We start from the raw sequence: 55,102 nt of genomic DNA, 5'->3' as shown, positions 1-55,102 counted from the left end.
CTCGCCAAACTGGTCGATAAGCATCCTATTGTGCCTTTGATTTTAGACATCAGGGAGCTGCAGAAGCTAAAATCCACCTATGTGGACCCCTTACCTGCTATGGTAGATGCACAATCTAAGCTGCATACTTCGTTCAATCAGGCGGTAGCAGCAACCGGGCGGCTGAGTTCTACCAATCCCAACCTACAGAACATACCCATTCGCACCGAGCGGGGGCAGGAAATTCGCAAGGCTTTTATCCCTTCTTTTGAAAATGGCTATATCGTCTCGGCAGATTATTCGCAAATAGAACTGCGCTTGATGGCTCACTTGAGCAACGACCCTACCATGAAACAGGCTTTTGCCGAAGGCAAAGACATCCATGCCATCACAGCTGCCAAAATCTTCCATGTGAGCATAGACGAAGTAACACCTTCGATGCGCCGTGCTGCCAAAACCGCCAACTTTGGTATTCTTTACGGTGTGTCTGCCTTTGGGCTGGCAGAACGGCTGCGCATCAGCCGCACCGAAGCCAAAAAACTCATAGAGGAATACTTTGCGCAGTTCCCTGCTGTGCGCCAATATCAAGAAGACATCATACACAAAGCCCGGGAGCAAGGGTATGTGGAAACCATTTTCGGTAGAAGGCGTTATTTGAGGGGCATTGACTCACGCAATCAGACGGTGCGTGGGCATGCCGAGCGCAATGCCATCAATACCCCTCTGCAGGGAAGCGCCGCCGACATCATCAAGTTGGCAATGGTGAGGGTGTACGACTGGCTGCATCGTGAAGGCTTGCGTTCCAAGATGGTATTGCAGGTGCACGACGAGCTGCTCTTCGATGTGCATCCCGCAGAGCTCGACCGTCTTATGGCAGAGGTGCCCTTGCTCATGAGCCGAGTGGTTGAATTGTCGGTGCCGTTGAAAGTAGATATAGGCAAGGGGCGTAATTGGTTGGAAGCTCATTGAATTCAAAAACCGTACAGCAATGCAAGAAAAGCAATACACTGTGGCTTTGAGTATAGCCGGCTCGGATTCGGGTGGGGGGGCTGGTATCCAAGCCGACATCAAAACGATGAGTGCTTTGGGGGTGTTTGCTACCACAGCCATCACCGCCGTTACCGCTCAAAACACTTGTGGGGTGCGCTTGGTGCAAGCCATGCCGCCCGAGGTGGTGCGTGCTCAAATAGAAGCAGTCTTGGAAGACATGTCGGTGCGTGCCATCAAGATAGGCATGCTGTTCAGTACGCCCATCATAGAGGCGGTAGCTGCCGCCTTGAAGCCCTATGCGGCAGAAATACCCATAGTGTTGGACCCCGTGATGATAGCCCAAAGTGGCGACCCGCTCATACGCGAAGAAGCCATCGAGGCTATGAAGGCACTGCTTTTTCCCTTGACTACTTTGATAACCCCCAACCTGCCTGAATTTGCTGCCCTACTGGGCGAAGCATTTGATGAAGAGCAGCCCTCCCATAGCATGGAAGCATGGCTACAATGGGGGGCTAAGGCGGTGCTTATCAAAGGGGGGCATAGCCATGACACAAGCAGGGTAATTGACTATTTGTTGCTTACAGAACAGCAACAGGTGCAGCGTTTCGAAAGTCCGCGCATAGCAACCACCAACACGCATGGAACCGGCTGCACCCTCTCCTCCGCCATTGCCGCATTTCTGGCGTACGGCTACGACACCATAGAGGCGGTTCGCCGTGCCAAAGAATACCTTACGCAGGCTTTGAAGCAAGGTGCCGAAAGGCGCTTGGGTAAGGGGGCTGGACCCGTTCATCATTTTCATGCTTTTTGGGAAAACATAAACCTAAAAAAGGTGGGCAGTGATTTTTAAAAGAATCGCTTGGGGGTAACAGGCTATTGATATTTCTTGTATTCCACTTTGGTGGGCGGCATGTTCATCCACAAAAGCGTGGAGGCATATAGCTTTGGCAAAAAGCCCCATAGATACCGCTCAGATAGGTCTTTGATGCCGTTTGGGCTTTTTTCGCTTTTTCTTTTCGCTTTGTTAAAGGCTGCTTTTTTGGTATTATTGCCGCTGTTGGCTGTGTGGCTTGTCTTCCATTTTTTTATTAAGTACCGAACATGGAAAAACAGACATTTGACTTTGCCCAATTGTACGAATTTGCCGTATCGGTTTTTCAATCCATAGACTTTAAAGAAGAAGATGCTCGCTTGGCAGCAGAGGTACTGTTGGCTGCTGACCTGCGGGGGATAGATTCGCACGGTATTGCGCGCTTGTCGGGCTATGTGCGTTTGTGGGAAGTCGGGCGCCTGAATCCTCGCCCCAATATACGTGTGGTGCATGAAACCCCTTCTACTGCCACCATCGATGGTGATGCGGGCGTAGGCTTGGTAGTAGCCCCTTATGCCATGCGCATAGCCATAGAAAAAGCAAAGCAAGTGGGCAGTGGGTGGGTAGCCGTGAAAAACTCCAATCATTTCGGCATTGCTGGCTACCACGCCATGATGGCACTTGCCCACGATATGATAGGCATGGCTATGACCAATGCCAGCCCCATAGTGGCACCTACTTTTTCGATAGAACGCCTATTGGGAACCAACCCTATTGCCTTGGCAGTGCCTGCTGGTGAGGAGCCCCCTTTTGTTGCCGACTTTGCTACCACCACCGCCGCCAATGGCAAATTTGAAATATTGGAACGAGAAGGACGCCAAGCGCCCTCTGGGTGGTTGCAGGATGCCGAAGGAAAGCCTACTACCGACCCGCAGACACGCAAGCAAGGCGGAGCTTTGTTGCCTTTGGGTAGCGACTACGAGCACGGCAGTCATAAAGGCTACTGCTTGGGGGCTATGGTCGATATATTGACCGCCGTGCTTTCAGGTGCCAACTACGGTCCCTGGGTGCCCCCTTTTGTGAGTTACCTACCTTTGCCTCAAAACCCCGTGGGGGAGGGTATAGGGCATTTTATGGGCGCTATGCGGATAGATGCCTTCCGTCCGGTGGAAGACTTTAAAAAACATATGGACCACTGGATACGCCGTTTTCGCAGTTCAAAAGCAATAGATGGCAAGCAGGTGTTGATTCCGGGTGACCCGGAAAGAGAAAATGAAGCGCAGCGGCGCCGTACAGGTATTCCGTTGATGCCACAGGTGATTGAAGACCTCGAGCAACTGGCAGAAAGATTTGCATTGCAATCGTTGCTTTGAAAAAATGCCCTGTAGGTTTTGATGCTCCCACAGGGCTTTCCTTTTAGGAACTATTTGAACTTACCTTTGCCCTGCAAGCAAGTAAAGTACAGCCATACGCACTGCCACGCCATTTTCCACTTGGTCTAAGATGATAGAATGATGTGAGTCGGCGGCATCGCTGCTCAGCTCTACCCCTCGGTTGATAGGACCGGGATGCATGAGCACAATGGGGCGCTCCAGTGCATCGAGCATGGCTTTGTTTATGCCGAAATAGAGACTGTATTCACGCAGTGAAGGAAAATATTTGATTTGTTGCCGTTCTAATTGGATACGCAGCACATTGGCTACATCGCACCATGCAAGGGCTTTGCGCACATCATGCTCTACTTTTACGCCTAATTGCCCTATATGTTTGGGTAGCAGTGTGGGTGGAGAGCACACCATCACTTCACTGCCCAGTTTTTTGAGTAAAAAGATATTGGAAAGTGCCACGCGCGAATGCAGAATATCCCCGATGATGGCGATGCGTTTGCCTGCCAAATCGCCTATTTTTTCGCGCATAGAATAGGCGTCTAAGAGTGCTTGGGTAGGGTGCTCGTGCGTGCCGTCACCTGCGTTGATGACATTGGCTTGTATATGTTTGGCTAAAAAGTGTGGTGCACCGGGGCTTGAATGGCGTATCACCACCATGTCCACTTTCATTGCCAGAATGTTCTGCACGGTGTCGAGCAGTGTTTCGCCTTTCTTTACAGAAGAAGAGCTTGCTGAAAAATTGACTACGTCGGCAGAGAGTCTTTTTTCGGCAAGCTCGAAAGAGAGGCGGGTGCGAGTAGAGTTCTCAAAAAACACATTGGCAATGGTGAGGTCGCGCAGAGAAGGCACTTTCTTGATGGGTCTTTGCAGCACTTCCTTGAATTGGTCGGTGGTAGAGAAAATAAGCTCTATATCCTCTACACTCAGTTCTTTGATGCCCAATAGGTGGCGTACGCTAAGGCTCGACATAGTTTTGTATGGTTGGATACTTATTTTGTTTCGTCATGAGAAACCAATTGTATGCTGTCGGCAGCAAAGCCTTGTTCGCAGAGTTGCACTACGATGCGGTCGGTAGGTAGGCTACTGACTCGGCGCCCCACATAGTCGGCTTGTATGGGCAGGTCTCGGCTGTATTTTCTGTCAATCAACACCAGCAGTTCTACTTTTTGCGGGCGCCCGAAGGCTATCATGGCATCGAGGGCAGCACGCACGGTGCGCCCGGTATAAAGCACATCGTCGATGAGCACTACTTTTTTGTCTTCGATAACAAAGTCTATCTGTGTGCGATTGGCTTGTATGGGTTGCGAGCGTCGCCTGAAATCGTCGCGGAAAAAGGTGATGTCTAAAAAACCGAGCAGAATGTTTTTGCCTGTGATGTCTTGCAGTCGTTGGTGCAGTCGTTTAGCCAAAAAAGAACCTCTGGGTTGAATACCTATTAAAACGCTTTCTTCAAAAGAATCATGATTTTCAATCAGTTGTCGGCAGAGGCGCTCAATGGTAATAGACAGCTGCTGGCTGTCGAAGAGTTGTTTTTTAGACATAACAAAGCCGCTTTTCGGCTGTAAAGTTAAACAAGAATTTTAATTTGCTTCGTCTGCTTTGGGTGGGGGAGCCACTTTTAGTTTCATGAGGTAAAAAGTGGGGCGGTCGCTGAACTGAATGGGTTCTTGATAGCTAAACCACAACAGAAAGTAATCGTCGTACCAAAAAAAAGCCTCGGGGTTGAGGGGGCTTATCTTTTGCCCTTCCTCCGTAGCGTAGGTTTTGCGGTAGGCTACTTTCTTTTCTTCGAACACCAGACTGTCATTTTCCATCAGCTTCACATGGATACCGTTCTTGTGGAGATGCAATAGGGCGAAGCCTTTGGCGGTAGGTACAAAGCGTAGCATGGGTTTTAGTTCGTTGCTGCGCGAATGTTCAGTGTCCAACTCCATAATATAGTCTTCTATGTAGCGACCGTTACGGTCAAAAACAAACAGATGGGAGTGCAGGTAGTCGAAGGTGCTGATGAGCGCCCGCCCGCTTATATTGACTGACAAACTGCTGTTGCTGACATTCCGGTAATTGGGGCGATACACGTCGGCAAGCAGGTAGATATGAGAGGAAGTAGCGATGAGTTTTTGCAACAACAACTTGTGTTGTTGGGGGTTGTCTTTTTGCTTTAGTTTGCCCTTTGCCTTTTTGTAGAGGCGTTCTTGTTGGCGTTTGGACAGATAATCATAGAAATGTTTAAAATCGACGAAGGGCATGTATTGTAGTCGAGGGCTTTCGTTCAGGCGCAAGGTACCAAATGCCAAACCTTTGGCTTCGTCTTTACAGTGGAAGGCATAGCTGCCAACCATAAAAAGGGTATTTTCGGGCAAATAAAGTAATTTTATTTGGTGGAAGGTGCGTCCTTGAAAGCGAGGGATGGTCATTTCATTTACCATCTCGCCGTTGCTCAAAAACTCGCGCAACAGCAGGTAGCAGTCTTTGCTTTTGGTGTTTTGAAAAGCTATATAGGCGCGAAACTCTTGGGGCGATATGTCGTAGCTGACGGGTTCCAGCCACTTTTCATATATTTTGGAAATAGCTTTTACCGAGCCGTCAAAAAAGCTGAAATCATAGCCCACAAAGTGCCGCTTGTAATACCCTAAAAGAAAGGCGTTTTTCCCGAATACCAGAAATTCATCTACGTCCATGGGGGTGGGCAGGGTGGCTGTTTTCCATTGCAGGGCACCATCGCTCAGCGACACACTGAGTACGGCGTATTCTCGGAAATTGCGCCGTAACAGCAGGTGAAAGTTCTCTTCTCCTTCCAGAAAGACGTGTTGCAGCGTCCAAGATAGGCGTATGACATAGAGGGTATCCCATCGGGGGTGAAGTGCTTCGTCGAGCAGTTGGAAGAAATAGCCTTGCACGTTGCCACTGAGATTTTGCGCGGGTGCAAAGAGGGTGCCATAAAGCAGCACTGCCTTTTTCTTTTGCAAAGGAAGCACACGGAAACTTTTGTTTTCACGTTTTTCTTCTCGGTATTGGTAGCGGGCACATTCCTGAAACTGCCCGAAGGCAGCAGAGGCATGCAGCAGAAGGTAAGCCCACAGGCTAAGCGTCCACAGGGAGTAGTGCTTGTTTTTGCATTTGCCGACAAATATGCTCCACAATATCATAAGCAATTTCTTTTTTGGATTTGAGCCCCGATTGGTAGCTTTCCCCCTCGGCGGTCAATATGGTAATGCTGTTGGTGTCGTGCCCAAAACCCGCTCCTTCATCATTCAGCGAGTTCAATACGATGAAGTCGAAATTTTTCTTTTTTAGCTTTTGAAGGGCGTTGGCTTTTTCGTTCTCGGTTTCCAAGGCAAAGCCTACCATGAACTGGTAAGGCTTTTTGTGTTGTCCCAAAGTAGCGGCTATGTCGGGGTTTTTTACCAGCTCTATTTGCATGCTGTCGCTTTGTTTTTTGATTTTCTGCACGGCTACCTCTTTGGGGCGGTAGTCGGCAACTGCTGCTGCCAGCACCGCAATATCGGCTTCATGAAAAGCATCCATGCAGACTTCCAGCATTTCGCGTGCGCTGGTTACCTTAAACAGCTCTATGTTGGGATGCTTGGGGGGCATGAGGGCAGTGGGTCCACTGACCAGCACTACCTCGGCACCGTATTGAGCCAGCGCTTCGGCAATGGCGTAGCCCATTTTGCCAGTAGAGTGGTTGCCTATGAAGCGAACCGGGTCGATGGCTTCGTAAGTGGGACCTGCGGTAACTATTGCTTTTTTGCCTTTTAACTTTTGCTTTTGGGCAAAGAAGTCATGCAGGTGGCGCACAATGTTTTCCGGTTCAGCCATACGCCCTTCACCTACCAAGCCGCTTGCCAGCTCACCATATTCAGTGGGGATGATGTGGTGCCCGTCGGCAGCGAGTTGCTGCAGGTTGCGCTGGGTGGCAGGGTGTAAATACATGTCCCTGTCCATAGCGGGGGCAAAAAAAACAGGGCACTTTGCCGAAAGGAAAGTAGCCGTGAGCAGATTGTCGCATAAGCCTTGGGCGCACTTGGCAAGAGTGTGTGCCGTAGCCGGTGCAATGAGCAGCAGGTCAGCCCATAAGCCCAACTCTACATGGTTGTGCCAATTGCCTGTATCCGAGTCATACAATTCACTATATACGGGGTGTTTCGACAAGGTGGACAAAGTCAAAGGACTGATGAAGCCTTTGGCGGTTTCGGTCATGATAACACGCACCTGAGCGCCTTCCTTTATGAGCAGGCGGCAAAGCAGTGCACTTTTATAGGCAGCAATGCCGCCCGTAATGCCCAACAATATCTTTTTGTCTTTAAGCATAGTACCCGATGTGTTTAGGATTTTTTTGCCAAGCTTGCAGTGGAGTATCCACTTGGTAAAGTGCATTTGATTTTATCAAAAATACAAAAATCAAGAGAATAGTTTGAGTGGAAAACAGGGAAACAAATGCTGGGAAGAGGTGAAAAAAGCAAGCCTCGCTGTTTCATAGGCAGCGAGGCTAAGAGGTACATTCTATGGAAAAAAGCTTATAACTCTTCGTGTTCTTTCTTTTCTTCTTCTCTGAGGCGCCACATGAGTTTGTCTTGCAAGAATTCCTCTATGGCAATAGCAGTAGGTTTGGGTAGGCGTTCGTAGTATTTCGAAATTTCGATTTGCTCTTTGTTCTCAAATACTTCTTCCAAATTGTCGTGTGGCATGCTGAAATCACGCAGTTTTTCATGCAGCTCTTCCTTTAATTGTTGCGCAATTTGGTTGGCACGTTGAGCAATGATGTGCACCGACTCATAGATATTGTCGGTTTTACTTGCAATCTGGTTGGTGTCGCGCGTAACAACGGAAATAGGTGCTTGTATCTTTTTCATAGCATTGGGGTTTTCGGCAACTTGTTCTTTTAAAACGAAGGTTGGGCTTTGTCTTCTTCCTTTTGTTTTTGTGGTTTTTGCAATTCTTTCATTTTTTGTTGGGCGTTGCGTAGCCCTTCCACGGCTTTTTCGTAGATATTGCTGGCTTTGGCTAACCATTTGCTTTCTGGATAGCGCTCGGCAAAATCTTGATAGTAGCCAATAGCTTCTTGGTAGCGTTGTTCTTGTTTGCTTAAAATACTGTTTTTTGCAAAGAGATAGGCACTTTCCAGCCGCTTGTAAAAAGCCTCTTCGCGGTAATCTGAATCGGGGTATTGGTCAATAAAGTTCGAGAGCGCAATGACAGCTGCTTCGTAAAGGTCTTGTTTATAGTATTCGTTTGCGAGGTTATAGCTTTTGATTTCCAACTTGCTGCGCAACTCTTTGATGAGTTTGTTGCATTCGTCCACGCGCTTGCTTGTAGGGTAGGCATTCAAATAAGACTGAAAGGCTGAGATTGCCTTTTTTGTGTCGGTTTGGTCTAAGTTGGGTGCCGGCGAGCTTTTATACAACGAATAGGCATGCATATACATTGCCTCTTCGGCTTTGGGGCTGCGCCCAAAGGTCTGATAAAAGCGCTTGAAATAAAATGCCGAGAGGGTGTAATCTTTTTGATAGTAGTAGCAATAAGCCAAAATGAGTTGAGCTTTTTCTGCCTGTTCGGTTCCGCGCAGCACAGGTATGATTTCTTCCAAAAGCAAGCTGGCTTTATAGTAATCTTTGTTTTCGTACAGCTCTAAGGCGCCTGCATATTTTTTTTGCACGTCGTTGCTACGTTGCAGGCGGGTGAATTTACTGCAGGCACTAAACAACAGGACAAAGGCAAAGAGCAGTAGATGGGTGTGCTTCATAATTTAGCTGTGAACGATTGCAATCGTGCAAAGGTAGGGAAAAAATCAATGCTTTACAATTAGTTTACGAGTGGCTATCACGCGTTCATTCATCCATAGGGAGTAGAAATAAATACCCGGTGCCATGTCGCGCAGGTGGATACGCAGCTGCCGGCTGTCGGGGTCTAAGGGGTACATGCGCGAATTGGCTCCCAGCACGTCGCTGATACCGATAAAATAACGATGGTTGCGGTCTTGGATTTGGTAGTTGAAGAAAACATATTCAGACGCAGGATTGGGATAAGCCAGCGATATGCTTATTTGCGGCAGGTTTACCAATAGCTCTTCCAATTCTTCGGTTGTTTCTTCTGTGCCTTTATCGGTATTTAGCATGGGGGTATGTCCTGCAATATGGGCAGTATATTTATAAAGCAATGTGGGGTGGTCTTGCATCGGGCGTTTGGCAATGCCACTCAGCAGCCCTACCACAAGCAATCCAAGGAAGAATGATATGACAGCGTATGGGTGTTTCATGAATTTCTTTCAAGCTTTACTTTCTGCATTCATTTGGTTTGTTTCTGTAGCAAAAGTTAGCGTTATTTCATTGCAATTGCACTATACAAAGATACGTATAAGATTTTAATTGGGTTAGGTAAGTACTGTTTATTTGTGCAAAAAAAATGCACTACTTTTCTTTACTTTTTAAGATGCAAGACGAGGCGCGATGGTTGCATGAGGTGGTGTTGTTTTTTTAAAAAAGAAAGCGCCGCTCCATACTGGAACAGCGCTATTCATCATATAAGAAAATGGGCGGTTCAATACAGTGCCATGTCGAAGCGGCGCCGGTATTGTTTCACCAAAGGATGACTTTCACCTAAGAGCTGAAAGAGTGCAATGCATGCACGGCGGGGCAGCTCGTTCTGAAATTGTTTGTTCAACATCACTGCTTGAATCAAATGTTCTATGACTTGTGCCATGTCGCTTTTACGCCAGGCTTCTTGTGCCTGTTCTATGGCGTTTTGGGCTGCACCTTCTGCCCGGCAGCTGATGAATTCCAACAAAGTATTGAGTTGCTGCTTGCGTTCTATCCACAGCATATCCTGAGGGTGGGCTTCCTGTAGCAGCTTCTCTGCTTCTTGGCTTTTGCCTTGGCGCAAAAGCAAGAGGGCTTGTAATAGCTTTACTTCTTCTCTTTCAGACTGCTGCTGGAGAAGGGGCGTTATGCTTGCTTCTATTTCGGCTGATTCAGCTTCGAGCAGCCGTATGAACAAAGCTTCGATGCGTTCGCGTAGCGGGTCAGGTAAGTGCTTTTGCAACCACTGTTTGAGCTGAAACTCTGGTATAGCCCCTGTGAATTCGGCTATTACCTCGCCCCGGTGAAAGAGCTTTACCGCCGGAATACCTCTGATGCGGTAGCGGGCAGCAATCTCGGGTTCTTCATCGGTGTTTACTTTCACCAATATCCATTTTCCTTGGGCTTCGGCTGCCAGTTTTTCAAGTATCGGCGCTAAAAATTGACAAGGACCACACCAAGGTGCCCAAAAATCGACCAGTACTGGCACTTCATGGCTGCGCTCAATGACTTCTTTTGCAAAGTCCATCATCTTCTTTTACTTTTTATATGATTTTTTCTTCATTTGATGCAACAAAAGAAGTCTGCAAATCATTCCATGCCTGTGAGCGTTTACTTGTTCTTCTCAAAGTCTTTGTACAAAAGACTGGGTTGCACATCACGGTTGTTTTGATATTTGCCACTGCGATAGCGCTCATAGTCGCCCTCGATGGTGTGGTAGTAGATTTGACAAATCTCTACACCTGCATAGATGCGTATAGGCTGCACACAAAATATTTCGAGTGTCCAGTAGCCGGCAAATCCTACATCGCCAAAGCCGGCAGTAATGTGTACAAACAAGCCCAAACGCCCTACCGATGAGCGCCCTTCGAGCATAGGCACTAGCCCTTCGGTAGCCGTATATTCTGCCGTACGCCCCAAATAGAGCTTGTTTGGCTCCAAAACCAAGCCTTCTTCGGGAATGATGATGCGCTCATAGGCATTGGGTTTTTTCATGTCGAGTATTGGCTCGCTATATACCAGCAGTTCGTTGTGCAGACGCAGATTATAGCTGTTGGGGTTGAGTTGTGCAGGATTGAACGGCTCAATGATGATGTCTTTGCCGATACGGCGTGCTATTTCTTTACCTGAGAGTATCATAGGGCACTTGCCTATTTTTCGAATATGAAAACCTGCCACAAAACTACAAAAACAAAAAGGTCTTACATGGGGTTAGCAGTAGGGATTTAAAAACGAAACGTATGAAAGTATATCAATTGAAAAGAGAGCAGTATTTGCCTATCAGTCTCGAGGAAGCTTGGCAATTTTTTTCTTCTCCTCATAACTTGAAAGACATTACGCCTCAGGACATGGGTTTTGATATTGTACTCATTGAAGAGGGAAAACCCATGTATCCGGGTATGATTATCGGCTACAAGGTGCGCCCTTTGTGGGGAATACCCATGCGTTGGCTTACAGAGATAACCCACGTGCAGGCACCTTATTACTTTGTAGATGAGCAGCGCTTTGGTCCGTATGCTTTATGGCACCATCAACACTGGTTTGAAGAGGTGGAGGGGGGCATTAAGATGACCGACTTGGTGCACTATGCTTTGCCGTTGGGCGTGTTGGGGCGTTTGGCGCATGCTGCTTTTGTAAAGAAACGCTTGGAGGAGATTTTTGATTATCGTTTCCGTACTTTGGAGCGCCGCTTTGGCAGCCTGCAAGTGCAAAACGAACTAAAGCGAAAAAGCAGCCTTTATACATAGGGCTGCCTTATTTGACTTAGTAGCGAGGGGGGGACTTGAACCCCCGACCTCCGGGTTATGAATCCGACGCTCTAACCAGCTGAGCTACCTCGCCATTTGGTGATGCAAAAGTAGCGCTTATCTTCTTTTTGTGCAAGAAAAAAACGCACTTTTTTAGGGCGAGGCAACCAGCTTGTTGATTTTCAGTTTTTTTGTTTTTCCAGCTTCTTCTTCCAGTAGCGCAACAAGCCAGCTACACTCATGAATGAAGGGTTAGCTGCCTCGTAGCGTGCAATGGCTTGTTCGTTCAAGCCAGCTGCCCGCAGTTCTTGATGCACAAAATCTTGAAACAAAGAGACAATTTCGTGGGCAGGGCGGTCTGTTTCGGCATAGGGGCGCATCCAGTCTGCCCATGCATGCAAGCGTTCCTGAAGCTCTTGTAGGTGGTAGTCCACGTCGCTGTAAGCGCCAAAATGTGTGAGTATCAGTTGTTTAGGAGACTGTTTACGCAGTATTTCTATGGATTGGTCCCACGCTTCCACGTCTATGTCGGGAGGGGGGCAGGGAGGAACCACCAAACCACCCCCAATGCGTACGCCGGCAACATCGCCCGTGAAGATGGTATCTTCTACTTGCCAAGCTACATGATGAATCGCGTGCCCGGGCGTGTGCCATGCTCTGAGCCGGCAGTTGCCAATCAGTAGCTCTTCGCCATGCGATACGGTGTGAATCAAGGCTTGGGGAATGGGCTTGAGTGTGCCCCACAGGGCTTCCATCTGGTTGCCGTAAATCCGTTGGGCTGAATGCAGCAGTTTACTCGGGTCTGCCATGTGGGGGGCACCTAAGGGGTGCATATACACCGGAATTCCTTTTTGAGCAAAATACCAAGCAGCTCCAGCATGGTCTAGATGAATATGCGTAATCAATACAGCATTGAGGCTTTCGGGGCGTTTGCCTGCTGCCATCAGGGCGCTTTCTAATTGGGCAATGCTTGAATAAGGACCTGTTTCTACCAAAATGCTGGTGTTATCGACTTCGAGTAAAAAGGCGGCAATGGCTTGTGGAGTACCCAAAAATTGAAGGTCAAAAGTATGTACTTTCATGCTACTTGCTATTTTTGATTTCTGTACAAGGAAGATAGTTAAATTTTGCATTATGTCTCGTTGCCTGCTTTTTTTAATAGTCATGCTGATGGGAGGCGGGCTTTTTGCGCAGCAAAAAGGGCGTTTGATAGATGCCCAGACCAAAGAGCCGCTGCCTTTTGCCAATATATGGTTGAGCCACTACCAGCGGGTATTTACTACCGATGACCGTGGGTATTTCAGCCTGCCCGACAGCCTGACACAAGGTACGGTAACGTTCTATTATGTGGGCTATGAGAGTTATACCGATAGCTTGCCTCTGCGGCGGCGGGTCATTGCCCTACAGCCTACAAGTTACGCCATCGGCGAGGTGGTGGTGTCAGCTGCCGAAGACCCCGCCGTAGCGGTGATTCGGGAGATGGTACGCCGGCGAAAACAGCACCATCCGAAATTCTATGATTCTTACCGTTTTAAAAGCTATAACCAACAATTGGCAACTGTCGATTTGCCAGCCGATTTATATGAAAAGTCGTTGCTTGATACGGAGACGCGTGCTTTGATGGATTTTCTGGATAAGCGCTATTTCTTTTTTGCCGAAAACATCAGCATTACCGAATACAAACGCCCAGACTATATTCATACCAAGGTGATTGCCAATAAAATGATGGGCTTCAGAGAGCCTGTTTTTGCTTTAGTGGGTGAACAAATCATGCCTTTTTCTTTGTATGAAAACCCTCTGAAAATATTGGGGCGCACTTACCTGAACCCTTTGAGTGCCGGCAGTTGGAAGTTTTTCGATTTTACTTTGCGGGATACCTTGACCGAAAATCGCGACACCGTGTTGGTCATCACATTTGAGCCATGGGGGCAAAAGGTAGCCGAAGCGCAATTGCGCGGTATTTTATATGTTCACCTGCCTGATTACGCGCTGCGGGGCGTGATGCTACGAAACGCGCTGCCGTCTGTTAATATCGATTTTCAAATACATCAGCTTTACGAAAAAGTCAACGGATATTGGTTCCCGCACCAACTGTCGGTCGATTATGTTTTCAACGAGCTAAAGCTAACTTTAAACGACAGCAGCAGGGCAGCGGCATATCCGCTGCGCTTTGTCAACCGCACGCGTATAGAAGAAGTAGAAGTGGGCTTGCCCTTAAAGAAGAAAGCAGCTGTAGCTTTTGAAATACATCCACAGGCACACCGCTTCGAAGATTGGGAACAGATTCGCCCAGATTCTTTGTCTGAAAAGGCAATGGCTACTTATGCTTGGGGGGATTCAATAAGTAGGGCAACAAACTTTGAAAAAAGTATAAACACTCTTCTGGCAGCAGCTTGGTATCAAAGCATACCGCTGTTGCGCTACTTCGAAGTGCCTTTCCAGTCCCTTGTAAGCTACGACCAGTATCAGGGCTTGCGTTTGGGGGCTGCCCTCTATACTGGGCATCGCTTGTGGGCGCCCTTGCGAGTGGGGGGCTATGTAGCCTATGGCTTTCGCGATGCTGCATGGAAGTACGGAGCCGACGGCAGCCTTTTGTTATGGAAAGAGAAGAACCTTTCCGTTTTGGGGGGCTTCCGTCATGATGTGGAAGAGCCGGGGCAGTTGAGCTTCCAGCACGACCTGCACTATCAAAAAATGACAGGAGGTTTGCGGCGCCTCTATGCCGAGCGCATGAGTGTGGTGGACAGCTGGCGCGCTGGCGTGGCTATGCACCCCTTGCCTGCTTGGCAACTGCATATAGGCTGGGAACAGGGCATTTATCGCCCGCAGTTTGATTATACTTTTGTGCCGCAGCCCGATAAGCAGCGCTTTTTGTTTGCCGAGAGCCGCATACAATTGAGTTATACTTTCGGGGAGCGCTATGCTTGGATAATGGGGCGCCCCCGGCTCATAGAGGCAGCTTATCCGCAGCTGTTGCTTGCCTATGCAAAAGGCTGGCAAATAGGCAGTGAAGGCTACGATTATCAAGCGCTACAAGGATTGATGCGCTGGAACTTGCCTTTGTTCAAGTTGGCAGAAGTGCGCTTAAAAACAGAAGCCGCCCATGTGTGGGGCGAAGTGCCTGCCCTGAAATTGATGCATGGCGCAGCTGCTTACGACCCTGATTTGTGGTTCGAAGCCCCGGAACATTTTCAAACGATGGGTTTGTATGAGTTCCTTTCCGATGCCTATGCTATGGGAAGCGTGGAGCTGTGGTCGCCTACTTTGAAGCTTGCTATTTTTCGTCCACGCCTGGCACTCATACAGAGGGCAGCATGGGGAACCCTCGCTAAGCCTGAGCTGCATGCCAATATACCTTTTCAAACTATGGAAAAAGGCTACTGGGAAAGCGGTTGCGTGCTGGATGGGCTTTACCAGTCATCTGCCTTTGGTGTGAGCACACGCATAGGAGTGGGCGTTTTTTATCGTTATGGGGCTTATAGCCTGCCCCATGCTGCCGACAACTGGGTTGTGAAAGTATCATTCCGCAGGTCTTTGTAGTAGCCCCTTTGCTGTGAGTGCTAACAGCCACTTGTGGGTGAGCTTTTCTCTATGAAAAAAGCGCTGTGCTAACTGTCGTGCGTTTTTTTGCATACGAACACGTTGCTGTACATCCTGCATTGCTTCTATTGCCTTCTGCAGAGCGGCAGCATTATGGATGATAAAGCCACAGCAGTAGCGTTGCAAGAGGTGGGCAGTCCATCCGTTGAGTGTGGAAAAACATATGCGTCCGGCTGCCAAGCCTTCAAAAAACTTATTGGGGCTTCCGGTGTCAATCCATGGAATGGGCGCAAAGCTGACCCAAAAGATGTCATGCGCTTGCAGGGCTTGCTGTACGGCTTGGGCGTTTCCTGTGGGCAACCACTCTACGACATCCCGGAGCCCTTGTCTGGCTATGTAATCCTGCATAGCGTTTTTTTGTTTGCCCTCACCCATGATGCTGAAACGTATCTGTTGCCGCAAAGACGGTGGCAGCTCGTGTATTAGCCGCAGCAGTTGTAGGCAGTCGTTTGCGTCGCCCAAGCTGCCAGCGTACAGCATGCGCAGAGGATGAGCTTCTTGCGCGGGTAGCGGTATTTCAAAGAAAGCATCATCTGCCATATTGGGCACACATACTACATGTTTTATGCCGTAATGTTTTTTGATGTGAGCTTTCATAGAGGGGGAGACAGCCACTACCAAACGGGCATGTTTATATACTTGCTTGGTGAGCCAGTAGAGTATGCGCTGCACAAAAGGAAGTCGTTTTAAAAAGCCCAAGGCGAACGGTATTTCGGGCCACAAGTCTCGGCTTTCAAAAACATATGGTTTGCCACGCAAACGGTGGGCAACATAAGCCACAAAACCTACGGTCAAGGGAGTGGAAGTGGCATATAACCAATCGTAGCGACTGCCCAAGGCATGCCGTAGAGCAATGCTTGCATACCGAACAAATGCCCATAAACGTTTCGTCCAAGAAAAATGGTTGCTGTAGGGAATGTAATAACTTCGCAGCTGTAAGCCGGGAGGTAGTGTCTCGGGGAAAACAGCTTCCTTTTGTTGTCTGCTGGTGATAACCTTTACCCGGCAGTCGGCTTTGGCAAGGGCACTTGCCAAGTAATAAGAGCGACGTGCCCCCTCTTGCTCGGGTGTCTTGAAATATTGGTGTAAGAACAAAATGTTCATTCCAGAAAAAATTATGGTTATGATTTTTTGGCTTATTCAAAGGTTTGTAAAACTTTCTATTGAAAAACAGATGAATTTTCTATCTTTGTTAATCAAGAATTAACTTGCTCGTTACAAAGTGTAAACCAAATGTAAGTAATATGAAAAAATTTAGACTACTTGTAGTAGCTGTCATGATGCTGGGCATGGGCGTTGTATATGCTCAAACTACTGAAAAAAAGACCCTTCGGACCGAGGAGTATCAAGCAGAAGTAGAGGTGTGTGTGGACTGCCAAGTGCAGCCGCAGGCAGAGCTTACCTACTACTTCCTGAAAGAGGGAAAAGTAGAGAAAAGCAAAGGAAAAGTAGAAGGCAAGGTGCTGCACGGCAAAGCCAAGCTCTTCAATGAAGGCATGGAGCCCGGTGCCGAAGAGTTGATTATGGAGGGAACCTTCCTCAAAGGGCTGCCTCACGGGGAGCTGAAGCACTACGTCTTTGGTGTGCTTGAGCTGGTAGAAATGTTCGACAATGGAAAACTCAAAAAGCGCATGTACTACACGCCCCAATCAGAAGGTGAAGGCGTGGAGATAGACCATACCATCGAGTACTTAGGTTACACACCCGAGGGCGCTCGTGTAAAAGTTACTTATCACACCTTTGCCAGCCGTATTGAAGGCGAAGGCATTGAAAAAGAGCAAAATGGCGAATTGGTTCATATCTTTGATGGTACCTACAAGCGCTCTTACTTCTACAAGGAACAAGAGGAACTAAAAGAAGAAGGTACCTACCGCATGAACAAGCGGGTAGGTGAATGGAAAACCTATTACAATGATGGCGTAGTGGGCATTCGCCACTACGATGACCAAGGCTTGCTTGTCTCAGAAAAATTCCTGAAAAACGGGCAGCCTTTCACTGGTACCGTCATTGACGAAATCTTCAATCACCGCATACGTGTGGGAGAATATCAAGTGAAAGAGGGTGTGCGTAATGGCTTGTCGAAGTTTGGCTACCGTAAAGAAGCTTATCTGAAGCAAGTGAATTATGCCAATGGGGTGCCTATAGACAACTATAACGATACACATGCTTTGCGTGCCTTTTTGAAAAACCGCAGCATTGTGAAAGAAGCCAATCTCAAGTTGCAATGCGACCAGCGCGGGGGCGGGCTCTTTATCGATAAAATTCAATATACCGATAAAAACGAAGCCATCGTATATGTGCACTTCCGTGCTCTTTCTTTGAAGCCCTATTCAAGCGTCTTTACCGGAGCCCCCGGAGCGAACGATGCCTTTGCCGCTATTGACATAGCTACGCAGAAAGTATTTCCACTGAAAGCAGCTTTTAATATTGAATTGCCACCTTCTTTTTATCCTATCACCTTTGGCGAACAAATCAGCTTTCAATTGGTTATTGACGGCTTGACGCCCGCCCATCGTTTCATCAGCATAGTTGAAGGTGACCCGTTAAATTCGTATATTGTAAAGGAAGATGGCACCGCCCAGTACTTATGGGGGTGCTATGAGGTCAATGTGAAATAACAACTAAATTCTATGTGCCATGAAAGCTTACCTGCTCTCCTTTGCATTGGGCATGCCCTTTTTGGCGGCTGCCCAGCAATTTCAATCGAAAACCATAAAGATTGAAACTGACGAATACAAGGGGGAGGTGTCGGTGTGTGTCGATTGTGCCGGCATCAAGCCCGAGCCTTCTAAGGAGTATTTTTGGTTGGAAGGGAATGTCGTGCAAAGTGGAGTGGGTATGCTCAAAGGCAAACCCCTTCATGGTGAAGCGAAACTTTATACCGAAGGACTGGAGGGGGAGAAACAGCTTATCATGGAGGGGCATTTCTTTGCTGGACTAAAAGATGGTATAGTGAAAAACTATGTGTTTGGTGAGTTAGACACCGAAGAGCATTATGAAAAGGGTGAGCTTAAACGCATAAACTACTATTTTCCCGGCAAGGAGGGAGTGGACAAGCGGGTGGAGTACTTGGGCAGAGAAGGACAGCAGTGGAAAGTACTTTTCACCTTCTTTTCTACAAGAACACAAATTCAGGCGGAAGGCTATCGCAAGCCCGTAGGGGAAAGTTTCAACGAATTTTTTCATGGCGCTTACAAAAAAATACTTACAGACAGCACCGGCAAGTCCTACACCAAGGAAGAAGGACGCTATGACATGAACCGCCGGGTGGGCGAGTGGAAGGAATACTACCCGAACAACAATGCTTATTGCGTACGCATCTATGATTATGATTTACTGAAGAAAGAAACATTCTTTACAGCTTCGGGGCAGCCGTTTAGCGGGGTCATCGAAGACAGAAATGCATCTTTGAGCCGTGTGTACGCTCGTATAGAAGTAAAAGACGGCTCGCGAAACGGTAAAACCGAAGACAGCTACCGGAGCGGTAACCCCTCGCGCACGCTTGTATTTGCACAGGGCACACTAAAAGAAGGAGGCGAAGCACTGGAGAGCTTCTTAGCCCAAAATCCGGTGCAAAAAGAAAAACAACTTTCTTTTCAGTGCGACCAGCGCGGTGGCGGCTTATATGTCGATAAAATTCAATACACCCCCAAGGGTGCTTTGGTATATTTTCACTACCAAAACATCACCCTGCACAACGGGGCAATAGTATATACCCCCCCTCCGGGTGCTAAAAACGCTTTTACAGCCTACGACATTGCTTCGGCGGCTCAATTCCCTGTGAAAAAAGTCTTTGGCATACCTACTGAACCAGCGTATGTGCCCCTGGCTTATGGCGAAATGATTCCTTTTGTGTTGTATTTCGAAGGACTTAAAGAAACCCATCGTTTCATTTCCTTGATAGAAGGCGATCCCGAAAATCCTTACATCATTGATGACAACGGCAACACCACATACAATTGGGGATGTTATGAGTTGAGTATCAGATAAAGAAGAGAGGTGATTTGTAATAGAAAAATTTGTTTGAAGAAAAAAGATTCTCTATACTTACAAGCAAGTGTGGTAAATAGCGTGTAAGTTATGCAGAAGATAAAGATTGCCTTTTTGTTGTTTATTACTTGTGTGCTCTTTGGTATGGACGCCGCGGCGCAGAATGTGGATCAACTCATTGAGCAATACAATGCCGCTTCTTCGCCCGAAGCCAAAGCCGAAATAGCCTATCAGATAGGGTTGAGTTATGAGGCGAAACGTGTGTACTCTAAAGCTATAGAGTATTACGAGAACGCTGCAAAGATGATGCAAGATATTCCGGTGGACCGCTTTGGCTTCGAGCAGCGCATTAGCGTGATGGAGCGGAATGCTATTTGTCATGCCGAGCTAAAAGAATACAAAAAATCGGAGAATATATATAAACAAATACTTTTTATTTACCGCCAATGGGGCAATAAAAGGGGTGAGTTGTACATTCTCGAAGCCCTTGCCGAGGTGGCATCTAAAGCAGAAGACTACCGGCGTGCGCTCGAATATACCGAAGAGGCGCTTACCTTAGCCAAGCAATTAAAGGATAAACGTAGCCAAGTTAAACTCTACAACAACCTTGGTTTCTTGCACAAGAAAGTTAGCTCACCGGAGCGCGCGCTCGACGCCTTTGACAAAGCCTATACCTTAGTAAAAGAAAACCCAGATGTTTTTAAAAAATCGGAATTAGCCGTTGTCTTGCAAAATATAGGGGTGCTTTACACCAACCTGCGCCAATACGACCGTGCTACCGACTATTACAATCAAGCATTGACTATTGCCAGTGAAAGCGGCGACAAGTCGGAGATGGCAAAAGTCTATAACTATGTAGCCATCAATGAAATGCTCTCGAACCGTATGAACAAAGCCTTCTATGCGGCTGAAACAGCTATCAAATTAGCGCAGGAAGTCGATGATTTGGAAACGCTGGCGTTTAGCTATAAGGTGATGGAAGACCTCTACCGGAGCCGCAAGCGCTACGATAAAATGGCAGAATATGAGCAAAAACGCCTCGAGGTGGAGAACAAACTGCGGGTGCAGGAGGAGATACGCCAGCGTGAACAGTTGCGCTACCAATTGGAGCTGATGCAGCGCGAGTCGGCATTACGCGAGGCGCAGTTGGCACAAGAAAAAGAGCGAGCCGAGCGCGAACGCATACAAAAAGAAAAGGAACTGCGCGAAGCCCAGCTGAAATTGTTAGAAGAAGAAAGGCTACGTGCCGAAAAAGAAGCAGAGTTGGAGCGCCAGCGTCGCCTTGCCTTGGAGCGCGAGCGAGCCATAGAGCTGGAGCGTGCCCGTGCCGAAGCTGCTCGTCAGAAGGCAGCAGCCGACTCTATTGCCAAGGTACAGGCAGAAAAATCAGCTGCCGAAGCCTTAAAGGCTCAGCAAGAAGCCCAAGCACGTGCCAAAGCCGAAGCCGAAGCACGCCGGCAAGCCGAATTGGCAGCTGAAAGGGAAAAAGAAATACAAAAATACTATGTATTGGTCTTGGGCTTGGCTGCCGCTGTCATTGTCTTGGTAGCAATAGGGCTGATACAAACGCGTAAAGCCAACCGTGCTTTGGCACAGAAAAATGAAGAGATTGAAAGACAAAGAAAAGAACTGGCGCTACAAAACGAACGCATTCAAAGCAGTATCAAAGCCGCAAAAATCATTCAGCAGGCAGTACTGCCAAGCAATGCTATTTTCAGCGTGTTGTTTAAGGAGTATTTTGTGATTTTCTGGCCCCGAGATGTGGTTTCGGGCGACTTCTATTGGGTGTATGCCAAGGGCACCAAAAAAATAGTAGCTTCTGTTGACTGCACCGGGCATGGGGTGCCGGGCGCTTTCATGAGCTTGATTGGAAACATGCTTTTAGACAAGCTGATTAAGCTGCAAAACCTCACTGAACCGGATGCTGTTCTTCATAAATTGCACAAAGAGGTGCGTTTGGCATTGCATCAGGGAGAGTCGGAAAATCGTGATGGCATGGATGTAGGTTTGGCTACCATCGAAGATAAGGACAGGGAAACCGTAGTGGTAACTTTTGCCGGTGCCCGCCGTCCACTTTACTATATCGAAAAAGGGACAACTGAACCCAAGATGGTAAAAGGTACCCGCCGTTCTATTGGAGGTATTCAAAACGAAGAACTGGGCTTTGAACGTCATGTGATAGAAATGCCTAAGGGTAGTTACATCTACTTGGGTAGCGATGGTTTTATCGATCAGCATGATGCTGCGGAGCGCAAAAAATTTGGCGAGAAGCGATTCCTTCAATTACTTGCCTCCGTTGCTCATGAACCTCTTGAAAAGCAGAAAGAAGTGCTGGAGCAAACCCTGCGCGAATACATGCGAGGTGCCGAACAGCGTGATGATATTTCTCTGGTAGCCGTGCGCGTGTAGTTTTTGACTGCCCGCCCTCATTACTGAAAGTAGCAGCTCTCTTTTCATCTTGGAGAGCTGCTGCTTTTTTAGCAAATTGCGAGCGCTTTTATTGCAATTGTTCGTTTTAACAAAAACACTTCTTCACCCATGATATACCTCGACCAATACAATTTTGCGGGCAAGAAAGCCCTGGTGCGCGTAGATTTTAACGTACCCTTGAATGAGCATTTCGAAATTACAGACGACACCCGACTGAAAGCCTCATTGCCTACCATCCAAAAAATACTGAACGATGGCGGCGCTGCCATTTTGCTTTCCCATTTGGGGCGTCCCAAAGGAGAGCGGGAAGAACGTTTTTCCCTTAAACACTTGGTTGGTTACCTGCAACGAGCTTTGGGTACAAAGGTGTACTTTGTAGAGGACTGCATAGGTGAAAAGGTAGAAGCAGCGGCGGCACAGTTGCAGAGCGGAGAGGTACTCCTTCTGGAAAATGTACGTTTTTACAAAGAAGAAACTAAGGGCGATGAGCAGTTTGCCAAACAGTTAGCGGCACTGGCGGATGTGTATGTGAACGATGCCTTTGGTGCGGCACACCGTGCGCATGCCTCTACGGCAGTGTTGGCACGCTTCTTCAAAGATAAAGTGTGCGGCTATGTGATGCAGGCAGAACTGGACAACGCACGCCGTGTGATGGAGGAAGCAGAGCGCCCTTTTACAGCCATCATTGGAGGTGCCAAGGTGTCAGACAAAATATTGGTGATTGAGCGCCTATTGGAAAAGGTTGACAACTTGCTGATTGGCGGGGGCATGGCTTACACATTCTTTAAGGCAATGGGAGGTGAGATAGGCAGCTCGCTCGTAGAAGAAGACGCGCTGGAGCTGGCACGCAAGCTGCTGAATAAAGCAAAAGAAAGAGGAGTGCAGCTTGTATTGCCTGTGGACTCGGTAGTGGCAGATGCTTTCGCCGAAACAGCCAACACACAAACAGCACCGAGCAACCAGATACCAGCAGGCTGGATGGGTTTGGACATTGGTCCCGAAGCCTGTAAGCAATTTCACGATATGATTGTGGCATCTAAGACGGTGTTGTGGAATGGTCCTATGGGGGTTTTTGAAATGAAACCCTTTGCCGGAGGCACCCAAGCAGTAGCCGAAGCCTTAGCCCAAGCAACCGCCCAAGGGGCTTTCACCTTGGTAGGCGGTGGCGACTCGGCAGCTGCTATCAACCAATTAGGATATGCCGACCGGGTGTCTTATGTATCTACCGGTGGCGGGGCTTTGCTTGAGCTGTTTGAAGGCAAAGAACTGCCCGGTGTAAAGGCATTGGAGGCATAGCAACCAGTACAAATCAACACTTTGAAGAATCAACACTTTGACGAAGCCCTTGCCTCTTGAAAGTCAAGCAGGGAAGGGCTTACACTGTTTTTTTATACTAACTTGTAAGAGGGGCATTAAGAAGACCGCCGGTTTTTTTGTACAAGAAAATGAATCAGTGTTTTTTGAGGCTGTCGTTGCTTGCATATTCGGCTGCTCGGCACATGTCGTACACCAAACGGGGGTTTTCTTCAAAGGCATTGCCGACAACTACTATATCGGCGCCTGCATTCCATGCCTGTTGGGCTTGGAGAGCGCTGCGAATGCCACCACCTACAATCAGTGGTGCGCTTATGGCTTTGCGTACTTTTCTTATCATTGCCGGAGAGATGGGCTGCGAGGCACCACTGCCGGCATCCATGTAAATAATACGCATGCCCAGCATTTCGCCTGCCATGGCAGTACAGGCGGCAATGTCGCCTTTATTTTGCGGTATGGGCGTGGTATTGCTAATATAAGTTACAGTAGTGGGAGCGCCACTGTCGATGAGCATGTAACCGGTAGAGATAACCTCCAGTCCACTGCGTTTGAGGATAGGGGCTGCCAATACGTGTTGTCCTATGAGATAATCAGGGTTCCGCCCCGAAATCAGTGATAAGAATAGAATGGCGTCGGCTTCAGAATCGATGTGAAGATTACTTCCGGGAAAAAGTACTATAGGTATGTGGGTCGTTACGTTGCGTATCCATTCAATGACATGATGCAGGCGGTCGGAGACAATAAGGCTGCCACCTACAAAGAAAAAGTGAGCCCCTGCTTTGCAGGCGTGTGCTGCTAATAGCTGGCAACGCTCGTGGTCTGTGTCGTCCGGGTCAATAAGTACTGCCAGGGCTTTCTGCCCCTCTTTCTGAAGGGCTTGTATTTTGGGAAACACCATGCCCATTGGTTTTTGGATGAATGGTTTGTTCTGCGAATTTACGAATTTGTTTACTCAGTTCATGAGCCAGTAGATGCCCGGCTTCTTTTTGTAGATAATCCCAGAAGTAGTGCCATGCCTTCTTTTGCTTGGGCATTGGGGTATAAATAGGCATTTGCACCGCTTGTTGAGCAAGAGACTCAGGCGGTAGAGTAGGGTGTTTCTGCTTTTTCTTTTTAGATAAAAACCACTGTACGGCAGCCAGCACTGCAATCCCTACGGCAGCACCTATAGCCACTTTTTTAAGCTGTTGTTGCCAGTGGGCAGCCGTTTCAGCAGCCTGTTGTTTGATACTTTCTTCGTATTCGGCTTGCAGCTTTTTTAAAAGCAGTTTGCGCTCTTCTATCGAAAGACTTTGGTAAGCAGGGTCTTCAAGCAGTTGTTTAAGAGACATGGATATTTTCTTTTACTTTATCGACTAAACGCTGATAAAAAGGAAATTTTGTGCGAAAAAAGAAGAATAACAGTAGCAGCAACAACGACATCCCACCTACGATGAGAAAGCCCAAAAAGTCGCTATGCAACCGTGCATTTATCCAGAAAGCAATGCCCAGACTGATAAAGAGCAGGGCAGAAGAAAGCAAGCTGCTTATAAACAGCAGACTTACCAACGAGTGGGCAACCTTGTCTATGCGCTCTTCTATGTCGAGCTTGCCTTGCTCGTAGCGCAGCAGCAAATAATCTTTCAGCAGTTCCTTTAGTTCGCTCATGTTTGTGAAGGTATAAAAAATTGATATATCATTTCTTGGAGGATGGCGGTGTCGGAAGCGGGGGGAGCATCAACTCCTTTGGCGCGCTTGTCGGCTTCCAAGAGTACGCGCAGCATATGATACAATTCGGGCGCCTGATAATGCTTGCTTGCCTGCACATATTCCTTTACGAAGAAAGGATGGACGCCCAGCAGCGCAGCCAAAGCTTTCTCCGACTTGTCGGGGGCGTGGTGTACCAAAAGTAGTTGGTTGATGTAGCGGTAAAGCATGGCAATGGTAGGAATGGCAGGCATTGCCTTGGGGTTACGCGAGGCATAGTGTATAATCTTGAGGCACTGGGCTACCTGCTTTTGCCCTAAGGCTTTTTGTAGTTCAAACACATTATATTCACGGCTGATGCCCACATATTCGTAAACAGCCTGCGCTTTTATGATTTTATTGTCGTCTTCTTGAAAATTTAGCAGTATTTTGTCTATCTCATGGCTCAGGCGGCTCAAGTTGTTGCCTACCTGCTCAAAAAGCAACTGCACGGCTGCCGGTTCTATTTTTGCCCCTTTGCTTTGCACATATTGCTCAATCCACTTAGGAACTTGGTTGTCGTAAAGCGGTTTAGACTCTACAACGACTCCTTGTTTCTCAATGACTTTGTACACTGGCTTAGTTTTTTCGAAAAAGCCTCCTTTGTGGCACAAAACCAGCACGGTCGAAGCCAAAGGTGCTTGAGCATATCGTTCTAATAGTTTGAGGCTTTTGCTTTCTTTGAGGTCTTTGACCGCCTGAAATTCTTTGACAAGCACCAAACGGCGGTTGTACATCATAGGGAAGCTGCGTGCGTGATTGACAATATCGCCTACGCTTATGTCTTTGCCGTAAAGCACACTTTGGTTGAAGTCCCTCGCTTCGGGCGGCAGAAAAGAGTGCTCGAAGTATTGCGCTACTTGGTCTATAAAAAAATCTTCTTCTCCATGCAAAAGGTACATTGCTGCAACCTCTTTGCCGGATTGCAGTTGGGATAACACATCTTGGGCACTAACAATTGCCATAAATTTAAAAAGCGCTTTTAGCTGAATGAAACTTTTTGGCTAATTTACCAAAAACTGGAAGAATGCTTAAAAGTGCTTTTTCTTGTAAAATGACTTTCCATGTCGTACTTTTTTTGCTGCCTTTGTGGGCAGTCCGCTTAAGCTGGGCGCAGGGGTATATCTATGACTCGGTGGCTTATCATCGGGTGCCGGTTGTTGCTCCTTTAAATCGTGCTGCCCTGAACCAAGTGCCTCCTCGTTTTTCCTTGCGTGCTTATTGCCCTACGCCCCAAAATCAGGGTGACCGTGGCGACTGTGTGGGCTGGGCAGTTGCTTATGCGGCACGTACCATCTTGGCTGCCTGGCAAAAACGATGGACAGGGGAGGAAATCACGCGGAAAGCTTTTTCAGCTGCTTTTCTTTATGACCAAGTGAAGCCTATCACGGATTCGAACTGTATGGCAGGTGCTACCTTGCCGGCGGCTCTGAAGGTGCTTCAAGAGGTAGGGGCACTGCCGCGCTACCTGTATGGCGACTCTTGCCATCGGCAGCCCTTGCGCCCCGATTGGCTTTTGATGGCAGAAAGCAACCGTATTACACACTATCAACGCCTGTTCGATAGCGACTCACCTGCTAAATCAATCTATATTAAACGAAGCTTGGCAGCTGGCAAACCAGTAGTAGTGGGGATTCGTTGCTGCTCTTATTCTTTCTTATTCCCAGATAAAGAACTGTGGCAGCCACAAGCCAATGAAATCATGGAAGCAGGGCAGTCTTACGGTGGGCATGCTCTTACGGTAGTGGGTTATGACGACACGCGCTATGGAGGTGCCTTTGAGGTGATGAACAGCTGGGGGACCTCTTGGGGTAAGGGTGGTTTCTTGTGGATTCGCTACGAAGACATGGAGCGAATTTGCTTGGAAGCCTTTGAGTTGAGTGCGGAACTGCCAACACCGCTGCTAAAGGGCGAATTGATAGCGGAGACTACGGAGGGCAATCCTTTACGTTGGAGTAGGGAGGCGGCTTCCGGATACAGTCGTTTCGTGGCAGAAAGCGGAACTCAGCATACAAAGCCTCTTCTGTTGCGTGTATTGCTTGAAGCGCCTGCTTTCTTTTATGTGATTGGGATGGTGGGCAAGCAAGCAATTCCCCTTTTTCCTGCTAAAGGAGAAAGCGACTTTCTCAGTTACAGCGCCGCCGACCTGCCCGTGCCCATGCAAGTAAATGGGCAGCGAGTGGGGCGTTATGTCATCCTCATCAGCCATGAGGCGTTGCATCTTCCTTCTATTTGCCAACTGATTAGCCACAAACCAAGTGATGATGCTTTGCAAAGGCTGTTGCAAATTATATCGGTGCCGGCAGAACAGCTTGTGTATGGAACTAAAATCATATTTCGGCAGCAAAGTATGGAGCAAAAAGGCGTGCTTGCTGTTTCTTTGGTCGTAAGCAAGGAAGGTGAATGAAGATACATTAGTCGGAGTGTTTTAAACTATCGAGCAGATTTTAGCGTTTAAGCGACTAAAGCAAAAACTTTTTGTATATGAACGTGAAAAGAAATACTTCTTTGTTCTTTTGCTTTGCTTTTGCCTTGCTATGGACAGCCGCCTGCAACAAAAAGGACAAAAGCCCCAAGCCCGAAGATTGGCTTACAGCGGACCGGTGGTATGCCTACAGGGCAAGTGTGGCAGTAAGCATTGCCGGTGTGCCTATCGATAGCCTCGGCGAAGACACCACGCTTGACAGCATTGCCTTGGACTTCCAAAAAGACCGCACAGTTCGGCTCTTAGAGCTAACTCCACAGGGTACTTGGCAAGTAACTTCACAAGGTACATGGACACTAAGCGCCGATGCCAAAACGTTGGAAATAAAAAATTTGAGTTTCTTTTCACCGGCGGTTGATTCTCTACTGCAGGTATTCAATGTAGAGGTTCCGCAGCAATATCAGGTGCGAAAGCTCACTGCCGATGAGCTGGTGCTTTCCTCTAGTGTGAATACAAATGTGCCTTTGGCAGGTTTGCCGTTCCCCGTGCCAGTTGGCATACAGCTAACTATTTACTTCAACCATGAAAATCAACCTTAGAGGGGCATTTACCTTTGCCCGAATCCGTTATCGTTCGGGCGATTGGTACACCGACGAGCGCATGCCTGCCAATTTGTTGCACTCTTTGATTACCTACACTACTTTGCCCGTAGAGCCGGAAGAAAAGGTGGTGTCGCTCGAAAGCGATGAAATTTTTTACTATCCGTTTTGCTACATGAGTGGGCACCGCCTAGTAGAGTTTACCGATAAAGAGCGCCGCAACTTTGAACAGTATGTGCGCAATGGGGGCTTTGTTTTTGTCGATGATTGCAATCACGACATCGACGGCTTATTTGCCAAGTCTTTTGAAAGGCAGATGGCAAGCATCTTTGGGCGAGAAGCACTTCAAAAGCTGCCCAACAACCACCCACTTTATCGCTGCTTTTTTGACTTTCCCGAAGGACCGCCCCCCACTTCTTATGAGCTCAACGGCTGGGGCGATGACTTGGTGCACGACTACTTGAAAGCAATAAAAATTGACGGGCGTATTGGCGTACTCTACAGCAACAAAGACTATGGCTGTGAGTGGGATTATGACTATCGGAACAAACGTTTCTTGGTGGAAGACAACACCCGCTTTGGGGTGAACATTATCCTCTATGCTTTGATGCAATAAACAAAAAGTGTATTTTTGCCGCAAAAACGATGGAAAAACCCCAAGCGCAAGCCTGCATACGCATATTTGAGCAATCGATAGAAGACTATCACCGTCATGACGACGTGAATGCCCCCATGCAGAATCCCTATCCAGAAGGTAGTTTGGAGTACCTGCTTTACAAAAAAAACTGGATAGATACGGTTCAGTGGCACTTGGAAGACTTGATTCGTGACCCCGAAATAGCACCTGAAACCTTGGTGCAGTTGAAACGACGCATCGATGCTTCGAACCAAGAGCGCACCGATACTGTGGAGCAAATGGACGACTGGTTTTTGCACTACTTCGAGCAACAGAAGGTGGAGCGTAAGCCTCATGCCCGCATGAATTCCGAAACACCGGCGTGGCTCTTAGACCGCCTTTCCATCTTGATGTTGAAGATATACCACATGCGGGAACAGACCCTTCGCACCGATGTGGATGAAAATCACATTGCCAAGTGCCAACAGAAGCTGAACGTCTTGATGGAGCAAAAAGAAGATTTGGCGCGTTGTTTCGACGAGCTGGTAGAAGATATCCTAAACGGAGAGCGTTATATGAAGGTGTATCGCCAAATGAAGATGTACAATGACGCTTCTCTAAACCCTGTTTTGTATAAAAAAGCCAAATCATAAGCTTGTGCGTCTGCTGGTAGTTCGCTTTTCGGCAATGGGCGATGTGGCGCTCTTGCTGCCGGTGCTGGTGTCTGTGTTGCACCGCCACCCGCAGTTGCATATAGACCTGCTCACGCGTCCTAAGTTGGCATCCCTTTTTGAAGGCATTGAGCGTCTGCAGCCCTTGCCCGCCGATGTGGATAATGAGTACAAAGGCATGAGTGGGCTATGGCACTTGAGCCGTCGCCTGCCTCTCAGAGAGTACGATTGCCTGATAGATGCGCATCAGAATTTGCGAAGTAACATCATCAAAGCCATAGCACGCCTGCAAGGTGTGCGTTGTTTGAGCATTTCCAAAAACAGAACACAGCGGAAACGCTTTATCCGACAACGGGCTGCTTTTGCTCTGCCTCATGTTACTGAAATGTATGCCGCCCCCTTTCGGCAACTGGGCTTAGATGCCACTTTGCTTCCGCCGCCTTACATGCTTTTTTCAGCAGAGGAACAGGGTGCTTTAGACAATTTTTTGCATTCGCTTGACTTGCTGCCCCAAAAATCTGCATGGGTAGGTATTGCCCCTTTTGCGTTTCACGAAAACAAACAGTGGGGCGTGCATAAGGTAGAAAGTCTTTTGAGGCTCATAAGGCAGAGGTATCCGGAGTGGCGTATCTTTTTGTTTGGTGGAGGAAAAAAAGAGGCAGCTTTGATGGATGAGTTATGTGCGCTGTCGCCTTCACAAATAGTGAATATGGCAGGGCGCTTGTCGCTGCGCCAAGAATGGCATTTCATGCACCATCTGGATGCCATGCTCAGTATGGACTCTGCCAACATGCATTTGGCTGCACTGGCAGGCATCCCCGTAGTATCCATATGGGGTGCCACGCATCCAGCAGCAGGCTTTGCGCCCTTGTTTCAAGCCAAAGAAAACATCATACAACGCAAAGATTTGGATTGTCGTCCATGCTCTATTTTTGGAAGCAAGCCTTGTGTACGTGGCGATAAAGCTTGTATGGAAGGCATAGAGGCAGCGCAGGTCATGGCGCGCCTCGAGAAAGTAGTGCTTGCCTAAGAAGACATCTCTTGCAGCAGTGCCCTGTGTTCTTGCTTGATGAAATCCAGAAAAGGACGCAACGAGCGGTCGAGAATCTGGTACACTTCCTCAAAGTCGGACAAGTCGCCATAGTAGGGGTCTGGCACTTCTGACTGGGGCGCTACCGGGTCAAAGTCACGTATGAGCATGATTTTGCTTTTGGCACGGGGGTGGCTTTGTGCCAAGCGTTCCACCTCGCGCAGGTTGCTGCGGTCGGCTACTAAGATGTAGTCAAAGGTTTCGAAATCTTCCCGGTGAATTTGACGGGCACGGCTGTTGAGTAAAATGCCGTGTTTTTCGGCAATTTGACGTGTGCGGCGGTCTGGCAATTCCCCTATATGCCAAGAGCCAGTGCCGGCAGAGTCCACCATTATTTTACTCTCCAGTTTTTCTTCTTTGACGAGTTTTTTAAAGATTCCTTCTGCCATAGGTGAGCGGCAGATGTTGCCTAAACAAACGAACAATACTTTTATCATAGCTGTGTAGTTTTAAAGTTAACGGTTGAATTGGTTCATGGTTTGCACCGCCCCCACGTTAGCAAAGCTAAGTACTGCTTGCGCCGCTTTGTCTAAGATAGTTGGCAGTTGCTTCTGTTCTTCTTCACTAAAAGGCGACAAGACGTAGTCGGCTTGTTGCCCTTTGGGAAATTCATTGCCTATGCCTATGCGGAGCCGTGCGTACTGACTGGTTTGAAGCAGCTCTTCTATATTGCGCAAGCCATTGTGTCCGCCATGAGACCCTTGGGTGCGCAAACGCAGCTTCCCGAAAGGAAGGGCTATGTCATCTGTGATGACGAGCAGGTTTTCTATTGGTATTTTTTCCTGTTGCAGCCAATAGCGAACGGCTTTGCCGCTCAAGTTCATGTAGGTAGAAGGCTTCAGCAAAATGAGTTTTCGTCCCCGATGCGAAAGGGTAGCAAGCTCGCCATAGCGTTCGGTAGTGAAGGAAAGCGATTGAGAAGCCGCCAAGCGGTCCAGTACCATGAATCCTATATTATGGCGGGTGAAAAGATACTCACTGCCGGGGTTCCCCAGTCCTGCTATCAAATATTTCATCGCTTTTAAAAGTTCAGACTAACACAACAAATAGCAAAGATAGCAGTTTTTACAAGGCTATGAAAGCGATTCAGCCATAGCGAAGGCGGTTGAAGAGGCGTCGCCAAGGAGTTGGGCGATAATACCGGGCAACTGCCCGGAGGATGCGGCTATCCGGAGGCGGAAGCTCATCGGGCAACTTCACGGGGTGCGTAGAAAGCCAAGTGTTGAACTTGCGAGTATATAAGCGGAAGTGGGTGCTGTGCTTGGTATATACGTGGCGGCATTTGCTATGACGCGGATAGAGGCAGTATTTGCTTTGGCGGTAGAGGTTATAGCAAGCCCGTATAGCCCAAGAGTTATTTTCCCCTTTTTGTTGCTTGTAAAGCATGTAGGGCAAATCTTCGCCCCCTTCGGCAAAGCTGCGTCTTGCTTTTGGGTTTTGCCAGAAGTCTTCAAAATCAGAAACTTCCCAGTCTATGCTTTCCCAGCGGTCGTGCCAGATGCCCCACCCCCATGAAGAAAATCGGGGCGCAAGAAACAGGTCATGGGGATAATCGGCGGGCAAATGGATGGGAGGCGAATAGCCGCTCAAAGAAAACACCTGCTTCTGGTTCTTATACTTTTCCAAAGCGGTATTCATGAATGTGAGAAAGTCAGCGGTGCACTCTAAGTCGTCTTCTAATACAATGGCTTTGCCATATTCTGCAATCACAGAAGAGACCCCTTCTATGACAGCGCGCGCCAGTCCTTTGTGTTGCTGAGCTAAAAAGATGTGTTTGTGTGGGTGTTGCAGCGATTGCGCCTGTTGGTATGTTGCCATGACAGCAGCTTTTTCCTCGCTTTTTTTGGGGGCGTCGATGAATATGAAGACCTCGGAGTGCACCCATTCGGGCGTTTGCTCTAAACAAGCAAGTAAGTGTTGCAAGGAGGCGGGGCGTCTATAGGCAAAAATCACAATAGGAGCCAGACTCATATGTTCAGGCAGTTGTTTTCCTTGTAAAAGAAAGAAGTGCAAGAAAGCTCGGTGCTTATGGGTATCATACCATAGAAATCGAGTCGTTTGAAACCTTGTGAAACTAACCAAAGCAGACTTTCCTTATATTCTTCACGATTGCTGTTGTCCACAATGATTACCCCGTCTTCACTCAGGTGCTTGGGCGCTTCTTTGATGCACTCGTTGCGCATGATTCCATCGATGACAATCAAATGAAAAGGGGCAGGTACCTCGCGGATGGCATGAGGGTAGGAGGCGCCTGTACGATAAAGCACAGTAGCCTTTTCGGTTAGCTTGCTTTGCACCTGCTTTGCCCAGCTTTCATGATGCTCGACACTATACACTTCCGATACTTTGCGGGCAAAATAGCAAGTAGAACTGCCACTTCCGTACTCGAAGACTCGGAAGTGTTTTTGCAGTCGTTCATCTAAAAAAAGATAGGCAGCATAGGTAAACCACGGAATAGGGTGCCCTGCGGCATCTTCTGAGCGCTTGGAGTAGAACGAGCGAAACCAGCCCAAGTCTTTCAGTCCACTTTGAAGCAGTAAGTTAAGGGGAGCGCCCAACCGTAGCTTATTGAGTATCCACCATGCTGCTTTTTTTATTTTTTTTATCATCGACATAAAATACAGTATTTTGTGCGCGCAATTTAGAAAATAACTACATGGGAATTGTTATTCGCCAAGGGGCAAAGTATTCATTAGTCGCTTATGTGGGCGTATTGGTGGGGGCACTTACAAACCTCTTTTTGATGCCTGCTTTTCTGAGTCCGGAGCAAATTGGGGTTTTTCGGCAGATATTGGCAAACGCTACGTTGTTGAGCGCCATTGTACTTGCCGGCATGCCGCAGGTGATTGACCGCTTTCACCCTTATTTTGAAGGCAAGCGGCGCGATGCTTTCTTTTCCATGTCCATTGCTTATACACTCATGGCTTTTGCTGGGCTTAGCTTGCTGTTGTGGTGGGGCAAGAAGCTTTATCTGGGGCTTTATATTGACAAATCGCCGCATGTAGAGCTTTATTTTTACTATCTGTTTCCTTTGACTTTAGGCATAGCTTTTCAAAGCATCATAGAAGCGTGGTGTAGAGCATATTTGCGTATTGCTGTACCTGCTTTGTTTCGCGACTTCTTTTTGAAGGCGACCATTGCCTTATTAGTAGTGGCGGTGGGGGTGCATTGGATAGCCTTCGGACGTGTGTTCGACGCTGTAGCTGCCTATTATGTAATAGCTGTTTTGGGGCTTACGGCATACCTTTATCGCTTGCATCGTTTCCGCCTGTTTCCCGCCGGCTGGTGGGCTATAGTCCAGGGGCGTTTAAGAGAAATGATGGAATATGCTGTTTTTATTTTGATGGGCGGGCTAAGCATTGTGGTTGTGAATCAAGCCGATATTATGATGTTGGGGATGTTGTTAGGTGAAGCCGATACCGGCATTTATACAATTGCTTTCTTCATGGCAAATGTCATAGAGATACCACGACGGGCAATTTCACAAATTACAACTCCTTTGATTTCAAGGGCATGGGCAAAGCAGGCAATAGGAGAGCTATCAGAGTTGTATTGCCGTTCAGCAATCAATCAAATGCTGATAGGCGGCGCTTTGTTTTTGTTGATATGGCTTAACCGTAAGGAAATATTTGTCATTATGCCGCAAGGCGAGGTGTATCGTCAGGGCATGCAGGTATTGTTTTGGGTTGGCTTGGCGCGCTTCTTCGATATGGCTATGGGGGTGAACAACGAAATTTTGCTGCAATCGAGATATTACAAATTTGCTTTGCTTTCCAATATTTTGTTAGCTGTTTTGGTAATAGCCACCAACTGGTGGTTCATCCCTTGGATGGGCTTGGAAGGTGCCGCGTTGGCTACTTTCCTTTCCATGCTTGTTTACAATTTGCTGCGCAGTGTTTTTTTGTGGGTAAAGGTGCGTATTCATCCGTTCAGTAAGGAAAGTGCAGGGGCGGCGCTGGTTTTGTTGGCATTGTGGGCAGCGCTGGAATTGATGCCTTTGTTACCGGTGCAGACTCTTTTGGGGGCTTTTGTCAACGTACTGATTCGCTCAGGACTGTTGGTGCTCTTGTTGGCGGCGGCTATATGGAAGTGGCGCCTGTCTGCAGAGCTGGCAGACATAGCGGAAGCCTTCCTAAAGAAGCTAAGGCGTAGAGGATGATTGTCTGTAGTAACGGTAGGCATATTTGCGCAGCGACTCGCTTATTTCCTGCGGGTGCATGCCGCATTGAATAGCGGCTTTTACTGCTGCTTTGATAGCTCTTTTTTTTCCACCATTACGTTCCAGCCATAGTGCATGGGCATAATGTGCTTGGGCATTGTCGGGTTCCTGTTGTATCCAAAAATCGAGGTAGTCTTTGGCTTCTTTGTCTTTGCCTGCATGCAGCAGCAACTGGGCACGTTGTATGAAATAGGCGCTTTCATCACCTTGTTTGAGTATGGCTTGACTGTTGGCATAAAGGGCAGAATCCCACTGCTGACGTGCGGCATGATAGTCTGCCATAAACGCATAATAAACAGCCCGTTCGGGCGATAGGCTTATGGCAGCTTCTATATAAAGCAGAGCCTTTTCATATTGATTCTGGGCGGCACAAGCACGCGCTATGTCAAAATAATCGTCGGCTTGCAAGGGGTGATGCTGAGCGTAATGTTTCATCAGTTGTAAGCCACGTTCATAATTGCCGCTGCGTAGCGACAGCTTGGCGCAGTTATACACAATCTCAGCAGGGGCATAATCATGCTCTGCGGCTTGACACCAACACTCGGTAGCTTCGGTCCATTGCTCCTGACGGGCATACAGGTTGCCCAGCGCAATCCAGATGTCTGTTTGTCGGGGGCGTAGTTTTAGTGCCTCTTTAAAGGCTGCCTCTGCTTCTGCGTATCGATGGGTTTGAACATATAGCAAGCCCAAATAAAAATGGGCGCGGTAGTCTTGTGGCATGCAAGCCTGAGCCGCCTGCAGTTTTTGAATGCGTTGCTCCATAGCCCTATCGGGCAGTTGAAAATAGCAAAAAGCCTCTAAAAGGGTGGCACGGCATTTCCACTCATTGCGTTTGTTCTGCATGAGTTGCTGGCATAGCTGCAAGGCTTGCTCGTAATTGCCGGTGTAAAAATAGCTGCGTGCAAGCCCCCATAGTGCCGTAGGGGAGTTGGGGTTGTCTGCCAATGCCCGCTTGTAATGAAGGCTTGCCTGTTCGTAATCGCCTTCATACATTGCCATGAGGGCAGCCTGCAGATGGTCACTGTGCTGTGCTCGGCTGCTTGTAACAAGCAAACAAAGCCCACATACAAACAGTATAAAATGTCGCCTCCTTTTCATAAATAGATTTTTCCCAAAGCCTTGAGTTGCGCTGTATCCTCTTCTAAAAGATAACAAAAGTAGTGCGCAAAAACCGTAACTTTGGGCGTCTTATGTCGATAAATTGAAAAACTATGAGCGAGCCCACAGAACCTATCGTTTTGGACTTCAGCGATACCTCCATTGCTTTTGCTTCGAAATCCGATGCCGATTTGCAACGTATGCATTGGCTTTTTGGGATGATGAACCATCCGGCTTTGGTGGATGCCGGCACTTTTCTGGTAAAAACTACCCTTGCTTTGCCCTTTACCAAGCCCTTGACCCGCTTCATCGTCAGAGAGACGCTATTCAAACAATTTTGTGGGGGCGAGGATATCGATGATTGCTTGCCAGTCATCGAGCAACTGGCACAGTACGGCATAGGCACCATCTTGGACTATTCGGTAGAGGGCGAAAAGACCGAAGAAGGCTTTGAAAGAACCACTGCGGAGGTGTTACGCACCATTGATTTTGCTGCCCAACATCCGGCAGTGCCTTTTGCTGTTTTTAAAGTAACGGGCATTGCCCCCTTTACTTTGCTCGAAAAAGTGAGTAGCAAAGCTTCGCTTTCGGCAGAGGAAGAAAAACAATGGGTAGAAGTACAACAACGTGTGCACCGCCTTTGCGAAGCAGCTTATCACAAGGGGGTACGTATCTTCATCGATGCCGAAGAAACTTGGATTCAAGCTGCCATAGACCACCTTGCCTATGAGATGATGAAGCGTTTTAACCGCGAGCGGGCGGTTGTTTATAATACCTATCAGCTGTATCGGCGCGACGGGCTGCAGCTGCTGAAAGAAGCTTTTGCTTGGGCACAAGAACAAGGTGTGTACTTAGGGGCTAAGCTGGTACGTGGGGCTTACATGGAAAAAGAGCGTGAGCGCGCCCAAGAACTGGGCTACCCAGACCCCATACAGCCCAACAAGAAAAAGTGTGATGAAGATTATAATGCTGCTCTGCTTTTTTGCCTTGAGCGCATCGACAGAGTAGCCTTTTGTGCCGGTACTCACAACGAGCAGAGCTGCTTGTTGTTGGCACAAAGTATGCAAGAAAAAGACATAGCCCCGCAGGATGAGCGCATCTATTTTGCACAGCTCTATGGCATGAGCGACCATATATCGTTTAATTTAGCAAAAGCAGGTTACCGTGTGGCTAAGTATTTGCCCTACGGACCGGTCGATGCCGTAGTGCCTTATCTGATTCGTCGGGCAGAAGAAAATACTTCCATCAAAGGGCAAAGCAACCGCGAGTATCGTCTAATATCGGAAGAAATAAAACGCCGAAAAAAACGATGATTCGCTTTATGTCTCTACACAAAAACTATTATCTTTAAGAAAAACGGACGTCTGTTATGAAAAAACTGAAGCTAAGTGCATACACCTTGTTAGGGCTGTACGTTTTTTTACTGGCTGCTTGTTCCGGGAAAAAACAAAGCCCAGAGCATGTGCGCTATATCCCTGCCGATGCCCAATTTGTATTGGCGATGGATGCCCGTCGTATTATCAGCAAGAGCCTTCAGCCACAAGAACTTTTCAGCGAAAGCAACTTGAAAGAAATGGGCGCTTCCGACAAAGAAGCCAAACAGGTATCAGAGAGGGCAGAGCGTATTTTGAATTCAGGCATTGACTACGCCAACACCGTGTATGTGTTTGGGCAAACAGAAGGCGAGATAATAGCGGCATTGCTTGCGTTGGATGCCCCCGATAAGTGGAATAAAAATATACAGGACCCTGCTTTCTGGAAAAAGGTTTTTGATAAAGAGGCAGTACCTGCTCTCCAAAAAAAAGGGAAAGTAAAATATTTTGTACAAGAGGAAGATTGCGACCGCCTTGTGGTGGCTTGGGATGAACGCGCTTTACTGGTAGGGAATATTCATGTAGGCTGCAGCGAAACAGAAAAAGCCAATACTGCGCAAGCGCAGTTGCTCAATTTATTTGCATTGCCCAAAGAAAAGCAACTGTTTGAAAAGCAAGAGTCATTCAAGAAAGCACTGGAAGAGGGGGAAGATGTGGTCTTCTGGGCAGATTTGAATGTTGCCGACAAGCTGGATGCGTTCGATAATGTGGATGCAAGTACCAGAAAGTACCTGAAAGATGCTTCCTTTACACTGAATGTACGCTTTGATGATGGCTTGATACAGGCAGATGTAGCCTTTTTACCCTCGAAGGAATCCCTTCGGGAAATGCAGCTTTACTACAATAAAAAAATCAAAAAAGAGGTGCTTAAAATCCCCTACCAGAAGCCGGTGGCACTGCTTAGCTTTGCTATCGCAGAGGCAGCGCTCGACCAGATGGTAGAAAACCAAGCATTGAAAGACATAAACACCAATCTGGTGAAGGAAATAGGGCTCACTGCCGATGAGCTTATTGCAATGTGGGACGGTCAGTTTACCCTGGCACTCAATAGCTTTTCCGGCTTGCCCGAGCTTGCACTTGTTCTGGGGGTGCGCAACAACGACCTCTACAATAAAATGATGGCTTATACCACGCGAAAAGGATTTTTTACCAAGAAGCCCAACGCGCAGGGAGAAGTGTATCTGCTCATGGGCGGGGTAGCACACCTCTATAAAGACGCTAATTACTTGCGCATTGCTTCGGGTGCTTCTGAGTCAATTTGGAAAAGTGCCGATACCCCCGAAGTATGGACTTCTCAAATCCAAAAGTCTTCCTCTTTCATAGGCATTCGTGCCGAGCTGTTGGAGCAATTAGCAAAAAGCCGCTTGCTGAACAACGATGAAGCTAACGAAGTGATAAACCTTGCTGAGGAGTTGGTGATGTGGAGCCCCGGTTACGAGGATGGCAAAGTAAAAGGGCAAATGCGCCTTACCTTCCGTGAAAAAAACAAGAATGCACTTCTTATTTTGATAGATGTGGCAAAGACGATGGCGAAGAAAGCAAAAAAATATGATGAAGATGAGCCTTTAGCAAGAGGCATATTGCCTATGGAAGAAGTAGATGAAGAGGCTTTTGAAGAAGAACCAGTTTTTTAAGGCTACCACCCAAAACGCGGAGCGTTTATCCTTATGAAAATACGTATCGAGGGTTTGTTGCCTGCCCCCTTGGTAGGGCGCCAGCAAAGGCAATCACAAGTGTGGGAGCAGTCTTATGTTTTTGAAAGTGGAAAGTTTTATCAGATTTATTCTCCTTCGGGGCGTGGCAAGTCCACCTTTTTGCATATCCTTTATGGCATAAGAAAAGACTACGAGGGCAGTGTCTTTATCGATGAGCAACCCATCCGGAGCTTTTCACATAAAGAATGGGCACTGCTGCGCCAAAGACGCCTGTCTATTGTCTTTCAAGACTTGCGCCTGTTGACTTCGCTTACAGCTTGGGAAAACTTACAACTGAAAGCGGCACTTTATGCCACCGAACCAAGTCGGATAGCTGCTATGGCAGACCATTTGGGCGTAAAGCATCTGCTTTCACGTCGCGTAGCATCTCTTTCCTATGGCGAAAGGCAACGCATCGCCATCATACGGGCGCTCATCCAACCCTTTGATATGCTGTTGCTGGACGAGCCCTTCAGCCATCTGGATGAAGCAAACATCCAGCGGGTTGTACACCTCATCTACAGTCGCTGTCAAGAGCAGAATGCCGGTTTTATTCTGACTTCTTTGGGTTATGATTACCAAATGAGATTCGATGAAAAACTGCTGCTTGGATAAATTATGATACCACAATTCCGTTCCATCTCTCGAAGCAATGCCTTGAAGCTGGTGTTTAGAGCCTTCCGTGGGGGGCATGTGTGGGCTGCCATCGTGGGGTATGCCATTGGCTTGTGTTTGGTTTTGTTTACCCTGCAGCTGTATCTGACAATGCATGAGTTTTTTGAGTCCGGCAAGGCAAGCAACTACCTCATCCTCACTAAGGAAGTAACTTTGCTGAATACGGCTACCGGCGTGAGTGCAGCATTTACTCAAGACGAAATAGAAGATTTGCGGCGTCAGCCTTTTGTAAAACAAGTAGGGGCTTTTGAAAGCAACCACTTTGCTGCATGGACTTACGGCAACAAGACTTTGCCACTAAGCACGGAGCTCTTTTTTGAGGCTGTACCTGACCACTTTTTAGACGTGGAACCGCCCAATTGGCAATGGCGCGAGGGCGACCCTTTTGTGCCGGTGGTGGTGTCTAAGGAGTTTCTCAACCTCTATAATTTTGGCTATGCCCTGGCAAAAGGCTTGCCTCAAATAACGCCTGACTTGGTTTCTATGGCTCCTCCCTTACCCACCAAGCTCTATGGACCGGCAGGACAGCTGGTCGTGCAGATGAAAGTAGTAGGCTTTTCGGAGCGTATCCCTTCCATCCTTGTGCCTATGTCTTTCATGCGCTGGGCAAACCAACACTTGGCAGGCGAAGCCGCTGCCGATGGGATGCCCGCTCGTTTGTTAGTAAAAGTAACCAACAGTGGCGACCCTCGTTTGCTCGAGTATTTAAAACAGAAAGGGTGGGAAGTGAATCGTAGTCAACTGCAAACCGGGCGCTTGGGCACTGTGGCACTCATAGCCATGTCGGCGCTTGGCTTGGTAGGACTCGTTTTTATGATATTAGCCTTTTTAGTCTTTGTCTTGGCTTTTCGGGCTACCTTATTGGAAAAAAAGCCGGAGGTAGAACTCCTTTTGCTGTTGGGTTACGAACAGCGTTTTATCGAGGCGCACTTTTTGCGTCAATTTGCGCGCATGATTTTGTTGGTATTGTTGTTGTCAGCAGCTGGCTTGGTAGCGATTGGCTACGGCTTTGCCGACAAGATGGAAAAATATGCTATTGAACTACAGCTGTCTTTGCACCCTTTGGTGCTATTGGCGGCTTTGGTTTTGACTGCTGCCACTTTTTTACTGAACCAGTGGGCACTGCGCCGCATCATAGAGAAGATAGAAAAATAAACTTGTTCACTAAGCGTCTCCTTGCTCAAAAAGAAGCAAGGAGACGTGGAGCTTAATTTGTTGAAATTGAAGAAATAGAGGAGGTTTTTTTCTTTGACATTTTTTCCAGCGCTACAATCAATACAATGCCGACTATACAGCTCAGCAGGGCAAGCTCCAGTTGTGCGTCTTGCCCGTACAATTGCTCGTAGCTTGCTGGAAATACATTGCGGGTAAGCAAAGGTACTCCTTTCGAGTTCGTGCTTATCACCTCTTTCCATGGCCATATCTTATTGAGTGAGCCCAGCATAAAGCCGGCGAGAGTAGCCATAGTAGTCGAGGGAAAACGGTGCAGCAAGTGAGAAAGCAGACGCACAAAAGAAAGCAGCCCCACTACGCAGCCGGCAGCAAAAGTACCGATGACCTCTATGCGTAAACCTTTCAGTGCCTCTAAAATAAAAGTATATTTGCCCAGCAACACGAGGATGAAGCTTCCTGAAATGCCGGGCAAAATCATAGCACAGATGGCAATAGCCCCCGATATAAAAACAAACCACAGGCTGTTGGGCGTTTCGGCAGGCATGCTTGCCGTGAGCCAGTATGCCATGGCAGTACCCGCAGCAAAGGCAAGCCAACTACCTATATGCCAGTGTTTTATCTCTCTGCCCACCAACCACACTGAGGCGAGGATTAAGCCAAAGAAAAAAGACCAGACCACCACAGGGTGGTGCTGGAGAAGGTAGGTGATGAGGCGTGCCAAAGAAAGCAAGGCAGTGGCTATGCCCAGTAATAGGGGCAGCAGGAAACTGCCATTTATTTTATGCCAAAATTCTTTTAGACGGAAACGAAAAAGCAACTTCAAGGCTTCCGCATCGATGTTCTTGAGTGTGTCGATGAGTTCGGTATAGATGCCAGCAATAAGGGCGACAGTGCCACCCGATACGCCCGGTACTACGTCGGCACTGCCCATTGCTAAGCCCTTTAACCACAGTGTAAAAGCTCTACGATATTCTTTCATGAGGGTGCTTTATTCTTTGGGAAGGAAAAAGTCGAAAGTATCGCCGCGCAAACCCAGCCGTATAGTTTCCAGCGGGATGACTTCTTGGGGCGCTATGTTACCCAAATTTACATTCGGACCAATCAGCTTGATAAACCACACCTGTTGTGCTTTTTGAGGAGCTTCCCAGATGATTTTTTCGTAGGGGATAGAGTGCAATATCTCTTTTACCAAACCTTCGCGCACCTCACCCGACGAGCGGAACAATCCTACATTACCGGCTTCGCGTGCCTCGCCTATCACTTTCCATGCCCCTGCTTCCAGTTCTGCTTGCATCAGCTCTATCCACATGTAGGGCGGCATAATCTTGGAAGCATCTTTGGAACCGACTTCTGAAAGTACGGTTACCTGCTGCGACAATCGGCGGATGTACTCACATTTCTGCTCGTGGGGCATTTCTATCGAGCCGTCCGATACTTCGGCAAAAGTCATCTTGTATTTGTCCAGTACACGCAAATAGTCTTCAAACTGGTTGCGCACCACGAAAGCCTCGAAGAGCGTGCCGCCAAAATATACCGGAATACCCGCACTTTTGTACACTTGCAGTTTCTTTTCGAGATTGGGTGTAACATAGGAAGTAGCCCATCCGAGCTTTACCACATCTATATAGTCGCCGGCTGTTTCGAGCACATCCTCTACTTGACGTACACTCATGCCTTTGTCCATCATCATGGTAAGCCCTACTTCGCGGGGCTTTTGGGTGCGTTCTGGAATGTGTTTCAGCGTGTAATTCATAGCCACTATGTGTTTAAGATTAAAAAATGAAACATCTTCAATGAAGGTTATTCCCACTCAATGGTTGCTGGGGGCTTTGAGCTGATATCATATACTACACGATTGACACCTTTCACACGGTTAATAATGGTGTTGGATATATCGGCAAGCAGTTCATAGGGCAGGTGCACCCAGTCGGCAGTCATGCCGTCGGTGCTGTGCACCGCACGCAGTGCTACCACCTGCTCATAGGTGCGCTCATCGCCCATGACACCTACCGAATGGATGGGCAGCAGGATAGCACCGGCTTGCCATATCTTGTCATACCAACCGCTTCGGCGCAAGGCTTCAATATAAATATCGTCGGCTTCTTGCAGTATACGTACTTTCTCGGGAGTTACCTCGCCCAAAATACGAATACCCAAGCCCGGACCGGGGAAAGGATGTCGCCCAATGATGGCTTTGGGAAGCCCTAAAGCATAGCCTACTTCGCGCACTTCGTCTTTGAAGAGGCTGCGCAGCGGCTCTATCACTTTCAGCTTCATGCGTTCGGGCAAGCCGCCTACGTTGTGGTGCGATTTGATGGTTACAGACGGACCATTGACTGATACGGACTCAATGACATCCGGATAAATGGTGCCCTGTCCCAGCCACTTTACATCCTGGATTTTATGCGCTTCCTCGTCGAATATTTCAATGAAGGTGCGCCCGATGGCTTTGCGTTTGGCTTCGGGGTCGCTGATGCCGCGCAGGGCATCATAAAATTGTTGCTTGGCATCTACCCCTTTGATATTGAGTCCCAAGCCGCGGTAAGTCTCAAGCACTTGTTCGAATTCATTTTTACGCAGCAAGCCGTTGTCCACGAAAATACAATATAGGTTGCTACCTATGGCACGGTGCAGCAGCATCGCTGCTACTGAGGAGTCCACGCCACCCGAAAGCGCCATTACCACTTTGTCGTTTCCCAGCTGCTCTTTGAGACTGGCTACAGTCTGCTCTATGAAGGAAGCCGGTGTCCAACTTTGGCTGCACCCGCAGATGTTGACCACAAAATTGTGCAGCAATTGTTTGCCCTCCAATGAGTGAGTTACTTCCGGGTGAAACTGAATGCCGTAGGTTGGCTCACCTTCGATTTCATAAGCGGCAACGGGAATATTTTCGGTATGTGCCAGTATCTTGAAGTGGGGGGGGAGTTGCAAGATGCTGTCAGCATGTGACATCCATACCTGCGATGCCTTGGACATGCCCGCAAAAAGTGGATGCTCCGGTAGGTCTATTTGAAGGGTGGCTCGCCCATACTCTCTGATTTGGGAGGGAGCTACCTCGCCCCCTTCTTGGTGTGCCATCCATTGAGCGCCGTAGCAAATGCCCAGTAAGGGCACTTTGCCACGCCATTGCCTGGTATCTACCGTGGGGGCATTAGGGTCTTTTACAGAAAAGGGGCTGCCCGAAAGTACAATCCCTTTGACTTCCGAGTTTAGTGATACCGGGCGGTTGAACGGAAGGATTTCGCAGTAAACATGCAGCTCGCGTATGCGGCGCGCAATCAATTGAGTATATTGAGAACCAAAGTCGAGAACAATGATTTTCTCCATGACGGTGTGCAGCTATGGGGTTTGTTAAATGAAGAATGCGCAAAGATAAGAAGATTTCACACTTTTGTGCCCGAATTTCACACACAGCCCATGAATACATGGAGCAGAAGAAGCCATCAAAAAAAGTTGCTGAGCGCCAACCAAATAGCTCTGAAGGCACTGCACAGTAACCTGCGGGAGCGGGAGGGCATCGGTCGTTACTTAGGTGAATCTACCGCCAGCCTCTTTGCCTTGAATTAAGCTGCTGAAGCAATGCCTCGCTTCTCAAATATTGACTGCTGTGGAGTGGTGAAGTGGCAGTGGCGACAAGCTGCGCGCCATAGCTCGGCATTGGGTTGCCTCGCCTCTTTTCCAGCTCTTATCTGCTAAAGTACGACGCTCCCTGCCTGTAAATTGGGGTTTTATGAAAAAACTGGGCAAGATTTTTGCTTCAGTTACAAGAAAAGTTCTCCGGCGGCGTGGCTCAGTTTTCATGTTTCATGACGCTTTGCTTTTCTTTGGGTGCTTTTATGTTATGACATCAATTGATATCTTTGAGAATCACTAAAACACATTCCGTATGGCTTTAGAGTCAAAAAACAAAGTAGACCCGGCTTTTAGCCTTTCTTCTATGACGGATGTCATCTTCTTGCTGCTGATTTTCTTTATGCTGACTTCCTCGGCAGTAACACCTACCGGGGTGCCGATAAGCACGCCCACAAGTAAGAGTGTGAAGATAGAAATGCAGAAAGTAGCCGTAACCATTACCAAAGACTTGCGGTTTTTTGTAAACGGGCAAGCAGTGAGTGACATGGAAATGTTGGAGATGCGCTTGCGACAATTGCTTTCTACACAACAGGAGGGCGAAGGGGTCGTTGTGCTGCATATAGATAAAGAAGTACCTACGCAATACTTGGTAGAAGTGGCAGGCATTGCCAACAGTCTGAAGGCGCGCGTATCGGTAGCAGCCCAACCGAAGTAAGCATACAATTCAAGCTAAGAGGCATGGTACAAGAGAAAGAACCATTGGAAAAAATAGAAAAGACAAGCAGACGTACGGCTTTCATCGTATCCTTGGTGGTACACGTGCTTATAGTCACTTTGTTTTTCTTTATTTATGCGTGGGAGCCCCCCATACCCCCGCCACCCGAGTATGGCATAGAGCTATCATATGGAAGCGATGAAGAAGGGCAGGGTGAAAATCCTCGTTTTGTGCCTACGCAAGAAAGACAAAGCGAAGATTTACCGGAGGAAAGTGCCACCCCAAACGAAGCTGTAGAAACACCCAGCCAGCTGCCCGAAGCAGAGGTGAGTGTGCCGCAAAAAGCACCCGAAACCAAGCCACAGTTGCCTAAAGACCAGCCTAAGCAAGCCGAGCCAGAGCCTCAACCCAATCCTAAAGCCCTATTTAATCCGGAGGGTAGTGGCACCGGCAAGGGAGATGATGGCAAAGAGGGAATCAAAGGGCGCAGCGAAGGCACTCTGGATGGTAGGGGCTTGTATGGCGGTGGAGAGGGCGGCTTTAGCCTTACCGGCTTGGACGGCTGGAAGCTCAGTTGCAATAATTTGCAAGTCAACGACAATTCAGGTGAAGAAGGTTTTATTACTTTTGAAATTATCGTTGACGAAGACGGTTACCTGCAAACCATCACCACCAAGCAATATAATGTAAGCCCTCGAGTAGTTGCTTTGTATAAAAGAGCCCTGGAAGAGCAGATTGAAGGCTGCTTGGTACGCAGCTCAGCGCGTGTTCCCAGCCGTGCGCGCGGCACCATTACCTTCCGTTTGAAGTCAAAGTAGTACCTTTGCACAAAAAAGTAATCATGAGCAAAAGACAAGAATCTATCCAATTATACGTTACGCTGGATGAGCACAACGTGTGTGAGTCTATTCGTTGGGAGGCAACCCAACAGCCCGACGACGCCCATCAAGATGCCAAAGCTTTTTCATTGGCTATCTGGGATGGTACCGGCAGCGGCACTTTGAAAATAGACTTGTGGAACAAAGAAATGAATGTGATTGAAATGAAGCGTTTTTGCATAGAAACCATCGCTACCATGGCAGACACCTTGCGCAAAGCTACCGGCGATGAGCTGATGGCAATGGAAATAGAGAACTGCTGCAAGCGCTTGGATGAGCGCTTGCTTCAAGAGATGCGCAGCATGAATATGAAATAATTGGCTACTATTGGACGACTCCGGTCCTGAAATAAAAAAGCCGCCCATATCCGGCGGCTTTTTGTTTATTGTTTATTTAGACGGCGTGTTTTTCGTTTGGGTTTGGCTTCTGTGTCCTCTGCTTCTTCCACGTCGGCAAGGATGCGCCCACAGTGCTCACAAACAATGATTTTTTTCTTTTCTTTTATTTCCAGTTGTCGTTGAGGAGGCACTTGGTTGAAACAACCGCCACAAGCATCTCGGGTAACCACCACCACTGCCAAGCCGTTGCCCGCATTCTTGCGCAACTTTTCATAAGCAGTATATAGGCGCTCTTCGATTTGCTTGATTTGCTTTTCACGGTTTTTCTTGAGATTTTTCTCTTCTTCTTCGCTTTCGCTCATGATTTGCTCGAGCTCTTGCCTTTTATTTTCCAGGTCTATGCTGCGCTCGTCAATGATTTTCTGCACTTCTGCAATCTCCTCCTTCTTTGTTTTGATTTTTTCGCTTAGTTCTTTGATTTTCTTATCGCAAAGTACAATTTCGAGTTCTTCGCTTTCTATCTCGCGGCTGATGGCTTCATATTCGCGGTTGTTGCGAATATTCATTTGCTGGTTTTTATACTTCTCGATGCGCAGCTCGCACTCTTTTTTGGTTTGTTTCAGCTCTTTGATTTCCGCCTCCCATTCCTTAATCATGGCTTCGAAGCGGCTGATGCGGGTCTTATATCCTTCTATCTCGTCTTCGAGGTCTTGCACCTCACGGGGCAGGTCTCCACGCATTTTATAGATTTCATCCAGCTGTGAGTCGATTTCTTGTAGAGTTAAAAGCGCTTCTAACTTTTCTGCAACTGTTTTTTCCATCGCTTAAAAGTAATTTATGGGGTTGGTACTGATTTCCGAAATGCAAAGTGCAATATTACGAATTTTTGAGGACAAGTAAGCGTGAATCAATTCTTTTGTATGCACTTCGCTTTCGTAATGTCCAATGTCGAGTATCATCATTTCGCCCTCGGCATCGAAGAACTCATGATACTTTACATCGGCGGTGATGTAGGCATCGGCACCTTGCCGGCGGGCAGTGTGGATAAGAAAAGCGCCGCTGCCGCCGCACACTGCCACCCGGCGAATATGTGATTTGTGGGTTTGTGTGTAGCGGATGACATGCACTGGCAGCTTGTTTTTTACGTATTGAAGAAAGTCGGTAGGGGAAAATGCCTCGTTTAGCTCACCTATGGCGCCGCTACCTACCTCTTGATTGTAGTTCTCTAAGCGGTGTACATAATAGGCTACTTCTTCGTAGGGGTGCGCCATTCGCATGGCGGTTAGTATTTGTGTTTGAAGATGTGCCGGATAAATCACCTCTATGCGTTCTTCCTCTACTTCTTCGAGCCCACCGCCTGCCTGCCCTATGAAAGGGTTGGCTTGCTCGTTGGGTTGGAAGGTGCCCAAGCCTTTTGTTCGAAAGCTACAGTTTTTATAGTTGCCGATTTGCCCGGCACCGGCTGCATGCAGCGCTTCGCGCACTTGTGCCGAATGAGAGAGCGGGCAAAAAACCACCAATTTTTCCAGTGTATGGGTCTTAGGTTGAAGAATCCTTATGTTTTGTAAGCCCAAGCGGGCAGCCAAACTATGACTTACGCCATAATAAACATTGTCTAAGTTGGTGTGAACGGCATAAATCGCAATGCCTTTTTGAATAGCCTTAATAACGACTCGCTCTACGTAGTTGGCACCGGTAAGACTTTTAAGCCCTTTGAATACAATAGGATGATGTGCTATGACAAGGTTGCATCCTTTTTCTATGGCTTCTTCCACAACGGATTCTGTGCAGTCAAGTGTGATGAGCACACCACGCACTTCTTCTTGCGGGTTGCCGCAAATGAGCCGGGCATTATCATAGCTTTCTTGATAAGCAGCGGGTGCAAACGCTTCTATTATCTTGCAAATATCTGATACCTTCATTTTACGCGCATATTTTAGAAATACATTGATTCTCCAATGGGAGCTCTCCCTTCTTTTCATCGAACAAGGGAAAGCTTTCGCCCAGTAAATGATGTGAATTGTTGAAAATTGAGTTTGAGTATGACCGACTAAATTATGTTTATTTAAAATAAAACACAAGTACCTATGAGATTGCCCATAAAACAAGAAAGGAGTTGATTTACAAGCTACCTTGATGCTGTTTGACGTGCGCAGCAACTTGTTACTCCGCAAAACTGCTATGGAGTATGACTCGCTTGACCTGCAAGCCCTGCCACAAGGCGTTTATTTCTTGCGTGTGGTAGGCACAAATCAAGTGCACAGCATACGCATTGTAAAGCAATAGTTGTAGTAGCCTTTGAAGGATGAACAACAAGATATTTTGAGGGTTCACGTTTGTGATGATAGGCGGAACCCTCTTTTTTGTTTATTTTCGTCTTCCATTGGTTCCATTAAAAAAACTGAAAAAGAACATGAGTTTTGAAGTAAAAGGTAAGCTAATTTTTATCGGAGAAGTGCAAACTGGGCAAGGACGTAACGGCGAGTGGCGTAAGCGTGAGTTTGTCATAGAAACGCAAGACACTTACCCCAAACAGATTTGCTTTCTTCTATGGAACGATAAAGTAGAGTTGCTCGATAGCTGTGAACTCAACGATATTGTGCAAGTGCGCTTTCAGCTGGCTTCGCGTGAATACAACGGGCGCTGGTACACCGACGCCACGGCTTATGCTCTCCAGCGCCGCAGTATGCAAGAGCAGGATTATGTGCCTGCCACAGAACAAGACGATTTTCCGGCAGGGGCGGCATTCACCGACGACAGCGAAGAAGAACTGCCGTTTTAATTTCAAAAGCGATAGTTGTCAATTTATATGCCGGAAATATGCGAGCTTTCCGGCTATTTTTTTTGATGACATGTAGCATAAAATCGCCTTGCCGTATAAACTAAACTGTCGCTTTTGTCGTTATAAGGGGAATGGAACCACACAGCTTTTATCTCCTACTTGGGGTTTTCGCTCTCCTGCTAATGGCTACAGTGGCTGCTTTTTATGTGCGTTACAGACATTTGAAGCAAGCGGTTGTACGCATGAGCAAGGAGCAAGACTACTTGTTTCGCCATCGCGATGACTTGTTGTATCTAAGCGATGGCTATGAGGAAGTTTATGCTGGTATGCAATACCGCTTGCGCAATGTTTTGGTGGAGATGAAGGCATTGTCGCAGATAATGCAGCAGCACTACGATTTGTCGCCACTTGGTTTTGACAGGGAATATTTTGCTCTATTGAACAGAGCTATCAAGGAGTGTGAAAGAATTTTAGATGAGGCACAGGAAGATGGGCTCTCTTTGATGAATAAATTTGGGCTGGAACACCATATGCAAGTAATTGACTTGTTGAAATACATGAAGAAGCATGCGGCACGCGTGCGCCGGCAAAAAGAAACCATTCAGGTAATAGTAGATACGGTACCACCATCATTGCCCCGTTTATCTGTTTGGGTAGATAGATATTTTTTGGACAAAGTGATGCACAACATCATGGGGCATATGCTGAAAACCACTGCCGACGGTTGCACCATCAACATCACCCTCACCGACAACACACCGGAGCAATTGGTTGAAATAAAAGTAGAGGTTTTGGGAGCCAAGCCTGCCCGTAACGGCAAAGGAAAACGCTTGTTTTCATCAGAAAATGAATCGGAGCTTTATGCTGCCCATCATTACATCATGGCTTTATGCGGAAAAGTGTATTATTCAGAAAACAGCGATAAAGAGTTGGCTTTTTTCTTTAATCTGCCTAAGGCTGCCACAGATGAAAAAATAAGGATGATGACAGCTTTACTTTCTTTTTAGTGCTGTTGTGTGAATGAAAAAAAATGGATTATTTCGCACGTTCATCAAACAAACGCAATAAGCAACTATGAAAAAAGTATGGTTACTGTTGGCGTGCCTTTGGAGCACCGCCGCTTTGGCACAAATCAGCCAAGGAACTATCTTGGCAGGGGGTAGCTTTGGCATCAATTCCGGCAAAGAGTACACTGAAGAGCGTAATAACAATGTGATTATACGTACAGAGAAGAAATTTACAGAACTCAACTTCAACCCGTCGGTGGGGGTGTTTGTGTCCGATGAAGTAGCTCTTGGCTTGGCTATGGACATCTTTACCCGCAATGCAGATGGTAAGCACGAATATACTACGGTAGGGGTGGGTCCTTTTGCCCGCTTCTATTTGCCTATGAAGCTTTTCTTTGAGGGTTATGTGGGCTATGCAAGCCAAAAAATTGGGAAAAACAAAGTTTATAATGGCTTAGGTTACTCGCTGGGTGCCGGTTTTGCTTTTTTTGTGAACAACCACGTGGCTATTGAACCGGCGCTGCGCTTTCGTGGCTATGCGCTTTCTAATGCCGATGACAGAGACTTGAGCTACGGAAGAAATGGATTGCTTATAGGCGTTGGCTTGCAAACCTACTTCTAACAAGCCAGGGTTGAGGAGCTGTAATATGTACCCGAAGAAGGGCACTCCAAAGAGGGTGCCCTTCTTTTTTTACAGAATGTATTGGCTTAAGTTGTGGTTTTTGATAAGTCCCTGCAGACGCTCGTTGACCATCTCTACAGTAACCATTATTTTGGCATAAGGCGGTATTTTGTCTGGGATATCAAACAAGAAGTCGCTGAGCAGTTGGGTCATGACGGTTTGCAGGCGTCTTGCTCCTATATTTTCCATCTCACTGTTGATTTCATAAGCAATTTCGGCAATGCGGCGCAAGGCTTCGTCTTGGAAGTGAAGCTCTACCTGTTCAGCTGCAAACAAAGCTTCATATTGCTTGGTAAGCGCATTTTTAGGCTCTTTCAGAATACGGTAGAAGTCCTCTTGCGACAGGCTTTCCAGTTCTACGCGAATAGGGAAGCGCCCTTGTAGTTCGGGAATTAGGTCAGAGGGCTTAGACAAGTGAAAAGCTCCTGCCGCTATGAATAAAATATGGTCGGTTTTCACAGGACCATATTTCGTGGCTACCGTAGAACCTTCTACTATGGGCAGTAGGTCGCGTTGTACTCCTTCGCGGCTTACGTCGGGTCCGGGCTCGCTTCCTTTGCTTGCAATCTTGTCTATTTCGTCAATAAAGATGATACCGGCTTCTTCGGCGCGCCGGCGGGCTTCTTCTTTTACCTCATCCATATCGATGAGTTTGGAGGACTCCTCCTCGAAAAGGAGCTTGCGGGCTTCGGCTATGCTCAACTTGCGCCGCTTGCTCTTTTTAGGCAGCATACTGCCCAGCATCTCTTGCAGGTTCATGAGTGTTTGGTCGTCAAGTCCGGGTCCCATGATGCCCACATTGGCACTTGCCGACTGCGACACGCTGATTTCTATCTTTTTATCGTCGAGCTCGCCACGGCGCAGACGTTCGCGGAACAGCTCACGTGTTTTTTGGTTGAGGGCTTGGTCTTCGGAAGAAGCCCCCGGGCGCAAGGGCGGTATGAGGGCATCCAAGATAATTTCTTCGACGGCTTCCATGGCTTTGGCTTTCACTTCTTCCTGCTTTTGAGCCTTCACCATATTCACGGCTTGTTCGACCAAGTCGCGCACCATGCTTTCCACATCACGCCCTACATAACCCACTTCTGTGAATTTAGAAGCTTCTACCTTCACAAAGGGAGCATTTGCCAAACGCGCCAGGCGGCGCGCAATCTCTGTTTTGCCTACGCCAGTGGGTCCAATCATCAAAATGTTGTTAGGCACAATTTCGGCTTGAATATCCGTGGGGGCGTGCATGCGTCGCCAGCGGTTACGCAGGGCTATAGCTACATGCTTTTTGGCTTCTTTTTGCCCGATAATATACTTATCTAATTCAGCTACAATCTGATGCGGTGTGGGAAAATTATTTTCGCTTTTCATCATTTGATGATTTCATTTATGGTTTGAAAGTTTCAACAAGCACAAAGATACGTTTTTCGGGGGCATTAGCAGAGAGGGGTGGGGTGAAAGTACACAAAGTAGATGGCGATGGTGTAGAGCAGCTGATAGACCGTGGCAGAAGTGTGCCACTGCCAATGATATTCCGTACCGAACAAGAGAGGCAAGTCGTATTGTATCACACGGCAGGTGCCTATGAGGGGATGGTTAATCAACAGCTTGCCTTCGCCAGCTTCTTCTACTGTGTAAAGCAAGCGTTGTTGGGCGTCGAACCACTGCCCGCCGCGGGTAATTCCTTTTTGCACGCGGCTTTGTGCTACATACACCTGCTGTCCGTCCCAACGCCCCAAGCAGCTACCATCCTGAATGCGGTAAAACACATATTCATTCTTTTGCTTTTCTATTTGAACCAGAGGACTTCCTTTGTGATAAATGGTAGCCAGTGGCACTTGACTTTGTGCCACAGTAATGAGATTTATGCTCGCAAAGAGCAGGGAGCACGCAACATATTTCAGTATTTCCATAAGTACAAGGATGAATTTTCTTAAATTAACGAAAATGAACGAATTGCTCAAATATCTATGCGCCTTCTCTTGAGTCTTTACTGTTGTTTGTTTGCATATGGACTCGCTGCACAGCCCGATACCGCCTATTTATCGATGCGAGTGCAACAACTGATGCAGGAGGCTGATGTAGAGGGCGTTGCATTGGCAGTGCTTGTGGATGGCAAAATTTACTGGACTAAAAGCTTTGGCTGGGCAAATATACGTACGCGGCAGCCTCTTACCAATACCACCATCATGGAAGCGGCTTCTTTGAGCAAGCCCCTGTCGGCTTATGTTGCCTTGCGTTTGGCACAAGAGGGTATTTTAGACCTTGATAAGCCCTTGGCAGATTATCTGACAGCTGCCGAGCTGCAGACATTTGTGGGGGGCAGCATCAGCGACAGGCGTTGGTATCTCATCACAGCCAAGCATGTGCTTAGCCATTCGGCAGGTTTGCCCAACGGACGCTACGGCAAGCTGAGCATTGCCTTCGAGCCGGGCTCCGATTGCTCTTATTCGGGGCAAGGGTTTGCTTTTTTGCAACGGGTATGTGAAAAGCTCACAGGTGAAAATTTTGAGGCACTTGCCCAAAGATATGTGTTTGACCCCTTGGGTATGTCGCACAGCAGCTTTGTTTTTCGCAGTGGCTTTTTGGGGAATGCCGCCTATGGGCATTGGAAAAATGGATATCCTGCACAGATGCGGCGCCATGCCGAAGCCGGCGCGCACCATAGCCTGCTGACGACCGTAGTCGATTATGCTCTTTTTATGGAGGAGCTGCTGCATCCTCGAAAGCTGCAATCTTCTTTTCATGCCTTGATGCTTCAGCCGCACAGTCATGCCCGCAGCGGACCTCTCAAACCTCTTGATTGGGGTTTGGGCGTGGGGGTTTATGATTGGCAAGGCATGCCCGTATTTTGGCATTGGGGCGATTACGGCAACTTTAAAAACTATATGATGGGAGTGCCGGCGAAGGGCTGGGGCGTGGTTGTATTTATCAATTCTGAAAAGGGGTTTCGCATTATAGAAAGCCTCCTGCGGGCGGTATTTCCTGTAGAACCGCTGCCTTTGCATGTCTTGGGCTATGAGTCCTATGATTCACCATACAAAACGCTGCTTGCTGCTTGGAAGCAAGGACAGTTAAACGCTGTTATAGAGCGGCTCAACCAGTTAAAGGCTACTCGAAAGCAAGAGCTACTCCCTTCCGATTTGATACGGCTGGCTGTTTTTTGTTGGCAAAACGGGCGTCACGATATGTTAGAAGCCCTGCTGAAGATGGCTTTGTTGCTCTTTGAGCACCATCCGGCTGCTTTGGAGTTGATAGGCGACGTGTATATGCAGATAAATCAAAAAGAAAGGGCATTGGCATGCTATAAAGCCGCTTTGCTTAGGGTGCCATACCATCAAGGCTTAAAAACAAAGATAGCATCAGCAACACCGCCTTAGGCAAGAGGCGAGGGGGGCGCTGCCTATAGTTTGCCCCCTTGAAAAGGATTCAATTTTTGTAATGTATGGTAGAAAAAATCCTCTCCTTTGCGCACGAAGCGCGGAGCAGCGGGGCGCCAACCCAGCTTAAAAGAAAACCACAACTGTGAAGTATTTCCTGATATGTTCTCGTCGATGCGAAAACCGTCGTTGAATACCTGTCCTTGCAGGGCGATGTACCAATGGGGACGGTTGTAAGAAAAAGAAGTGCCCACGTCGCTGTACAGCCCTACTTGGTTGGCTTTTTGCCAATGGCTGTTTTGCATGAGATAGTAGCGCATGGGCTGAAAGGCAAGTCCTAAATTGAGCAAAAGCGATAGTTGAAAGTATTGATACACCAATGTGTGGGCATAACCACCACCTACGCCCAAATACAGACGCCGTACACTTTGAAGTCCCCCTGTGTCGCCAAAGTCGCTGCGTATGGGTGTAGGCACCATCGAAGAGTCGCTTTGCAAGCGCGAGAGGTTGAAGGCACCACTGAGCAGCCACGAGCCGGCGCTGCGCAGCTGTCGTTCGGTATAGATGTAGGCAGCTTTGTAAGAAAAGCGTTTAGGTGAAAATATGTAACTGCCTTTCAGTGTAAGGCTGTTGGCTGTCAGGTCGCCTTGTTTATAGTAGGTGTAAGGAGGCATGTAATTGGGAGAATTTACATCTACCATGCCGCGATAGCGGCGCCAGTTGCCCAGCAAAGCTACTTGGGGTTTATTGAAAGCTATGCTAAGGTCTGAGTAGTTGGTATTGCCATAGTTACGCGCATTGAATTCAGACAGAGGCAGCTTAAAGCCCATCCCAATGGTGAGGCTGCGATAAGAAAAGCGAAAACCATGTACTCCGGCAATGTTGGGAGTCCAGTGTACGGTATGATTGCTTTGTTTGCTTTTCAGTTCAAAACTGTATCCCCGGTTGTCGATGAAATACTCTACCATCATCCGGTTGATGTCCTGCTCGATATAGGTACTGTCCACCGGAAAAACCTTGCGCACACAAAGGTGTGAGTCAGTGGGCGCAGCTTCTTGGCAGTATCCTACGGCTCCTGTCAAAAAGAGCACTATCGTTACGATGAAAAAGTGTCTTTTTCCCATGTCGGTGCTTCTGTCTTGATGTCTTTGATTCTCAGTTGTAGGCTTTTGTTGCCTCTGTACTCGTTTTGTTCCAAGTGATAGCAAATATAAAAAGACTGTCCGACAGAGAGCTTGTTTGCCCATTCGCCCATACGGAAAGCAATGGCGTCAAAGACTACTGGGCTGTTTTCTTTTACGCGTAACTTCAGGTGATTGTCTTTTTGCCCTACGGTGCGTGGCGCCTCAGCCAG

Annotated in this window: 58 protein-coding genes and 1 tRNA gene (2 of these 59 cut by a window edge); 28 read left to right on the top strand and 31 right to left on the bottom strand. The window is 47.7% G+C overall.

Annotated elements, in window-relative coordinates; all coding sequences use genetic code 11:
- From polA to FHS56_RS04645, 3 genes are all read left to right on the top strand, one after another.
- Positions 1-948, top strand: the 3' end of a protein-coding gene (gene polA / locus FHS56_RS04655; RefSeq protein WP_166918689.1) for a DNA polymerase I. The gene continues 1,863 nt to the left of window position 1, outside the view; 948 of the gene's 2,811 nt are visible here — the last part of the coding sequence; its start codon lies off the left edge, out of view; the stop codon is at positions 946-948.
- A 19-nt stretch (positions 949-967) separates the two neighbouring features.
- A complete protein-coding gene (thiD, locus tag FHS56_RS04650; RefSeq protein ID WP_166918688.1) occupies positions 968-1,819 on the top strand; it encodes a bifunctional hydroxymethylpyrimidine kinase/phosphomethylpyrimidine kinase in 852 nt (283 codons plus the stop codon).
- A gap of 251 nt (positions 1,820-2,070) precedes the next feature.
- Complete coding sequence (locus FHS56_RS04645) at positions 2,071-3,153, top strand: Ldh family oxidoreductase (RefSeq protein ID WP_166918687.1); 1,083 nt, start codon at positions 2,071-2,073, stop codon at positions 3,151-3,153.
- A 60-nt stretch (positions 3,154-3,213) separates the two neighbouring features.
- Here FHS56_RS04645 and FHS56_RS04640 read toward each other — a convergent pair whose 3' ends face one another.
- The 9 genes from FHS56_RS04640 to dcd all read right to left on the bottom strand — a co-directional run bounded on the left by FHS56_RS04640 (position 3,214) and on the right by dcd (position 11,105).
- On the bottom strand, positions 3,214-4,137 hold the full coding sequence (locus tag FHS56_RS04640) for an aspartate carbamoyltransferase catalytic subunit (RefSeq protein ID WP_166918686.1): 924 nt from the start codon (positions 4,135-4,137) through the stop codon (positions 3,214-3,216).
- Positions 4,138-4,157: 20 nt separating this feature from the next.
- A complete protein-coding gene (gene pyrR, locus FHS56_RS04635) occupies positions 4,158-4,709 on the bottom strand; it encodes a bifunctional pyr operon transcriptional regulator/uracil phosphoribosyltransferase PyrR (RefSeq protein WP_166918685.1) in 552 nt (183 codons plus the stop codon).
- A 39-nt stretch (positions 4,710-4,748) separates the two neighbouring features.
- Positions 4,749-6,317, bottom strand: a complete 1,569-nt coding sequence (locus FHS56_RS04630; RefSeq protein WP_166918684.1) for a hypothetical protein — start codon at positions 6,315-6,317, stop codon at positions 4,749-4,751.
- The gene (gene coaBC, locus FHS56_RS04625; RefSeq protein ID WP_166918683.1) at positions 6,253-7,482 is read right to left on the bottom strand and encodes a bifunctional phosphopantothenoylcysteine decarboxylase/phosphopantothenate--cysteine ligase CoaBC; all 1,230 of its coding nucleotides are present in this window, start codon (positions 7,480-7,482) and stop codon (positions 6,253-6,255) included. The genes FHS56_RS04630 and coaBC overlap by 65 nt, the downstream gene beginning before the upstream one ends.
- A 206-nt stretch (positions 7,483-7,688) precedes the next feature.
- Positions 7,689-8,024 (bottom strand): DNA-directed RNA polymerase subunit omega, encoded by a 336-nt coding sequence (locus FHS56_RS04620; protein ID WP_166918682.1) that lies wholly within the window; start codon positions 8,022-8,024, stop codon positions 7,689-7,691.
- Between the two features lie 29 nt (positions 8,025-8,053).
- The gene (locus tag FHS56_RS04615) at positions 8,054-8,914 is read right to left on the bottom strand and encodes an outer membrane protein assembly factor BamD (protein ID WP_166918681.1); all 861 of its coding nucleotides are present in this window, start codon (positions 8,912-8,914) and stop codon (positions 8,054-8,056) included.
- Between the two features lie 45 nt (positions 8,915-8,959).
- Positions 8,960-9,427, bottom strand: a complete 468-nt coding sequence (locus FHS56_RS04610) for a T9SS type A sorting domain-containing protein (RefSeq protein ID WP_166918680.1) — start codon at positions 9,425-9,427, stop codon at positions 8,960-8,962.
- A 281-nt stretch (positions 9,428-9,708) separates the two neighbouring features.
- On the bottom strand, positions 9,709-10,497 hold the full coding sequence (trxA, locus tag FHS56_RS04605; protein ID WP_166918679.1) for a thioredoxin: 789 nt from the start codon (positions 10,495-10,497) through the stop codon (positions 9,709-9,711).
- 80 nt (positions 10,498-10,577) lie between these two features.
- Positions 10,578-11,105, bottom strand: a complete 528-nt coding sequence (gene dcd / locus FHS56_RS04600) for a dCTP deaminase (protein WP_166918678.1) — start codon at positions 11,103-11,105, stop codon at positions 10,578-10,580.
- Between the two features lie 101 nt (positions 11,106-11,206).
- Here dcd and FHS56_RS04595 point away from each other — a divergent pair, with 101 nt between their 5' ends.
- Positions 11,207-11,713 (top strand): SRPBCC family protein, encoded by a 507-nt coding sequence (locus FHS56_RS04595; protein ID WP_166918677.1) that lies wholly within the window; start codon positions 11,207-11,209, stop codon positions 11,711-11,713.
- 20 nt (positions 11,714-11,733) lie between these two features.
- Here the strand turns inward: FHS56_RS04595 and FHS56_RS04590 are convergent.
- Both FHS56_RS04590 and FHS56_RS04585 read right to left on the bottom strand, forming a co-directional pair.
- Positions 11,734-11,807, bottom strand: a tRNA-Met gene (locus FHS56_RS04590).
- Positions 11,808-11,895: 88 nt separating this feature from the next.
- Positions 11,896-12,795 (bottom strand): MBL fold metallo-hydrolase, encoded by a 900-nt coding sequence (locus tag FHS56_RS04585; protein ID WP_166918676.1) that lies wholly within the window; start codon positions 12,793-12,795, stop codon positions 11,896-11,898.
- A 52-nt stretch (positions 12,796-12,847) separates the two neighbouring features.
- Between FHS56_RS04585 and FHS56_RS04580 the strand changes: the two genes are divergently transcribed.
- Complete coding sequence (locus tag FHS56_RS04580) at positions 12,848-15,253, top strand: DUF5686 family protein (protein WP_166918675.1); 2,406 nt, start codon at positions 12,848-12,850, stop codon at positions 15,251-15,253.
- On the opposite strand, the gene FHS56_RS04575 is transcribed toward FHS56_RS04580, so the two are convergent.
- Complete coding sequence (locus FHS56_RS04575; protein ID WP_166918674.1) at positions 15,233-16,417, bottom strand: glycosyltransferase family 4 protein; 1,185 nt, start codon at positions 16,415-16,417, stop codon at positions 15,233-15,235. The genes FHS56_RS04580 and FHS56_RS04575 overlap by 21 nt on opposite strands.
- A gap of 140 nt (positions 16,418-16,557) precedes the next feature.
- Between FHS56_RS04575 and FHS56_RS04570 the strand changes: the two genes are divergently transcribed.
- The 4 genes from FHS56_RS04570 (at position 16,558) to FHS56_RS04555 (ending at position 23,029) form a co-directional block, all read left to right on the top strand.
- Positions 16,558-17,931: a toxin-antitoxin system YwqK family antitoxin gene (locus FHS56_RS04570; protein ID WP_166918673.1), complete on the top strand. Its 1,374-nt coding sequence runs from the start codon at positions 16,558-16,560 to the stop codon at positions 17,929-17,931.
- Positions 17,932-17,950: 19 nt separating this feature from the next.
- A complete protein-coding gene (locus tag FHS56_RS04565; protein ID WP_166918672.1) occupies positions 17,951-19,303 on the top strand; it encodes a hypothetical protein in 1,353 nt (450 codons plus the stop codon).
- Between the two features lie 90 nt (positions 19,304-19,393).
- Complete coding sequence (locus tag FHS56_RS04560) at positions 19,394-21,712, top strand: SpoIIE family protein phosphatase (protein WP_166918671.1); 2,319 nt, start codon at positions 19,394-19,396, stop codon at positions 21,710-21,712.
- A gap of 129 nt (positions 21,713-21,841) precedes the next feature.
- On the top strand, positions 21,842-23,029 hold the full coding sequence (locus FHS56_RS04555) for a phosphoglycerate kinase (protein ID WP_166918670.1): 1,188 nt from the start codon (positions 21,842-21,844) through the stop codon (positions 23,027-23,029).
- A gap of 154 nt (positions 23,030-23,183) precedes the next feature.
- On the opposite strand, the gene FHS56_RS04550 is transcribed toward FHS56_RS04555, so the two are convergent.
- The 4 genes from FHS56_RS04550 to holA are packed head-to-tail and all read right to left on the bottom strand — an operon-like array spanning position 23,184 to position 25,737.
- A complete protein-coding gene (locus FHS56_RS04550) occupies positions 23,184-23,945 on the bottom strand; it encodes a geranylgeranylglyceryl/heptaprenylglyceryl phosphate synthase (RefSeq protein ID WP_243844141.1) in 762 nt (253 codons plus the stop codon).
- Positions 23,881-24,378 (bottom strand): hypothetical protein, encoded by a 498-nt coding sequence (locus FHS56_RS04545; RefSeq protein ID WP_166918668.1) that lies wholly within the window; start codon positions 24,376-24,378, stop codon positions 23,881-23,883. The genes FHS56_RS04550 and FHS56_RS04545 overlap by 65 nt, the downstream gene beginning before the upstream one ends.
- Entirely contained in the window at positions 24,368-24,694 is a 327-nt protein-coding gene (locus tag FHS56_RS04540; protein WP_166918667.1) for a hypothetical protein, read from the bottom strand. Before FHS56_RS04540 ends, FHS56_RS04545 begins: the two co-directional genes overlap by 11 nt.
- Complete coding sequence (gene holA, locus FHS56_RS04535) at positions 24,691-25,737, bottom strand: DNA polymerase III subunit delta (RefSeq protein ID WP_166918666.1); 1,047 nt, start codon at positions 25,735-25,737, stop codon at positions 24,691-24,693. Before holA ends, FHS56_RS04540 begins: the two co-directional genes overlap by 4 nt.
- An 89-nt stretch (positions 25,738-25,826) precedes the next feature.
- Between holA and FHS56_RS04530 the strand changes: the two genes are divergently transcribed.
- The 5 genes from FHS56_RS04530 to FHS56_RS04510 all read left to right on the top strand — a co-directional run bounded on the left by FHS56_RS04530 (position 25,827) and on the right by FHS56_RS04510 (position 30,113).
- The gene (locus FHS56_RS04530; RefSeq protein ID WP_166918665.1) at positions 25,827-27,179 is read left to right on the top strand and encodes a C1 family peptidase; all 1,353 of its coding nucleotides are present in this window, start codon (positions 25,827-25,829) and stop codon (positions 27,177-27,179) included.
- Between the two features lie 77 nt (positions 27,180-27,256).
- Positions 27,257-27,796 carry a hypothetical protein gene (locus FHS56_RS04525; RefSeq protein ID WP_166918664.1) on the top strand — a complete coding sequence of 180 codons (540 nt, stop codon included), beginning with the start codon at positions 27,257-27,259 and terminating at the stop codon, positions 27,794-27,796.
- Entirely contained in the window at positions 27,780-28,412 is a 633-nt protein-coding gene (locus FHS56_RS04520; RefSeq protein WP_166918663.1) for a DUF4159 domain-containing protein, read from the top strand. The genes FHS56_RS04525 and FHS56_RS04520 overlap by 17 nt, the downstream gene beginning before the upstream one ends.
- A 29-nt stretch (positions 28,413-28,441) precedes the next feature.
- Entirely contained in the window at positions 28,442-29,065 is a 624-nt protein-coding gene (locus FHS56_RS04515; protein WP_166918662.1) for a DUF4254 domain-containing protein, read from the top strand.
- Positions 29,066-29,069: 4 nt separating this feature from the next.
- On the top strand, positions 29,070-30,113 hold the full coding sequence (locus FHS56_RS04510; RefSeq protein WP_166918661.1) for a glycosyltransferase family 9 protein: 1,044 nt from the start codon (positions 29,070-29,072) through the stop codon (positions 30,111-30,113).
- Here the strand turns inward: FHS56_RS04510 and FHS56_RS04505 are convergent.
- From FHS56_RS04505 to FHS56_RS04490, 4 genes are all read right to left on the bottom strand, one after another.
- Positions 30,110-30,610, bottom strand: a complete 501-nt coding sequence (locus FHS56_RS04505) for a low molecular weight protein-tyrosine-phosphatase (RefSeq protein ID WP_166918660.1) — start codon at positions 30,608-30,610, stop codon at positions 30,110-30,112. The two genes, FHS56_RS04510 and FHS56_RS04505, sit on opposite strands and share 4 nt — an antisense overlap.
- An 18-nt stretch (positions 30,611-30,628) precedes the next feature.
- Complete coding sequence (pth, locus tag FHS56_RS04500; RefSeq protein WP_166918659.1) at positions 30,629-31,189, bottom strand: aminoacyl-tRNA hydrolase; 561 nt, start codon at positions 31,187-31,189, stop codon at positions 30,629-30,631.
- A gap of 70 nt (positions 31,190-31,259) precedes the next feature.
- The gene (locus FHS56_RS04495) at positions 31,260-32,144 is read right to left on the bottom strand and encodes a glycosyltransferase family protein (protein ID WP_166918658.1); all 885 of its coding nucleotides are present in this window, start codon (positions 32,142-32,144) and stop codon (positions 31,260-31,262) included.
- A complete protein-coding gene (locus tag FHS56_RS04490) occupies positions 32,141-32,788 on the bottom strand; it encodes an O-methyltransferase (RefSeq protein WP_166918657.1) in 648 nt (215 codons plus the stop codon). The genes FHS56_RS04495 and FHS56_RS04490 overlap by 4 nt, the downstream gene beginning before the upstream one ends.
- 41 nt (positions 32,789-32,829) lie before the next feature.
- Between FHS56_RS04490 and FHS56_RS04485 the strand changes: the two genes are divergently transcribed.
- A complete protein-coding gene (locus FHS56_RS04485; RefSeq protein ID WP_166918656.1) occupies positions 32,830-34,332 on the top strand; it encodes a lipopolysaccharide biosynthesis protein in 1,503 nt (500 codons plus the stop codon).
- Here FHS56_RS04485 and FHS56_RS04480 read toward each other — a convergent pair.
- Positions 34,315-35,490: a tetratricopeptide repeat protein gene (locus tag FHS56_RS04480; RefSeq protein WP_166918655.1), complete on the bottom strand. Its 1,176-nt coding sequence runs from the start codon at positions 35,488-35,490 to the stop codon at positions 34,315-34,317. The genes FHS56_RS04485 and FHS56_RS04480 overlap by 18 nt on opposite strands.
- A 113-nt stretch (positions 35,491-35,603) precedes the next feature.
- Between FHS56_RS04480 and FHS56_RS04475 the strand changes: the two genes are divergently transcribed.
- From FHS56_RS04475 to FHS56_RS04460, 4 genes are read left to right on the top strand one after another with little or no spacing between them, the layout of a single operon-like run.
- Positions 35,604-36,803, top strand: coding sequence for a proline dehydrogenase family protein (locus FHS56_RS04475; protein WP_166918654.1), 1,200 nt, complete (start codon positions 35,604-35,606; stop codon positions 36,801-36,803).
- A gap of 56 nt (positions 36,804-36,859) precedes the next feature.
- Positions 36,860-38,497 carry a DUF4836 family protein gene (locus FHS56_RS04470; RefSeq protein WP_166918653.1) on the top strand — a complete coding sequence of 546 codons (1,638 nt, stop codon included), beginning with the start codon at positions 36,860-36,862 and terminating at the stop codon, positions 38,495-38,497.
- 33 nt (positions 38,498-38,530) lie between these two features.
- Positions 38,531-39,172 (top strand): ATP-binding cassette domain-containing protein, encoded by a 642-nt coding sequence (locus FHS56_RS04465; RefSeq protein WP_166918652.1) that lies wholly within the window; start codon positions 38,531-38,533, stop codon positions 39,170-39,172.
- Positions 39,173-39,175: 3 nt separating this feature from the next.
- Positions 39,176-40,387 carry an FtsX-like permease family protein gene (locus FHS56_RS04460; RefSeq protein WP_166918651.1) on the top strand — a complete coding sequence of 404 codons (1,212 nt, stop codon included), beginning with the start codon at positions 39,176-39,178 and terminating at the stop codon, positions 40,385-40,387.
- A gap of 52 nt (positions 40,388-40,439) precedes the next feature.
- Here the strand turns inward: FHS56_RS04460 and FHS56_RS04455 are convergent, their stop codons facing one another.
- From FHS56_RS04455 to guaA, 3 genes are read right to left on the bottom strand one after another with little or no spacing between them, the layout of a single operon-like run.
- Positions 40,440-41,384, bottom strand: coding sequence for a DUF368 domain-containing protein (locus FHS56_RS04455; RefSeq protein ID WP_208409625.1), 945 nt, complete (start codon positions 41,382-41,384; stop codon positions 40,440-40,442).
- A gap of 9 nt (positions 41,385-41,393) precedes the next feature.
- Entirely contained in the window at positions 41,394-42,158 is a 765-nt protein-coding gene (locus tag FHS56_RS04450) for a phosphosulfolactate synthase (RefSeq protein ID WP_166918650.1), read from the bottom strand.
- 47 nt (positions 42,159-42,205) lie between these two features.
- Positions 42,206-43,732 carry a glutamine-hydrolyzing GMP synthase gene (guaA, locus tag FHS56_RS04445; protein WP_166918649.1) on the bottom strand — a complete coding sequence of 509 codons (1,527 nt, stop codon included), beginning with the start codon at positions 43,730-43,732 and terminating at the stop codon, positions 42,206-42,208.
- Positions 43,733-43,822: 90 nt separating this feature from the next.
- Here guaA and FHS56_RS04440 point away from each other — a divergent pair, with 90 nt between their 5' ends.
- Complete coding sequence (locus FHS56_RS04440; RefSeq protein ID WP_166918648.1) at positions 43,823-43,972, top strand: hypothetical protein; 150 nt, start codon at positions 43,823-43,825, stop codon at positions 43,970-43,972.
- Positions 43,973-43,996: 24 nt separating this feature from the next.
- On the opposite strand, the gene FHS56_RS04435 is transcribed toward FHS56_RS04440, so the two are convergent.
- Positions 43,997-44,206, bottom strand: a complete 210-nt coding sequence (locus FHS56_RS04435; RefSeq protein ID WP_166918647.1) for a hypothetical protein — start codon at positions 44,204-44,206, stop codon at positions 43,997-43,999.
- 85 nt (positions 44,207-44,291) lie between these two features.
- Between FHS56_RS04435 and FHS56_RS04430 the strand changes: the two genes are divergently transcribed.
- The 3 genes from FHS56_RS04430 to gldC are packed head-to-tail and all read left to right on the top strand — an operon-like array spanning position 44,292 to position 45,888.
- Positions 44,292-44,693, top strand: a complete 402-nt coding sequence (locus tag FHS56_RS04430) for an ExbD/TolR family protein (RefSeq protein ID WP_166918646.1) — start codon at positions 44,292-44,294, stop codon at positions 44,691-44,693.
- A gap of 23 nt (positions 44,694-44,716) precedes the next feature.
- Positions 44,717-45,511 (top strand): Sec62 family protein translocation protein, encoded by a 795-nt coding sequence (locus FHS56_RS04425; RefSeq protein ID WP_166918645.1) that lies wholly within the window; start codon positions 44,717-44,719, stop codon positions 45,509-45,511.
- A gap of 23 nt (positions 45,512-45,534) precedes the next feature.
- Entirely contained in the window at positions 45,535-45,888 is a 354-nt protein-coding gene (gldC, locus tag FHS56_RS04420) for a gliding motility protein GldC (protein WP_166918644.1), read from the top strand.
- 65 nt (positions 45,889-45,953) lie between these two features.
- On the opposite strand, the gene FHS56_RS04415 is transcribed toward gldC, so the two are convergent.
- Complete coding sequence (locus FHS56_RS04415; protein ID WP_166918643.1) at positions 45,954-46,730, bottom strand: zinc ribbon domain-containing protein; 777 nt, start codon at positions 46,728-46,730, stop codon at positions 45,954-45,956.
- A gap of 3 nt (positions 46,731-46,733) precedes the next feature.
- On the bottom strand, positions 46,734-47,831 hold the full coding sequence (locus tag FHS56_RS04410; protein WP_166918642.1) for a Nif3-like dinuclear metal center hexameric protein: 1,098 nt from the start codon (positions 47,829-47,831) through the stop codon (positions 46,734-46,736).
- Positions 47,832-48,042: 211 nt separating this feature from the next.
- On the opposite strand from FHS56_RS04410, the gene FHS56_RS04405 reads away from it, so the two are divergent.
- The 4 genes from FHS56_RS04405 to FHS56_RS04390 all read left to right on the top strand — a co-directional run bounded on the left by FHS56_RS04405 (position 48,043) and on the right by FHS56_RS04390 (position 50,320).
- On the top strand, positions 48,043-48,195 hold the full coding sequence (locus FHS56_RS04405) for a T9SS type A sorting domain-containing protein (RefSeq protein ID WP_166918641.1): 153 nt from the start codon (positions 48,043-48,045) through the stop codon (positions 48,193-48,195).
- 127 nt (positions 48,196-48,322) lie between these two features.
- Positions 48,323-48,691 carry a DUF3127 domain-containing protein gene (locus tag FHS56_RS04400; protein ID WP_166918640.1) on the top strand — a complete coding sequence of 123 codons (369 nt, stop codon included), beginning with the start codon at positions 48,323-48,325 and terminating at the stop codon, positions 48,689-48,691.
- A 242-nt stretch (positions 48,692-48,933) separates the two neighbouring features.
- Complete coding sequence (locus FHS56_RS04395; protein ID WP_166918639.1) at positions 48,934-49,698, top strand: histidine kinase; 765 nt, start codon at positions 48,934-48,936, stop codon at positions 49,696-49,698.
- A 67-nt stretch (positions 49,699-49,765) separates the two neighbouring features.
- On the top strand, positions 49,766-50,320 hold the full coding sequence (locus FHS56_RS04390) for an outer membrane beta-barrel protein (RefSeq protein ID WP_166918638.1): 555 nt from the start codon (positions 49,766-49,768) through the stop codon (positions 50,318-50,320).
- Positions 50,321-50,389: 69 nt separating this feature from the next.
- On the opposite strand, the gene hslU is transcribed toward FHS56_RS04390, so the two are convergent.
- Positions 50,390-51,739 carry an ATP-dependent protease ATPase subunit HslU gene (gene hslU / locus FHS56_RS04385; protein WP_166918873.1) on the bottom strand — a complete coding sequence of 450 codons (1,350 nt, stop codon included), beginning with the start codon at positions 51,737-51,739 and terminating at the stop codon, positions 50,390-50,392.
- 65 nt (positions 51,740-51,804) lie between these two features.
- The gene (locus tag FHS56_RS04380) at positions 51,805-52,281 is read right to left on the bottom strand and encodes a hypothetical protein (RefSeq protein ID WP_166918637.1); all 477 of its coding nucleotides are present in this window, start codon (positions 52,279-52,281) and stop codon (positions 51,805-51,807) included.
- A gap of 57 nt (positions 52,282-52,338) precedes the next feature.
- Between FHS56_RS04380 and FHS56_RS04375 the strand changes: the two genes are divergently transcribed.
- The gene (locus tag FHS56_RS04375) at positions 52,339-53,748 is read left to right on the top strand and encodes a serine hydrolase (RefSeq protein ID WP_166918636.1); all 1,410 of its coding nucleotides are present in this window, start codon (positions 52,339-52,341) and stop codon (positions 53,746-53,748) included.
- 23 nt (positions 53,749-53,771) lie between these two features.
- Here the strand turns inward: FHS56_RS04375 and FHS56_RS04370 are convergent, their stop codons facing one another.
- Positions 53,772-54,872 (bottom strand): DUF4421 family protein, encoded by a 1,101-nt coding sequence (locus FHS56_RS04370; RefSeq protein ID WP_166918635.1) that lies wholly within the window; start codon positions 54,870-54,872, stop codon positions 53,772-53,774.
- Positions 54,845-55,102, bottom strand: partial view of a single-stranded-DNA-specific exonuclease RecJ gene (gene recJ, locus FHS56_RS04365; protein ID WP_166918634.1) — the 3' portion only. 1,476 nt of this gene lie beyond the right edge of the window; 258 of the gene's 1,734 nt are visible here — the last part of the coding sequence; its start codon lies beyond the right edge, outside the window; it ends in the stop codon at positions 54,845-54,847. Before recJ ends, FHS56_RS04370 begins: the two co-directional genes overlap by 28 nt.

The sequence above is a fragment of the Thermonema lapsum genome (genome assembly GCF_011761635.1).
In the GTDB taxonomy this organism is placed as follows: Bacteria; Bacteroidota; Bacteroidia; order Cytophagales; family Thermonemataceae; genus Thermonema; species Thermonema lapsum.
This window is presented reverse-complemented; position numbering and strand designations above follow the sequence as displayed.

Excerpts from the sequence above, each read along its gene's own strand:
- FHS56_RS04555 (WP_166918670.1), top strand. The coding sequence starts at position 21,842 with ATGATATACCTCGACCAATACAATTTTGCGGGCAAGAAAGCCCTGGTG.
- FHS56_RS04475 (WP_166918654.1), top strand. The coding sequence starts at position 35,604 with ATGAGCGAGCCCACAGAACCTATCGTTTTGGACTTCAGCGATACCTCC.
- FHS56_RS04380 (WP_166918637.1), bottom strand. The coding sequence starts at position 52,281 with ATGGAAATACTGAAATATGTTGCGTGCTCCCTGCTCTTTGCGAGCATA.
- FHS56_RS04375 (WP_166918636.1), top strand. The coding sequence starts at position 52,339 with ATGCGCCTTCTCTTGAGTCTTTACTGTTGTTTGTTTGCATATGGACTC.
- FHS56_RS04395 (WP_166918639.1), top strand. The coding sequence starts at position 48,934 with ATGAGCAAGGAGCAAGACTACTTGTTTCGCCATCGCGATGACTTGTTG.
- FHS56_RS04485 (WP_166918656.1), top strand. The coding sequence starts at position 32,830 with ATGGGAATTGTTATTCGCCAAGGGGCAAAGTATTCATTAGTCGCTTAT.
- FHS56_RS04530 (WP_166918665.1), top strand. The coding sequence starts at position 25,827 with ATGACTTTCCATGTCGTACTTTTTTTGCTGCCTTTGTGGGCAGTCCGC.
- coaBC (WP_166918683.1), bottom strand. The coding sequence starts at position 7,482 with ATGCTTAAAGACAAAAAGATATTGTTGGGCATTACGGGCGGCATTGCT.
- FHS56_RS04515 (WP_166918662.1), top strand. The coding sequence starts at position 28,442 with ATGGAAAAACCCCAAGCGCAAGCCTGCATACGCATATTTGAGCAATCG.
- FHS56_RS04560 (WP_166918671.1), top strand. The coding sequence starts at position 19,394 with ATGCAGAAGATAAAGATTGCCTTTTTGTTGTTTATTACTTGTGTGCTC.
- thiD (WP_166918688.1), top strand. The coding sequence starts at position 968 with ATGCAAGAAAAGCAATACACTGTGGCTTTGAGTATAGCCGGCTCGGAT.
- FHS56_RS04615 (WP_166918681.1), bottom strand. The coding sequence starts at position 8,914 with ATGAAGCACACCCATCTACTGCTCTTTGCCTTTGTCCTGTTGTTTAGT.
- FHS56_RS04595 (WP_166918677.1), top strand. The coding sequence starts at position 11,207 with ATGAAAGTATATCAATTGAAAAGAGAGCAGTATTTGCCTATCAGTCTC.
- FHS56_RS04490 (WP_166918657.1), bottom strand. The coding sequence starts at position 32,788 with ATGTCGATGATAAAAAAAATAAAAAAAGCAGCATGGTGGATACTCAAT.
- gldC (WP_166918644.1), top strand. The coding sequence starts at position 45,535 with ATGAGCAAAAGACAAGAATCTATCCAATTATACGTTACGCTGGATGAG.
- FHS56_RS04470 (WP_166918653.1), top strand. The coding sequence starts at position 36,860 with ATGAAAAAACTGAAGCTAAGTGCATACACCTTGTTAGGGCTGTACGTT.
- FHS56_RS04630 (WP_166918684.1), bottom strand. The coding sequence starts at position 6,317 with ATGATATTGTGGAGCATATTTGTCGGCAAATGCAAAAACAAGCACTAC.
- FHS56_RS04415 (WP_166918643.1), bottom strand. The coding sequence starts at position 46,730 with ATGGAAAAAACAGTTGCAGAAAAGTTAGAAGCGCTTTTAACTCTACAA.
- FHS56_RS04610 (WP_166918680.1), bottom strand. The coding sequence starts at position 9,427 with ATGAAACACCCATACGCTGTCATATCATTCTTCCTTGGATTGCTTGTG.
- FHS56_RS04580 (WP_166918675.1), top strand. The coding sequence starts at position 12,848 with ATGTCTCGTTGCCTGCTTTTTTTAATAGTCATGCTGATGGGAGGCGGG.
- guaA (WP_166918649.1), bottom strand. The coding sequence starts at position 43,732 with ATGGAGAAAATCATTGTTCTCGACTTTGGTTCTCAATATACTCAATTG.
- FHS56_RS04460 (WP_166918651.1), top strand. The coding sequence starts at position 39,176 with ATGATACCACAATTCCGTTCCATCTCTCGAAGCAATGCCTTGAAGCTG.
- FHS56_RS04575 (WP_166918674.1), bottom strand. The coding sequence starts at position 16,417 with ATGAACATTTTGTTCTTACACCAATATTTCAAGACACCCGAGCAAGAG.
- trxA (WP_166918679.1), bottom strand. The coding sequence starts at position 10,497 with ATGATGGACTTTGCAAAAGAAGTCATTGAGCGCAGCCATGAAGTGCCA.
- FHS56_RS04440 (WP_166918648.1), top strand. The coding sequence starts at position 43,823 with ATGAATACATGGAGCAGAAGAAGCCATCAAAAAAAGTTGCTGAGCGCC.
- FHS56_RS04465 (WP_166918652.1), top strand. The coding sequence starts at position 38,531 with ATGAAAATACGTATCGAGGGTTTGTTGCCTGCCCCCTTGGTAGGGCGC.
- FHS56_RS04480 (WP_166918655.1), bottom strand. The coding sequence starts at position 35,490 with ATGAAAAGGAGGCGACATTTTATACTGTTTGTATGTGGGCTTTGTTTG.
- FHS56_RS04645 (WP_166918687.1), top strand. The coding sequence starts at position 2,071 with ATGGAAAAACAGACATTTGACTTTGCCCAATTGTACGAATTTGCCGTA.
- FHS56_RS04430 (WP_166918646.1), top strand. The coding sequence starts at position 44,292 with ATGGCTTTAGAGTCAAAAAACAAAGTAGACCCGGCTTTTAGCCTTTCT.
- hslU (WP_166918873.1), bottom strand. The coding sequence starts at position 51,739 with ATGAAAAGCGAAAATAATTTTCCCACACCGCATCAGATTGTAGCTGAA.
- FHS56_RS04425 (WP_166918645.1), top strand. The coding sequence starts at position 44,717 with ATGGTACAAGAGAAAGAACCATTGGAAAAAATAGAAAAGACAAGCAGA.
- FHS56_RS04620 (WP_166918682.1), bottom strand. The coding sequence starts at position 8,024 with ATGAAAAAGATACAAGCACCTATTTCCGTTGTTACGCGCGACACCAAC.
- FHS56_RS04370 (WP_166918635.1), bottom strand. The coding sequence starts at position 54,872 with ATGGGAAAAAGACACTTTTTCATCGTAACGATAGTGCTCTTTTTGACA.
- FHS56_RS04435 (WP_166918647.1), bottom strand. The coding sequence starts at position 44,206 with ATGAAAACTGAGCCACGCCGCCGGAGAACTTTTCTTGTAACTGAAGCA.
- FHS56_RS04540 (WP_166918667.1), bottom strand. The coding sequence starts at position 24,694 with ATGAGCGAACTAAAGGAACTGCTGAAAGATTATTTGCTGCTGCGCTAC.
- FHS56_RS04410 (WP_166918642.1), bottom strand. The coding sequence starts at position 47,831 with ATGAAGGTATCAGATATTTGCAAGATAATAGAAGCGTTTGCACCCGCT.
- FHS56_RS04550 (WP_243844141.1), bottom strand. The coding sequence starts at position 23,945 with ATGGTGTTTCCCAAAATACAAGCCCTTCAGAAAGAGGGGCAGAAAGCC.
- pth (WP_166918659.1), bottom strand. The coding sequence starts at position 31,189 with ATGAAATATTTGATAGCAGGACTGGGGAACCCCGGCAGTGAGTATCTT.
- FHS56_RS04495 (WP_166918658.1), bottom strand. The coding sequence starts at position 32,144 with ATGAGTCTGGCTCCTATTGTGATTTTTGCCTATAGACGCCCCGCCTCC.
- FHS56_RS04525 (WP_166918664.1), top strand. The coding sequence starts at position 27,257 with ATGAACGTGAAAAGAAATACTTCTTTGTTCTTTTGCTTTGCTTTTGCC.
- holA (WP_166918666.1), bottom strand. The coding sequence starts at position 25,737 with ATGGCAATTGTTAGTGCCCAAGATGTGTTATCCCAACTGCAATCCGGC.
- FHS56_RS04570 (WP_166918673.1), top strand. The coding sequence starts at position 16,558 with ATGAAAAAATTTAGACTACTTGTAGTAGCTGTCATGATGCTGGGCATG.
- FHS56_RS04585 (WP_166918676.1), bottom strand. The coding sequence starts at position 12,795 with ATGAAAGTACATACTTTTGACCTTCAATTTTTGGGTACTCCACAAGCC.
- FHS56_RS04565 (WP_166918672.1), top strand. The coding sequence starts at position 17,951 with ATGAAAGCTTACCTGCTCTCCTTTGCATTGGGCATGCCCTTTTTGGCG.
- dcd (WP_166918678.1), bottom strand. The coding sequence starts at position 11,105 with ATGATACTCTCAGGTAAAGAAATAGCACGCCGTATCGGCAAAGACATC.
- FHS56_RS04545 (WP_166918668.1), bottom strand. The coding sequence starts at position 24,378 with ATGTCTCTTAAACAACTGCTTGAAGACCCTGCTTACCAAAGTCTTTCG.
- pyrR (WP_166918685.1), bottom strand. The coding sequence starts at position 4,709 with ATGTCTAAAAAACAACTCTTCGACAGCCAGCAGCTGTCTATTACCATT.
- FHS56_RS04390 (WP_166918638.1), top strand. The coding sequence starts at position 49,766 with ATGAAAAAAGTATGGTTACTGTTGGCGTGCCTTTGGAGCACCGCCGCT.
- FHS56_RS04400 (WP_166918640.1), top strand. The coding sequence starts at position 48,323 with ATGAGTTTTGAAGTAAAAGGTAAGCTAATTTTTATCGGAGAAGTGCAA.
- FHS56_RS04640 (WP_166918686.1), bottom strand. The coding sequence starts at position 4,137 with ATGTCGAGCCTTAGCGTACGCCACCTATTGGGCATCAAAGAACTGAGT.
- FHS56_RS04450 (WP_166918650.1), bottom strand. The coding sequence starts at position 42,158 with ATGAATTACACGCTGAAACACATTCCAGAACGCACCCAAAAGCCCCGC.
- FHS56_RS04505 (WP_166918660.1), bottom strand. The coding sequence starts at position 30,610 with ATGATAAAAGTATTGTTCGTTTGTTTAGGCAACATCTGCCGCTCACCT.
- FHS56_RS04455 (WP_208409625.1), bottom strand. The coding sequence starts at position 41,384 with ATGAAAGAATATCGTAGAGCTTTTACACTGTGGTTAAAGGGCTTAGCA.
- FHS56_RS04520 (WP_166918663.1), top strand. The coding sequence starts at position 27,780 with ATGAAAATCAACCTTAGAGGGGCATTTACCTTTGCCCGAATCCGTTAT.